Origin of the sequence: Tamlana sedimenti (assembly GCF_038148895.1) — a bacterium.
Classification (GTDB): domain Bacteria; phylum Bacteroidota; class Bacteroidia; order Flavobacteriales; family Flavobacteriaceae; genus Tamlana.
The window spans coordinates 56,934-114,604 of sequence record NZ_JBBVGQ010000004.1 but is presented as its reverse complement, the minus strand read 5'-3'; the positions used below and the strand labels follow the sequence as shown (position 1 = coordinate 114,604).

Annotated in this window: 47 protein-coding genes and 1 tRNA gene (2 of these 48 cut by a window edge); 26 read left to right on the top strand and 22 right to left on the bottom strand. The window is 36.5% G+C overall.

The genetic code is table 11. The features are described from left to right. From WJN01_RS10800 to WJN01_RS10745, 12 genes are all read right to left on the bottom strand, one after another. A protein-coding gene (locus WJN01_RS10800; protein WP_445197174.1) for a molybdopterin molybdotransferase MoeA crosses the window boundary here: on the bottom strand, positions 1–732 show its 5' portion. Its footprint begins 513 nt before the window's first position; 732 of the gene's 1,245 nt are visible here — the first part of the coding sequence; it begins with the start codon at positions 730–732; the stop codon falls past the left edge of the window. A gap of 39 nt (positions 733–771) precedes the next feature. Further along, a complete protein-coding gene (locus WJN01_RS10795; RefSeq protein ID WP_445197173.1) occupies positions 772–1,431 on the bottom strand; it encodes a Crp/Fnr family transcriptional regulator in 660 nt (219 codons plus the stop codon). Positions 1,432–1,539: 108 nt separating this feature from the next. Then, positions 1,540–2,592 (bottom strand): porin, encoded by a 1,053-nt coding sequence (locus tag WJN01_RS10790; RefSeq protein WP_445197172.1) that lies wholly within the window; start codon positions 2,590–2,592, stop codon positions 1,540–1,542. 18 nt (positions 2,593–2,610) lie between these two features. Next, entirely contained in the window at positions 2,611–3,621 is a 1,011-nt protein-coding gene (locus WJN01_RS10785) for a rhodanese-like domain-containing protein (protein ID WP_445197171.1), read from the bottom strand. Positions 3,622–3,649: 28 nt separating this feature from the next. Beyond that, on the bottom strand, positions 3,650–4,633 hold the full coding sequence (locus WJN01_RS10780) for a rhodanese-like domain-containing protein (RefSeq protein WP_445197170.1): 984 nt from the start codon (positions 4,631–4,633) through the stop codon (positions 3,650–3,652). 415 nt (positions 4,634–5,048) lie between these two features. After that, positions 5,049–5,663, bottom strand: a complete 615-nt coding sequence (locus WJN01_RS10775) for a rhodanese-like domain-containing protein (protein ID WP_445197169.1) — start codon at positions 5,661–5,663, stop codon at positions 5,049–5,051. Between the two features lie 20 nt (positions 5,664–5,683). After that, the gene (locus WJN01_RS10770) at positions 5,684–6,346 is read right to left on the bottom strand and encodes a rhodanese-like domain-containing protein (RefSeq protein ID WP_445197168.1); all 663 of its coding nucleotides are present in this window, start codon (positions 6,344–6,346) and stop codon (positions 5,684–5,686) included. Between the two features lie 11 nt (positions 6,347–6,357). Further along, positions 6,358–6,951 carry a YeeE/YedE thiosulfate transporter family protein gene (locus tag WJN01_RS10765; RefSeq protein ID WP_445197167.1) on the bottom strand — a complete coding sequence of 198 codons (594 nt, stop codon included), beginning with the start codon at positions 6,949–6,951 and terminating at the stop codon, positions 6,358–6,360. A 20-nt stretch (positions 6,952–6,971) separates the two neighbouring features. Next, a complete protein-coding gene (locus WJN01_RS10760) occupies positions 6,972–7,499 on the bottom strand; it encodes a YeeE/YedE thiosulfate transporter family protein (protein WP_445197166.1) in 528 nt (175 codons plus the stop codon). A gap of 10 nt (positions 7,500–7,509) precedes the next feature. Further along, entirely contained in the window at positions 7,510–8,469 is a 960-nt protein-coding gene (gene nrfD, locus WJN01_RS10755) for an NrfD/PsrC family molybdoenzyme membrane anchor subunit (protein WP_445197165.1), read from the bottom strand. A gap of 12 nt (positions 8,470–8,481) precedes the next feature. Further along, a complete protein-coding gene (locus WJN01_RS10750; RefSeq protein WP_445197164.1) occupies positions 8,482–9,015 on the bottom strand; it encodes a 4Fe-4S dicluster domain-containing protein in 534 nt (177 codons plus the stop codon). After that, complete coding sequence (locus tag WJN01_RS10745) at positions 9,012–11,255, bottom strand: molybdopterin-containing oxidoreductase family protein (RefSeq protein ID WP_445197163.1); 2,244 nt, start codon at positions 11,253–11,255, stop codon at positions 9,012–9,014. The genes WJN01_RS10750 and WJN01_RS10745 overlap by 4 nt, the downstream gene beginning before the upstream one ends. A gap of 167 nt (positions 11,256–11,422) precedes the next feature. Here WJN01_RS10745 and WJN01_RS10740 point away from each other — a divergent pair, with 167 nt between their 5' ends. From WJN01_RS10740 to WJN01_RS10675, 14 genes are all read left to right on the top strand, one after another. Beyond that, a complete protein-coding gene (locus WJN01_RS10740) occupies positions 11,423–13,315 on the top strand; it encodes a hypothetical protein (protein ID WP_445197162.1) in 1,893 nt (630 codons plus the stop codon). A 501-nt stretch (positions 13,316–13,816) separates the two neighbouring features. Then, positions 13,817–14,422, top strand: a complete 606-nt coding sequence (locus tag WJN01_RS10735; protein WP_445197161.1) for a Crp/Fnr family transcriptional regulator — start codon at positions 13,817–13,819, stop codon at positions 14,420–14,422. A gap of 241 nt (positions 14,423–14,663) precedes the next feature. Beyond that, positions 14,664–16,058 carry a CmpA/NrtA family ABC transporter substrate-binding protein gene (locus tag WJN01_RS10730; protein WP_445197160.1) on the top strand — a complete coding sequence of 465 codons (1,395 nt, stop codon included), beginning with the start codon at positions 14,664–14,666 and terminating at the stop codon, positions 16,056–16,058. Between the two features lie 26 nt (positions 16,059–16,084). Then, complete coding sequence (locus tag WJN01_RS10725) at positions 16,085–17,191, top strand: ABC transporter permease (RefSeq protein WP_445197159.1); 1,107 nt, start codon at positions 16,085–16,087, stop codon at positions 17,189–17,191. 21 nt (positions 17,192–17,212) lie between these two features. Next, a complete protein-coding gene (locus WJN01_RS10720; protein WP_445197158.1) occupies positions 17,213–18,058 on the top strand; it encodes an ABC transporter ATP-binding protein in 846 nt (281 codons plus the stop codon). 11 nt (positions 18,059–18,069) lie between these two features. Then, entirely contained in the window at positions 18,070–18,897 is an 828-nt protein-coding gene (locus tag WJN01_RS10715) for an ABC transporter ATP-binding protein (RefSeq protein ID WP_445197157.1), read from the top strand. 226 nt (positions 18,898–19,123) lie between these two features. Next, entirely contained in the window at positions 19,124–20,377 is a 1,254-nt protein-coding gene (locus WJN01_RS10710; protein ID WP_445197156.1) for an alginate export family protein, read from the top strand. Positions 20,378–20,581: 204 nt separating this feature from the next. Then, positions 20,582–22,117, top strand: a complete 1,536-nt coding sequence (locus tag WJN01_RS10705) for a YifB family Mg chelatase-like AAA ATPase (RefSeq protein ID WP_445197155.1) — start codon at positions 20,582–20,584, stop codon at positions 22,115–22,117. 316 nt (positions 22,118–22,433) lie between these two features. Further along, positions 22,434–25,646 carry a S41 family peptidase gene (locus WJN01_RS10700; protein ID WP_445197154.1) on the top strand — a complete coding sequence of 1,071 codons (3,213 nt, stop codon included), beginning with the start codon at positions 22,434–22,436 and terminating at the stop codon, positions 25,644–25,646. A 3-nt stretch (positions 25,647–25,649) separates the two neighbouring features. Continuing rightward, positions 25,650–26,882, top strand: coding sequence for an Nramp family divalent metal transporter (locus tag WJN01_RS10695; RefSeq protein WP_445197476.1), 1,233 nt, complete (start codon positions 25,650–25,652; stop codon positions 26,880–26,882). Next, on the top strand, positions 26,882–27,622 hold the full coding sequence (gene pxpA / locus WJN01_RS10690) for a 5-oxoprolinase subunit PxpA (protein WP_445197153.1): 741 nt from the start codon (positions 26,882–26,884) through the stop codon (positions 27,620–27,622). Before WJN01_RS10695 ends, pxpA begins: the two co-directional genes overlap by 1 nt. Positions 27,623–27,627: 5 nt before the next feature. Continuing rightward, positions 27,628–28,359, top strand: coding sequence for a 5-oxoprolinase subunit PxpB (pxpB, locus tag WJN01_RS10685; protein ID WP_445197152.1), 732 nt, complete (start codon positions 27,628–27,630; stop codon positions 28,357–28,359). After that, positions 28,316–29,209, top strand: a complete 894-nt coding sequence (locus tag WJN01_RS10680) for a 5-oxoprolinase subunit C family protein (protein ID WP_445197151.1) — start codon at positions 28,316–28,318, stop codon at positions 29,207–29,209. Before pxpB ends, WJN01_RS10680 begins: the two co-directional genes overlap by 44 nt. Before the next feature lie 356 nt (positions 29,210–29,565). Further along, positions 29,566–30,516, top strand: a complete 951-nt coding sequence (locus WJN01_RS10675) for a GNAT family N-acetyltransferase (RefSeq protein ID WP_445197150.1) — start codon at positions 29,566–29,568, stop codon at positions 30,514–30,516. Between the two features lie 9 nt (positions 30,517–30,525). Here the strand turns inward: WJN01_RS10675 and deoC are convergent, their stop codons facing one another. Together deoC and clpB are read right to left on the bottom strand one after the other, a co-directional pair. Further along, positions 30,526–31,272, bottom strand: coding sequence for a deoxyribose-phosphate aldolase (deoC, locus tag WJN01_RS10670; RefSeq protein ID WP_445197149.1), 747 nt, complete (start codon positions 31,270–31,272; stop codon positions 30,526–30,528). 347 nt (positions 31,273–31,619) lie between these two features. Beyond that, a complete protein-coding gene (clpB, locus tag WJN01_RS10665) occupies positions 31,620–34,226 on the bottom strand; it encodes an ATP-dependent chaperone ClpB (protein ID WP_445197148.1) in 2,607 nt (868 codons plus the stop codon). 259 nt (positions 34,227–34,485) lie between these two features. On the opposite strand from clpB, the gene ytxJ reads away from it, so the two are divergent. The 5 genes from ytxJ (at position 34,486) to WJN01_RS10640 (ending at position 40,056) form a co-directional block, all read left to right on the top strand. Continuing rightward, positions 34,486–34,875 (top strand): bacillithiol system redox-active protein YtxJ, encoded by a 390-nt coding sequence (gene ytxJ, locus WJN01_RS10660; protein WP_445197147.1) that lies wholly within the window; start codon positions 34,486–34,488, stop codon positions 34,873–34,875. Positions 34,876–34,883: 8 nt separating this feature from the next. Beyond that, positions 34,884–35,279, top strand: coding sequence for a gamma-glutamylcyclotransferase family protein (locus tag WJN01_RS10655; protein ID WP_445197146.1), 396 nt, complete (start codon positions 34,884–34,886; stop codon positions 35,277–35,279). Between the two features lie 124 nt (positions 35,280–35,403). Beyond that, complete coding sequence (locus WJN01_RS10650) at positions 35,404–36,408, top strand: sugar kinase (protein ID WP_445197145.1); 1,005 nt, start codon at positions 35,404–35,406, stop codon at positions 36,406–36,408. Between the two features lie 241 nt (positions 36,409–36,649). Then, positions 36,650–37,729 (top strand): adenylate/guanylate cyclase domain-containing protein, encoded by a 1,080-nt coding sequence (locus WJN01_RS10645; RefSeq protein WP_445197144.1) that lies wholly within the window; start codon positions 36,650–36,652, stop codon positions 37,727–37,729. 116 nt (positions 37,730–37,845) lie between these two features. After that, a complete protein-coding gene (locus WJN01_RS10640; protein ID WP_445197143.1) occupies positions 37,846–40,056 on the top strand; it encodes an AAA family ATPase in 2,211 nt (736 codons plus the stop codon). 40 nt (positions 40,057–40,096) lie between these two features. On the opposite strand, the gene WJN01_RS10635 is transcribed toward WJN01_RS10640, so the two are convergent. Together WJN01_RS10635 and fahA are read right to left on the bottom strand one after the other, a co-directional pair. Next, positions 40,097–41,290, bottom strand: a complete 1,194-nt coding sequence (locus WJN01_RS10635) for a hypothetical protein (protein WP_445197142.1) — start codon at positions 41,288–41,290, stop codon at positions 40,097–40,099. Positions 41,291–41,893: 603 nt separating this feature from the next. Continuing rightward, positions 41,894–43,177, bottom strand: coding sequence for a fumarylacetoacetase (gene fahA / locus WJN01_RS10630; RefSeq protein WP_445197141.1), 1,284 nt, complete (start codon positions 43,175–43,177; stop codon positions 41,894–41,896). Positions 43,178–43,391: 214 nt separating this feature from the next. On the opposite strand from fahA, the gene glyA reads away from it, so the two are divergent. Further along, a complete protein-coding gene (gene glyA / locus WJN01_RS10625) occupies positions 43,392–44,663 on the top strand; it encodes a serine hydroxymethyltransferase (protein WP_445197140.1) in 1,272 nt (423 codons plus the stop codon). Between the two features lie 146 nt (positions 44,664–44,809). Here the strand turns inward: glyA and WJN01_RS10620 are convergent, their stop codons facing one another. Then, entirely contained in the window at positions 44,810–46,255 is a 1,446-nt protein-coding gene (locus WJN01_RS10620) for a fibronectin type III domain-containing protein (RefSeq protein ID WP_445197139.1), read from the bottom strand. Positions 46,256–46,338: 83 nt separating this feature from the next. Next, complete coding sequence (locus WJN01_RS10615) at positions 46,339–47,913, bottom strand: hypothetical protein (RefSeq protein ID WP_445197138.1); 1,575 nt, start codon at positions 47,911–47,913, stop codon at positions 46,339–46,341. A gap of 187 nt (positions 47,914–48,100) precedes the next feature. On the opposite strand from WJN01_RS10615, the gene WJN01_RS10610 reads away from it, so the two are divergent. Both WJN01_RS10610 and WJN01_RS10605 read left to right on the top strand, forming a co-directional pair. After that, positions 48,101–48,174 (top strand) — tRNA-Arg (locus WJN01_RS10610). A 527-nt stretch (positions 48,175–48,701) separates the two neighbouring features. Then, positions 48,702–51,269 carry a T9SS type A sorting domain-containing protein gene (locus tag WJN01_RS10605; RefSeq protein WP_445197137.1) on the top strand — a complete coding sequence of 856 codons (2,568 nt, stop codon included), beginning with the start codon at positions 48,702–48,704 and terminating at the stop codon, positions 51,267–51,269. 242 nt (positions 51,270–51,511) lie between these two features. Here WJN01_RS10605 and WJN01_RS10600 read toward each other — a convergent pair whose 3' ends face one another. Together WJN01_RS10600 and WJN01_RS10595 are read right to left on the bottom strand one after the other, a co-directional pair. Further along, positions 51,512–51,958, bottom strand: coding sequence for a DUF2846 domain-containing protein (locus tag WJN01_RS10600; RefSeq protein WP_445197136.1), 447 nt, complete (start codon positions 51,956–51,958; stop codon positions 51,512–51,514). Between the two features lie 209 nt (positions 51,959–52,167). Further along, positions 52,168–53,397, bottom strand: a complete 1,230-nt coding sequence (locus WJN01_RS10595; RefSeq protein ID WP_445197135.1) for a T9SS type A sorting domain-containing protein — start codon at positions 53,395–53,397, stop codon at positions 52,168–52,170. 341 nt (positions 53,398–53,738) lie between these two features. On the opposite strand from WJN01_RS10595, the gene WJN01_RS10590 reads away from it, so the two are divergent. Next, a complete protein-coding gene (locus WJN01_RS10590) occupies positions 53,739–54,209 on the top strand; it encodes a hypothetical protein (RefSeq protein WP_445197134.1) in 471 nt (156 codons plus the stop codon). A 114-nt stretch (positions 54,210–54,323) separates the two neighbouring features. On the opposite strand, the gene WJN01_RS10585 is transcribed toward WJN01_RS10590, so the two are convergent. Both WJN01_RS10585 and WJN01_RS10580 read right to left on the bottom strand, forming a co-directional pair. Then, positions 54,324–54,695, bottom strand: a complete 372-nt coding sequence (locus WJN01_RS10585) for a TfoX/Sxy family protein (protein WP_445197133.1) — start codon at positions 54,693–54,695, stop codon at positions 54,324–54,326. Then, positions 54,682–55,788: a heparan-alpha-glucosaminide N-acetyltransferase domain-containing protein gene (locus WJN01_RS10580; protein ID WP_445197132.1), complete on the bottom strand. Its 1,107-nt coding sequence runs from the start codon at positions 55,786–55,788 to the stop codon at positions 54,682–54,684. Before WJN01_RS10580 ends, WJN01_RS10585 begins: the two co-directional genes overlap by 14 nt. A gap of 90 nt (positions 55,789–55,878) precedes the next feature. On the opposite strand from WJN01_RS10580, the gene WJN01_RS10575 reads away from it, so the two are divergent. The 3 genes from WJN01_RS10575 to WJN01_RS10565 all read left to right on the top strand — a co-directional run. Beyond that, positions 55,879–57,243: an alanine/glycine:cation symporter family protein gene (locus WJN01_RS10575; RefSeq protein WP_445197131.1), complete on the top strand. Its 1,365-nt coding sequence runs from the start codon at positions 55,879–55,881 to the stop codon at positions 57,241–57,243. A gap of 126 nt (positions 57,244–57,369) precedes the next feature. Then, on the top strand, positions 57,370–57,624 hold the full coding sequence (locus WJN01_RS10570) for a DUF4212 domain-containing protein (protein ID WP_445197130.1): 255 nt from the start codon (positions 57,370–57,372) through the stop codon (positions 57,622–57,624). Next, a protein-coding gene (locus tag WJN01_RS10565) for a sodium:solute symporter family protein (protein WP_445197129.1) crosses the window boundary here: on the top strand, positions 57,614–57,671 show its 5' end (the start). It continues 1,670 nt past the right edge of the window; 58 of the gene's 1,728 nt are visible here — the first part of the coding sequence; the start codon lies at positions 57,614–57,616; its stop codon lies beyond the right edge, outside the window. The genes WJN01_RS10570 and WJN01_RS10565 overlap by 11 nt, the downstream gene beginning before the upstream one ends.

Here is a 57,671-nt window from a genome sequence, read left to right as displayed (position 1 = left end):
GTTGTAATCGTCTTCCACTTTTTCAATGGTAACATCATAAAATTTTAAGCTGTACAATGCGCTCAGTAGCATTTTTGAGTTACTTTCATAAATCTGGCCATATTTTAAATCTTTTCCTGGCTCAATCAATTCATTGCCTGTTGTAATTAATGCAATTGAAGGTTTTTGGTAAACAGGAATACGTGTTATGCCAAGCGATGAGAGATAGCCAATAGCAGCTGGAGTTAACGCTGTACCCTTTTTCAAGGCAATATTTCCTTTTTTAACTTGTTCGGCCATTGGACGAATATTGCATTCCACAGGAATTTGGTGTGCTATCTTAATACTTTTATAATTCACTTCTACCTTTTCTTGCATCATAACAGCATTTGCTGAATCTGGAACCGCAGCCCCGGTAAAAATCCTGACGGCTTCACCTGGTTTTAAATTAGGTTGGTGGGCATCTCCAGCTTTTATCTCACCGATTAATTTATAAGAAAGACTATCATGCATATTTAGTGCATAGCCATCCACGGCTGATTGCCTAAAAGGAGGCATGTTTACTGGAGAAACTATATCTCTGTATAATAGATAACCACCAGCTTTTTCAGTAGGCTTTATTGTTTCCTTCAGTAAAGGTTCACTCTTTAATTTAACCAGTTCGATGGCTTTTTCGATGCTAATCATTTCAATAGCGTTATGTCTTAACAAATATAACGAATTCTGGAGTTGGTCGTATATGATTAAGGCCAAATATTTTTAATTTATCAAGAATATGACTTTAGTTAAATATTATTTGAAGAATTCTAAAACCTTGATTTTGCTTCGGGTAGAAAATATTTTTTTGTCGTCGTGTAATTGCTTTAAAATTCTAGTAACTACAACTCTGGATGTATGTAAATCATCTGCAATTTCTTGATGGGTAATTTGAAGGTCTATATTGTTACTTACTTTGGCTTTACCACTCAAATATTTTAATAAGCGTTCGCTCATGTTTAAAAACGCCAAACTATCAATAGCTTCAACCATTTCTAAAAGCCTAAAATGGTAAGAATCTATAATAAAATAGCGCCAAGACCTATATTTTGCCAACCAATCGTCAACGTATTCAACAGGTAAAAAAACAGCTTCTAAATCCTTTTCAACAACACCTCTAAAAATGCTTTTTTTCTTGTTGATGCAATTAGCAAAGGATATGGCACAGGTATCGCCAGGTTCTAAAAAATAAAGCACAATTTCTTCACCTTCATCATCTTGTCTCACAATTTTAACTACACCATCAATAAGCAGTGGTATATGGGTCATGTTATCTCCAATGTCAATTAAAAAATCGCCACTTTCCACTTTATTGTAATGAGACACCTTAACAATTTCATCAATGAGTGCTTCTTCAAATATATTTGAATATAGCTTTTTAACTTTTTCTTTAATTGATAAATTTTCGTTGCTCATTTTAATGGTTTTTGGAGCGTGCTTCTTTACAAATATATAGAATAAAAACAGGAAAAACCCTCCAGATATACGGAGGGTTTAACAATCATGAAACAAAATTTAAATGGATTAAAACTTAAGTTGAACTTGAGCTAATAAGACATCGTCGTCAACGTTAACAACGGTTTGAATATTAGCTTGATAATTAAGCTGAAATCTCACTTTATCGTTAAAGAAATAATTGATACCAATGGTCATTCGTTCCATATAACTGCCATCGTCTTTAAGGTCTAGATTAGGATCAAAAAATTCATATTTAAAAACAGGCTGAATGTTTTCATCAACATTGTACGAAGCCATTAAGTAAGCGCCATCTCTTCTTTCACCCAGGGCAACAGGTGTAGAGCCACAACCACCTGCAGTGCCGCTAAAGTACGCTCCTTCATCATAAATGTATTCACCTTGAAGATTTAATTTATCTAATTGTAAAAGGAATTCACCACCGTAAGAGGTTCGGGTATCTTCTTCATTATTTGGTATTGGATAGCCATATCTAAAACTACCACCAATTGTTAAATTATTTGTGACTTTATAGGTAACTCTACCAATAATATCCTTTTTGGTATTGTCGTCTTTTACTTGTAAGCCTCTACCGTTCATTATAGCAAACCAGTAATTAAATTTGGTATACTTGTTTCCGCCCAAAATCATGAGCCCGAAATCCCTTTGAGGGGCCACCAATTGATCTGCAACTATAGAGCGGTCTATGGTGGTTAAACTATTGCAAGGAGTTGCAACATCTAAACTAAAAGGCTGTTTAAAAGACCCAAGTGATACTTTAGCCCAATTGTATTTTGTGTACGTTACAAAGGCATCCATAAGGTAAGCATCACCAGTACTTCCAATGAATGGGCTTGCTTCAAGCATGAAGTAATAACTGAAATCCTGATAAACTTCACCTCTCACGCCAATTCTAGCTCTTCTAAATCTAAAGGTGTTTTCATTATCACCACCTTCAAAATGATAATCATATTCTGGTTGAAGGTATCCAAATACTTTAATATTGGCCTTGCTTAAAGAATCTGTACCAACAGGGTCATCTCCGTCACATCCTTGTGCGGTTGTATTATTTATGCTAAACAGCAAGGTAATTATAAGTAATGTATATAATTTACTTTTCATCAGTCTGGGTTTTAGATATTAATTATCTGTTATTGGATAATTTTTAGGTACAGAGGCACTCCATTTGTTTGAAGACCATGCAGGATTACTGTTGTACAATCCGTTCATTCCAAATTTTAAGCTGTAAGCATCATATCCTAAAACTCTTAGACAAGCGGTGATAACTGCTGAAGTTTGACCAGTATAACAGTATGTAACTAATTTGGCGTTTGATGCAGGATTTAAAGCTAAATAGCTGTCGTCTCCTAATTTAAAAGGTAAAATTCTTTGGGCACCATTTATGTGTCCAAAAGCCAAATAATCGGTTTCACTAAAATAGTTGTTAATGAAGTATCCGCTTGGGTTTGCCAAAACATCAGAGCCATTAACACCTTGAAAACCTAGTGCTATCATCTCTTCAACTCTAGCTTTTAAAATGTCTTCACCGTTTGAAGATTGACTGGTTATTTCGGGATATTTGTATGTAACTACGGGAGGTGCGGCAGCATAGCTCCAATTAGAATTGCCCTCGGCAATATTGCCTGTTATGGCACCGTTCCATGCAGCTGCTGTATTTGGGTTCCATCCAGACATTCCCCATTTTAAGGCTTGGGTATGTGGGTAACCGTACATGCGCAATAATGCAGTTCCGTAACAAGCTGTTTGACCAGTGTAACAAATAATTAGTATTGGTTTTGACCCTGCTTTAGGTGCTTCGGTTAAAATATCTGCAAAAGCAACATTATTGGCTCCAGCCACGTGTCCTTGTGCAAAAACGTCGCTACTTCTAATGTCCATAATATAATATTTGCTTAAGAAAGCATCAACTTCACCTGCCGTTGCTGGTGGTGCTGCTACAAACTTTTCGCCAGATGAGTTGGTAAGAATCAAATCTATGTCTAGATTGTTTTCTACCATATAATCTGCCATAAGTTCAAATTTCGCTGTTGCTACCGCATCTTCAGATGGGTCATCACCTCTATCACAGGAGGTAAGTAAAAGTGTGGGAACTAAGAACAATCCTAAAACTAATAATGATAATTTTTTCATGACTTTATATTTAATCTGATTGATTTTGTTATTCTATTACTGGGTACATGTTAATTTCTTTTTTACTAAATGTATCCCATCCTTTTTCTTTCATTAGGTTGTTCATGAAGCTGTTTTCGCCATAGGCTAAGTTGCCTACGTCATATCCCAGTACGTTCAAATAGGCTACAGCATAAGCTGCTTTCTGACCTGTAGCATCATAAATCACTATTTTTTTGTCGACGGGAAGAGTGTATAAATCTGAAGACGATGTAAAAGAAGTGCTGGGATCATATTGAACAGCTGTAGGGATATGCCCAAAAGTGTATTTTTCTAAATCGTTATAATTAATGATGAAATAATTGTCTGGACTTTCAAACACATCTGAAGACTTAACGATATGGTCTTTATATGGGGTTTCGAAGTAGGTTTTCAATCTTGCATTTAAAATATCTTTAACTTCTAATTTGCCAGTATTTATTAATGGATGGTCACCTTCCATTGGTTTTGCATTCAAAGTAGTTTCCAATTTTGATGCATAGTCATTGTTAATGTTTTTGAGCCAAGAGTTTTCTGCAAAATCTTCTCTCCATGAGCTCATGCCCCATTTCATGCTGTAGACATTGTGATACCCTGCTATACGTAACAAGCTTACATAATAGGCGGCTGATTGTCCTGAATAACAGATAACAATTATTTTCTCGTAATCAGCAGGGATTATTTTATTTTCAAAATAGTTAAGTAAACTTTCGGCTGGTACATTGGTAGCATCTTTTATGTGACCATATTCAAACCAAGAATCTGTCCTAATATCTATTAAATGATAGTTTGGGTTTTTCATGTTTTTCTTAACCTCGTCTGCCTTTATTATGGGGAATACCCCATTAATAAAATTGTTGGTTTCCAAGAAATTCACGAGTATTTCAAATTCATCTGGTGGATTTGTCAATGTGTTCTTTTTATCGGTAAAACTGCTTAAGATTACAGTTGTAGCAAAAAGTATTGCAACTCCGGTAAAGGGTAATTTTTTCATGATATAATTATTTTAATTTCCAACAGTTTAGTTGTATTGTTAGGCATGAAATTATGCCACAGATGGAGTTATTTATATGACATTTATCAACTTATGCTAATACATATTGAGTATGTTCTGTAACATTTGTTACATTTTAAATTACTGAATAACAATATGTTGTGTATGAAATTTGTGCTTTTTAAAGTAGAGTGATTAAAGAGCAAAACTTATTTAAAACGGAAGTTGCTTTTTTTACGCTAATTTTAACTGAAGTGCCTATTTTTTTTGCAAAAAAAAAACGGCTTTATGAGATAGCCATAAAGCCGTTTTTAAAAGTTAATAACCGTTTTTTTAGCAGTTTAAAGGGTTTTTGCCTGCAGATATAAAATTATTCGCTTAATTCTTAATGGTTTGAAATGGACTAAAAGAAAGATTAACAACCTCCTTCAGGTGCTTTTTTCTTTTTCTTTTGCACAACAACAACTTTCTTTTTTATTGGTTTCACCACATTGACAGGAGTCTCTACTTTAGCGTTTTTTACAGATTCTTCTATGAATGATTTTATATCCTGTTTGGATTTTTCAACCTCAGTAGGACTTACAATCAGTTTATTTTGATAATAATCTAATTCTACAGGAAGTAATTTTATATTATCGAATCCTAATTGGTATAAAATTAAAAATGGAATATTAGCTTGTGCTGGTTTGTTTCCATAAATAACCGCTGTTTTGTTTGAGTTTTTTAATTCGGTTAAAAGAGCTTGGTTTTCTTCGGTAATAATATCAGATGAAGCCATGTTAATGGCATTTTCAATATGGCCTTTATCGTAATCGTATTGACTTCTAATATCAATTAACTTGAAGTTTTCTCTCTTGATTTCATTTACTGAAATGAAATAATCATTGGTTGTTAATTTCTCTAATGTGCTTTTAGTATTTAGGGCATATGTGTTTTTTGGTCTTTCAAATGTTAAAACTCCAATTAAAATAGCCAGGATAAATAGTGTAGAAGCTATAGATATGCGCTTTGTTTTTTCTAACTCTTTCATGATTTAAGGTATATTAAAAATTAACAACCACCTTCAACAGGACGTTTCTTTTTCTTTGCAACAGTTATTATTTTTTTTGGTGCTGGTTTAGATATGGCCATATCTTTTTCTACATTTTGATCTTGGTATGCCACTCCAAAAAACATGCTGGCAGCTTTTCGGGTGCTATATAGTTCAAAATCTTCGGCAGGCATATCTTCACTTGGTATTTTGGGGTTAATAATGGTGTTGAACCATTGGTTTAAACCACCTTTTAAAACACGTAGATTTTTATACCCCAATCTGTAGCACAAAATCCAAGCTTGGTCTGCATGGAAATTGTCATTTGAAAAGAACACCACATCAAATTGATCTTGATTTAGGTAGGGAGCTGAGTTATCGTCAAACAATTTTGCAAGCGGAATATTGATTGCATTTGGAAGTGTATAGTCGTTATAACTGGCTTCGTCTCTTACATCTACTAAGATGAATGAAGGATCCCGACTGATTAATTTATCTGAGATTTGATCGGTTGAAATATATCTTTCTGGGCTTATAGCATGATTTAACAAAGCTTCAGACTTTATGCCTTCTTGTTTTTGGTACTTTGGAAGCAAAACAAGTCCGCCAGCAAGTACTACTAAAATGGCTGCCATTATTTTATATCTAAACGATAAGACTTTGGCGATTTTCTTTTTATCCATTATACCTTATTTTATTCGTAAAAGACTTTTTTTACTTTCTTTCTTACTATATCTGCCACTACAAATGCCACAATTGCAATTATGGCAAAAATGAAAATAACCCAATATGGATTCCAACCAAAGGAGTCCATTAAAGTAATGTTACCTAGGTAATAGCCCTCGTATATAGGTTGAAAAATTGTGTAGAGTTCAGAAAATAAGAAAACACCAACCATAATACCGCCTACATAAATCCATGCATCGAGTTTGCCAATGGCTACGGCACATAAACTTGTGCCTGGGCAAAAACCACCAGCTACAAAACCAACCCCCATGATTACGCCTCCAATGATTGCGCCCCATAAATACGTTGGATGGACATATAATTGAGAAATATTTAAATATCCGAGGTAATCCATATAATAAATACCAATTACAGATACTGCTGCAGCAGTAAAAAATACTTTTAAAACTGCAAAGTCGTAGCCATAAAAAACACCGGCAAGTTTTCTCGAAGAAGAAAAGCCCGAAGCTTCCAACACAAATCCAAAAACAATACCAATAAGTATGGCTATTATGCTGTCCCATTCAATAGGAATTATATCGTTAGGAATTAAAGGTCCCATAATTTTATTTTTTTAATATTTTAAATCCAATTTTTTCTAAAGAAATACGCTACCGCATAAGCTGACCCAAAAATGGCCAACATAGTTATAAAGCCTCCAAACGAAAGTACCGCCATACCACTTAAAGCGGCACCACTTGTACAGCCTCTTGCTATTTGTGCCCCAAGGCCAAACAAAACACCTCCTGCAAGCGCAAAGATTAATCGGCGTTTTTTTGTTATTTTGGGAGAATGTTGCACGCGCCATCTAATCCTTCCACTTAAGCTTCCAGAAATAAAGGCTCCAATTAAAACTCCTAGAGCTTCAAAAACTAACCATGTGTTCATTGGAGAGTCATCTTGTTTAATAAATTTACTATAATAGGCATTGTTTTCAGCATGGGTTGGTGCCACTTGGTCAACCAAACTAACTACACTGCTTTTCATTGCACCACTAGCGCCTAAGCCTCTACCTGTAAGATAGAAAGTGAATATGATAATAATGCCCAATAAAAATCCACCAAAATATGGGTTCCAGTAAATATGTGAGTTTTTATTTTTAGTTTTCATTTGTAAGTATTTAATAAAGATATCGTGTTAATTGACCAGCTTCAACCATAATAAACCTGAATATGAGTCCGCCAATAATTACCAAAATGGCAGGAACAACAACAGGAACCTTAAACCCGAGTAATTCTATAGCTTCCAATATGGCGGGAACCAAAAGCCCGAGTAAAATTACAAAACCGAAAAACATAAGGGTAAATTCGCCACCAACTAGAAGTTCCATAGCTTCGAGGTGTACCTGCGAACCTGCATGATACCCCATAATCATATGGATAATTAATGCAATTTCAATAACTATTAAGGCCAAATCTATTTTACTGAACATATGACGTTCTTTAATATTTTTTGATAGTAAAATAATGGCTGCTGCACCGGTTGATAATCCTGAAGTTAAAAATAAAGGGCCAAGAATGGCATTGTTCCACAAAGGCCTAGCATTGAAAGCCGATAATAAAATACCTGTGTAAACTCCTAGTATAATAGACAAAGGGATTAATGTATAAGCAATATATAATCTATTGGAAATGATAAACTTTTCAAATTTGTCTAAAAACTTCAGTTTTTTAAACACGTTAAGTTTTGCTTCTATTTTTGGAAAAGCATCTCTGTAAAAACTAAACGTCCATAAAAACGATAGTGGTGTGGTAATTAATAAAACCCAAGCACCCCAGGACATTGGAGATTCTATTCTAAATGTGGTGTACAATTGCCAGGTATATAGTGGGTGTGTTAAATCGTAAACTAAGGCCAATAAACCAATAGTTAAAGCAATTGGAGGTACAATGGTTGCCACTTTTACAGCAGCAGGATATTCGTTTTCTTTTCCTAAGATGTAGAATAAAGCTGCAAAAAACAAGATGCCTGCAGCAAGACCACCCAAGAACAAGTATAATGATATAGGCCAATGCCATATCTGCAATGAGGGGTCAATATTAGGAATATTTCTTCCGCTGGTAAATAATTCTTCTTGCATAATAACAATACTTTAAATTAAGTAGAACACATGAGGTTTAGTTCCTGCTTCTGGAGCTAAAGTTTTATATTTTCTGTTTTTTAATAGTTGTGAAACTTCACTGTTTGGGTCATCTAGATCTCCAAAATACATACATTTTGTAGGACATACCGACACACATGCAGGAAGCTGGCCTTTTTCTAGTCTATGATGGCAGAATGTGCATTTATCAACATACCCATCGGGGTGTTGGTAGCGCGCATCGTAAGGGCAGGATTCTATACAAGCGCCACAGCCAATACATTCGTTTGCCGTTACTAAAACAATGCCTCCTTCTACAATATGGCTTGCACCAGTTGGGCAGCATCTTACGCAAGGTGCGTTGTCGCAATGGTTACAGCGTTCAGATCTTAATTCTAGTTCTATGTTAGGGTAGGTGCCGCTCACTGCCTCGGTTATCCAGTCTCTACAAAATCCATGCGGCACATTGTTTTCTGTTTGACAAGCCACAACACAATCGCTACATCCAACACATTTTAATGTGTCTATTACCATTGCATATCTCATATCTCTGAATTTTTATATGGATTTTCGGTTAAAATTGAAACAAAATTGCCTCTGAGGCCTGTGCCTCCCATAAGAGGATCGACAACGGTTTTTGAAATTAAATCGGTATCACTTGCACCTTTACCAAAGGCTCTTGACAATTTTTTGTTGTTATGTCCGAAACCATGGTACATATACACGGAATCCCAACGAATTCTTTCGGTTACCCTTACTTTTATTGAAAAAGTTGAAAGCACACCATTCTGGTTTTTAAGCCATACCTTTTGGTCTTTTTTCAGTCCTAAAATTCTAGCAACTTTTGGGTTTACCCAAAGAGTGTTTTCGCTTTTTAAGTCACTTAAGTTGGGATTGTTTATTGTACGGCTAAACGTGTGCATAGGTGACCTACCATAATTTAACCTATAAAAACCTTGTGGGGGTTCTGGATGAGGTGTGTAAACAGGTATAGGGTCAAAACCTTTATCGGCCAGCTGCTGTGAGTACAATTCTATTTTTCCACTAGGTGTGTAAAATTGATACTCTTGCCCTTCTTTTAAGAATAATGGTCCTGATTTTCTTTCAAAGTTTTTAACACCAATTTTTTTCATTTCGTCTAGAGACGTTCCAAGTTTGTTAAGTTGCCATTCTATAACTTCCTCAAAATCATCATAGTTAAAATAATCTCCCAAACCAAGGCGTTCGCCAATTTGTTTGCTTATCCACCAAGCTGGTTTTGAATTGTATTTAGGTTTTACAGCTGGAATTCTCACAGCAATTGATGGTGTTCTATTGGTTGCAGAACGAATGCCGTCGTAACGCTCTAAATATGTGCATTCTGGTAAAACAACATCTGCATAACCGGTAATTTCCATAGGCATGGTGTCTATAACTACTAAGAAATCAAGGGCATTTATAGCTTCAATGGTTTTTTCTCGTTGTGGTAACGTGTTTATTAAGTTTGTTCCTGCTACCATCCAAGCTTTAATAGGGTATTCTGTATGGTCTTTTTCTAAAGTAGCATTAATAATTTCCGAAGTAATGCCCATTTCTGCAAAGGGATATTTTTCACCCAAATTATGCCATCCCCATTTTGGTTCTGGATATGTCGGATGCGGGAATTTGGGAATATTGATTTTTTCTTTAAAATAGAAGCCACCTCTATTTCCCCAAGACCCTAAAATACCATTCAAGATAGCAATTGCTCTAGAGCGTTGTGAATCGTCTCCATACCACACTACATGGCGCCCTGGATGAACAATCACCGAAGGGGCGGCAGCAGCCATAATACGTGCAGTTTTTCTAATTTCTTCAGGCTTTATAGTTGTAATGCCATAAGCCCATTCTGGTGTATATGGTTTTACGTTTGCTTTTAGGGCATTAAACCCTGTGGTATATTTTTCAACATATTCCTTGTTGTATATTCCTTCTTCAATTAAAACATGCATCCAAGAAAGGAGTAGCGCAATATCGGTTGCTGGTTTTATAGGCAACCAGTGTTTAGATTTGCTGGCAGCGGTTGAGAATCTCGGGTCTACCGTAATAATGGTAGCTCCGTTATCAATAGCATCTGACATTTCTTGTACTTGTGAGTTGTGCATATTCTCACCAATATGGGAACCAATAAGCACTAAACATTTAGTATCTCTAATATCGGTGGGTTCTGGTGAACCGACCCAAGAACCAAAGGTCAATCCAAAACCAGTTTCTCTTGGTCCTCTACATTGTGCATAGGCAGGTTCTGCAATGGTATCAGAGCCATATGCTTTGAAAAGGTGTTCTAAATGACTTCCTGGTGAACCATGTTTCAACAGTGCAAACGATTCAGGCCCGTATTTTTCTTTTACTTCCTTAAATTTTGAAGCTATTAAATCTAATGCTTCTTCCCAACTGGCTTCTCTGTAGGTTTCTTCACCATCAACAATGGTTCTAATTAAAGGTGTTTTTAATCGGTCTTCGTCACTGTACATACCAACACCGCCTGTTCCTCTTGGGCAAAGGCGACCATTACAGTGTGCATCGTCATCATTACCAATAATCTTTTTAATATCTCCCGCTTCGTCTGTGTATGCCCAAGCGGCGCACTTCCAAAAACATACTTCACAATATGTGGCAGACCTTGCAAGTTTTTTGGCAACATTATCTTTTACAGCAGCATCCAAAATAGGGTTCGCTCCAAACAACTTATAGGTTGTTGAAGCTGTTACCAAACCTCCTAATCCTAAGGCAGAAATTTTTATAAATTTTCGTCTAGAAGTGACCATAATTCTAATAGTTTATCAGGTGTAAATATAGATGTAAATAGTCTTTGTGATTATGATAAAAGTCATGTTATCAATGTTTTATATGTAACAAATGTTACATAAGGTTTAATGTTGGTGTATTCATCAAGTTTTTTTAAAATATTGTAAATTTGAGCAATTGCTTGGTAATGAAGAACAAGACCTATTTTAAAGGAATTTTTATATTCGGGTTATTGCTGTTTGCAATACTTTTTGTTTTGAGACATAAAGATTTTTTTAAAAGCAAAACTATCTATGAGGACGGCAGGTCTTTTAATGAAATATCTAATGCCGAATCTTGTTTTGCCTGCCATAAATTAACAAAGGGGTTTTCTGATTACCACAACCCTAAAATTATAGGTTGTGCTAGTTGCCATTTAGGAAATACTGGGTCTTTGAATAAAGATGAAGCCCATAAGGGTATGGTTTTAATTCCCGGAAATTTATCAGATGCTGAAGATACTTGTGGAAAATGTCACCCACTTGAATTGGAAAAGATTAACAAGTCGTTAATGACAACCAACAGCGGTATTGTAGCAGTTGATAAATTTGTGTTTGGAGAGTCCGATACGCCTAACCATGAATACCATATCAGGGATATAAACTATTCTCCCTCAGAAAAGCATATAAGGGATTTATGTGCCAATTGCCATCTTGGAGCCGAAAAAACAAACTACGGACCTATAACCCAACTAAGTCGAGGTGGTGGTTGTAATGCATGCCATTTAAATTATTCAAATGAATCAAAAGAAGACTTGAACAATTATTTAACTTCGAATAAAAAGAAACTTCCAGCATTTCATCCTTCAACAAATATATTCGTGAACGACACCCATTGTTTTGGTTGCCATAGTAGGTCTAGTCGAATTTCAACAAATTATATGGGATTGCAAGAGACTTTATTATCTGCTGATGAGGTTAAAAACAAAAAGGATTTTAAGGTTTTGGAAGATGAAAGAGTCTACAAATATATAGATGAAGATGTTCACCATGCCAAAGGGCTACTGTGTGTAGATTGCCATTCTTCTCATGAAGTCATGGGTGATGGAAAAACCTATTTGCATGCAGAGCAAGCTGTGAAAATACAATGCACCGATTGCCATTTTAAAAACAAACCCAATACTATACCGTTTGATTCTTTAGATAGGGAAAGTGAATTGGTGTTTTTGCATCGCAATTATAAGCATGGTGATAAAGAGATACTGGTTGTTAAAAAAGATAAACATCCGTTGGTAAATACCTTTGTAGATTCTATAGGAAATGCTTTTTTAATTGGAAAAAAAGATGGTAAACTTCATAATATTAAACAGCAGTCTTTGGTTTGCTCTCGTGATAATGCCCATAAAAATGTAAGCTGTTCCAGTTGCCATGCCTCTTGGGCACCGCGTTGTATAGGTTGCCATAATCAGTTTGATAAAGATGAACCGGAGGCTTACGATTTATTGGACAAAAAATATGTAAGAGGCCAATGGAAGGAATATGTTGCTGAATTTTCATCATCCCAACCAGCATTGGGGGTTCGTGAAAATAAGGAAGATAAAACTATTGAGCCAGCCATTCCTGGTATGATTTTAACTATTGACAAAGGCAGTTATAGCAATAAAGAAATAGGTGAAGATGTGTCTTTCCATAGATTATACGCACCAAATTCACCACACACCATTGCTAAAAGTGTACGCGATTGTAAATCTTGCCATGCCAATGCCGCTACATTAGGTTATGGTAACGGGACGTTGGCGTATGAATTTAAAAATAATAAAGGCCACTGGGTTTTTACACCAGAATATGCTTTGAATGAGAATGATAACTTACCCGAAGACGCGTGGATTCCTTTCTTAAAAAATGAAAATAAGACTTTGGTTAAATCAACCAGAACCAATTTTAGACCATTTAATGTTAAAGAGCAAAAGCGCATATTATTGATTGGTTCTTGTTTGCAGTGCCATAAAGACAACTCTAATGTCATGAGGCAAGCGTTGGATGTGGGCTTGAACCCGATGCTTGAGAAATTGAGTAAAAGCTGTGTTCTTCCAGAATATTAAGGAGTTTTTATTAAATAATAAAAAGAATTTAACTTCTTGAATCCGATATTTCTTCATTTTATCAAGATGATAAAGGTTATTAAAATGCCAGTTTTCAAATGCTGATTTTAGATATATTTCGGAAAGTAACAATTTATACTTCATGGTAGGTTTTACCATCTTTTTTATATTCATCCGAAGGAAAATGAATTGGAATTAGCAATTAAATAAATTTTATCCCCAAGAAATATTTTTTTGATAATACTTAGAGGTGTATTTGTTAAAATGACAAAAATAAGTATTTAACGTACAAAATTAAGTATTAATACTTATATTTGAATCGTTATATCATTCTAGATTAATAATTTTTTGCAAACTACCTATTATAATACCGTTTCTACAACAACAAGAAAACGCTTTTCTCAGGACGTTGGATGTATTTCTTGCGAAAACCATAATTGTTTAATAAAACGAAATTTAAGTTCCTTAGAAAATAGCGAGATTAACATCGAAAAGAGCAACTTGAGATGTAAAAAAGGTCAGCAATTCATTATTGAGGGCGCACCGGTAAATGGTTTGTTCTTTGTTTTGAAAGGAAAGGTGAAGGTGTTTAGAACCGGTATTATTGGTAGGGAGCAAATTGTGCGTTTTGCCACGGCAGGAGAGATTATTGGCCACAGAGGCTTTGGAACGGAAGAGTACTATTCCATTGGAGCGATAGCTCTAGAGGAGACCGTTTTGTGCTATTTCTCAAAAAATGACTTGCAGGACATATTGCAAGCTAACCCAAAGTTTGCTTACGACATGATGCTTTTTTATGCGAATGAACTCAACCGAAGTGAGTCTAAAGTTAAATCTATTTCACAAATGACTGTACGCGAGCGGGTAATAGACACGCTATTGTATATCAACAAAAAGTTTGGCAGCAATAAAGGCTTTTTAGATGTGCCGCTAAGTAGACGAGAATATGCTGAATATGCTGGCACCACTGAAGAGCAGGTGATACGTATTTTTTCAGCATTAAAAAAGGAGAATTTCATTATTTCAAAAGGAAAGAAAATAGGGATTAACGATATCCAACTTCTAAAAAATGAAATCAGCGAGCACAATTTTTATTTAGATAGTTAATACTTTTTAATACACTTTACCAACTATTCTTTAAGCCATACGTATTTGGTACGTATGGTTTTTTGTTTGTTAAACATCAGTTTTTCAATGATTTATTATTAAAACCTGTTTTTTAGCAGGTTTATTTATGTTATAAAAAGTGGTGTTTATATGGTTATAATCATAAATTAGAAATATAACTACGTATATATTTGTCGAAAAATAAGTATTACTACTTAATTAAAACTAAAAATCGATAAATATGAAATCTCTAATTAAAAGAACAACTTGGATTTTACCCGTAGCTATCTTACTATTTGCTTGCGGTGGTAAAGAAAAAAAGAAAGATGTAGCAGAAAGCGTTGTGGCTGAAACTTCAAAAACTAAAACTTTGGACATTGAGAAACCACAATTAACTTTTGGATTCATCAAACTGACTGATATGGCACCTTTGGCCATTGCAAAAGAAAAAGGATTTTTTGAAGATGAAGGTTTGTTTGTTTCCGTTGAGGCTCAATCAAACTGGAAAAATGTATTGGATCGTGTCATTGATGGTCAGTTGGATGGCTCGCACATGTTGGCTGGGCAGCCTATTGCAGCTGGAGCTGGTTTTGGCCGTCAGGCAGAATTGGTTACACCTTTTTCTATGGATTTAAATGGTAATGGTATAACCGTTTCCAACGATGTTTGGTCGAAAATGAAACCTAATGTACCAACAGGGGAAGATGGAAAACCTATTCACCCAATTAAAGCAGAGGCTTTAAAACCTGTAATTAAAGAGTATAAAAATAGTGGTAAGGCCTTCAAAATGGGGATGGTGTTCCCAGTGTCTACACACAACTATGAAATCAGATATTGGTTAGCTGCAGCTGGAATCCATCCTGGAATGTACACAGCTGAAAATGTTCAAGGACAAATTGATGCCGAAGTTTTATTATCAGTTACGCCTCCACCACAAATGCCAGCAACTCTTGAAGCTGGAACTATTTATGGCTACTGTGTAGGTGAGCCATGGAACCAACAAGCGGTTTTTAAAGGTATTGGTGTGCCAGTAACTACAAACTACGACATCTGGAAAAACAATCCGGAGAAAGTATTTGTAATGACAAAAAAGTTTGTTGAAGAAAACCCAAACACTGCCGTAGCTGTAACTAAAGCATTGATAAGAGCAGGTAAATGGTTGGATGAACCAGGAAATAGAGCGGAAGCTGTTAAAATACTTTCAATGTCACAATATGTTGGTGCTGATGAAGCAGTATTAGCAAACTCAATGACAGGTACTTTTGAATTTGAAAAAGGTGATAAACGCGACATGTCAGACTTTAATGTGTTCTACAAGTACAACGCAACATATCCATTCTATTCTGATGGTATTTGGTTCTTAACTCAAATGCGTAGATGGGGACAAATTCCTGAAACTAAACCAGCAGACTGGTACGCAGAAACCATTAAGGACATTTACAGACCAGATATCTGGACCAAAGCTGCAAAACTATTGGTTGAGGAAGGTAACATTCCTGCTAGCGATATTCCATTAACAGATGGTTACAAAGCTCCGACATCGGATTTCATAGACGGCACAACGTATGATGCCAAAGATCCTATAGCATATATCAACAGCTTTAAAATAGGCAACAAGGACAAGGCTGTTCAATAAGTATTAAAGAGAATAAATAATAAGTCATGAAGCAAAGTATAACATTAGGAAAAGTAACCAAATTTATAGGGTTAGGTTTTTTAACCTCCATAAAAGATCTGTTTACAGGGAAGCTGGAAAAGGAAGATTTTAAAAATTTCTTGCGAAAAGTAGTCGTACCAATTGCTTCCGTGCTATTATTCTTAGGTCTGTGGCACTTAGGTGCAAGGTCTTTGTACAATGTAGAAGCAGGATTTAAAATTGAAAAAGCACTTACGGACCAAGGTCCAGCGGCTGCCGATGCTATGCGCGCATGTATAGCATCGGGAGACGTAAGTTGCCAACCAAATACACTACCATCTCCGGCTAAAGTTTGGGAATCTTTTCAGTCTTTATTAAGAGATCACAGCATTATTGCGGCTGATAAAGAAGCCTTTATTGAAAAAACAGCTTCTTTAAATGAAAAAAGGGTAGCAGAAGGTAAGGATCCGATAGTTTACACAGGCAGGCCTTCATTTGTTGATCAAATATTTAGAAGCTTAAAAACGGTATTTGCGGGATTTTTATTGGCATTTATAATAGCCGTTCCGCTAGGTATTTTTATCGGGTTGAGTACAACTTTAAAGAGTGCGTTTAATTGGTTTATTCAAATTTTCAAACCAGTATCGCCGGTAGTTTGGTACTTGTTGGTTTTTATGATTGTAAAAACTTTGCTCATCGATTCTAGCGAGGATAGCTCATTTACTATTTCGTTCATTAGTGTAGGCTTGTGTTCTATGTGGGCTACTCTAGTAAATACGGCTATGGGGGTGTCTTCCGTAGATAAAGATTATATAAATGTGGCAAAAGTATTGAAGCTTGGGCCGTTCCAAAAAATATTCAAAGTGGTATTGCCATCATCTTTACCGTTGATATTTACTGGATTGAAAATTACTTTATCAGTGGCTTGGATGGTATTAATTGCCATTGAACTATTGGCACAAAGTCCAGGTTTAGGGTTATTTGTTTGGGAAGAGTTCCAAAATGGAGCGAACGATTCCAACGCGAAAATTATCGTGGCTATGTTCGTCATCGGTATTATCGGGTTCTTGTTGGATCGATTGATGTTAACCATACAAAACGCCATTTCGTTTGATAAAACGGATGCGATATAATTAACCTATCAACTCAGAAGAATGGCATACTTAGAATTAAAAAATATTTGCAAAACTTACGGAAAGGATGATAATGCCACCGAGGTGTTGTCCAACATTAACTTGTCGATTGAAGAAGGTGAGTTTGTGGCCATAGTAGGTTTTACAGGTAGTGGAAAAACCACTTTGGTAAACTTGATAAACGGGTTGTTGCAACCCACAAAAGGAGAGGTTTTGTTTAAAGGCCAACCGGTTTTGGGTACTAGCCATGAGCGCGGCGTAATTTTTCAAAACTACTCGTTGTTGCCATGGCTAACAGTAGGACAAAACGTTTACATGGCAGTTAAGGAGGCCTTTCCGAAGAAAAACAAAAAGGAATTGAATGAACTGGTTGCCGAGTACGTGGAAATGGTGAATTTAACGCCGGCAATAAATAAACGTCCCAAGGAACTTTCCGGAGGTATGCGCCAGCGTGTTGCCGTTGCAAGGGCATTGGCGATGAAGCCTGAAATGATAATTATGGATGAGCCTTTAGGCGCTTTGGATGCTTTGACTAGAGGAAATCTTCAAGATGAAATTTTAAGAATTTGGGGAAAAGACAAACGCACAGCGCTGTTGATTACCAATGATGTGGATGAGGGCATTTATATGGCGGATAGAATCATTCCATTGCGCCCGGGGCCAAGAGCCACTTTGGGACCTGAGTTCAAAATTGATATTGAGCGTCCACGAGATAAGACAGAATTAAATGACAACGCCAATTTCAAGAAGACAAGAAATGCCATAATAGAATACTTGATGGACATAGGAAATGAACGCAAATCTGCGGAACAAGCTGTTTATGAACTCCCTGATTTGAGTCCGAAGGATTTTGTTAATCAATTTTAAAGACACTGCAGATGAAAATCTTAACAAAAAATAAATCAGTCAAATTAACGGACAATGGGCTTTTTCCAGAATCCAATGTCATGTTGGATTTGAAAAACCTAAAGAAAGTGTACCCAACGCCCAAAGGGGATTACACAGTATTGGAAGATTTGAATCTTCAAATAATGAAAGAGGAGTTTGTTACCATTATTGGTCATTCTGGTTGTGGTAAAACCACTATGCTCTCAATGATTGCGGGACTTAACGCTATATCAGGAGGAAACATTTCTGTTTTGGGAAAACACATAAAAGGACCAGGGCCAGATAGAGGGGTCATTTTTCAGGCACCGAGTTTAATGCCTTGGATGACTTCACTTCAAAATGTTCTGCTAGGTGTAAATCAAGTATTTCCTGATGCTACCAAAACACAACGACATGATATTGCCAAATACTACCTTCAAAAAGTAGGGTTGGAGGATGCTTTCAACAAAAGAGCTTCTGAATTGTCACAAGGTATGCAACAGCGGGTTGGTATCGCAAGGGCATTTGCCATAAAACCCAAAGTGCTTCTGTTGGACGAACCATTTGGAATGTTAGATTCTTTGACCCGAGGTGAACTTCAAGATATTCTCATTGAAATATGGAACAAAGAAAAAATCACTGCTGTTATGATTACACATGATGTAGATGAGGCCATCTTTTTGGCAGACCGCGTTGTAATGATGACCAGTGGGCCAAAAGCAAAAATTGGTGATGTTCTAAAGATAGATTTTGAAAGGCCAAGAACAAGAAAAGCCGTTTTAGAACATGACGATTACTACAAATACAGAAAACATTTAATTGACTTTTTAGAGCATTAATTTAAAAGAAACCCTCAAGGTTATGCCTTGAGGTACAAATGGAATTGTCATTCCCGTGAAGACGGGAATCATAAATAAAATCAAGAAAAATATAATATTTAAAACGATTATGAAACCATAGAATTTTCATAATTACAGGAGATTTACAACCCTATTTAACACAAAAAGAAGAATTAATAACTAAAACAATAACTCAAAAACAAATCAACTTAAAAACAAGGAAAACATGAAAAAACAATATTTGATTTTAGGATTTTTACTGGGGTGCTTACAATTTGCACAAGCACAGTTTACTTTAGACGGAGAATTTAGACCACGAACAGAATATCTTAATGGGTTTGGTACTTTAATACCTGATTCGGCTGAGCCTGACTTCTTTACAGTAACAAGAGCCAGGTTAAACGCAGGATATTCTACGGAGTCATATAAGGTTTATCTTAGCGTTCAGGACATTCTACTTTGGGGAGAAAACCCTCAAATAATTCACACCGATCAAAATAATAGATTCGACCTGTTCCAAGCTTGGGCAGAACTTTCTTTAGGAGGAGGTTGGTCAACAAAATTAGGTCGACAAGTATTGTCGTACGATGATCAAAGGATATTGGGTGGCCTAGATTGGGCGCAACAAGGGCGTAATCATGATGCGGCATTGATCAAGTATTCAAAAGATGGCTTTGCATTGGATTTTGCATTGGCTTTTAACCAGGATAATATTGGAGCGCCTGGAAATCTATATTCAACAACACCTCTTTTTTCATACAAAACAATGCAAATGCTTCACTTGAACAAGAAGTTCAGCACGTCCTTTAGCGGTAGCTTATTAGCAATGAACACAGGGTACCAAAATGGAACGCCTGGAGTTTCAAATTTGCAGACTATAGGTACACACTTAAAATACAATAAAGGGTCATTCGGGCTGGCTGCAAATGCATTCATCCAAACAGGTGAAAGACAAGGTGGCGTTGAGGTAAAGGGCGCTTATGATGTAAGTTTAGATTTATCATTTAAAGCATCTGATAAAGTTGGTTTGGGTGCTGGTGTTGAAGTATTAAGTGGAAACGATGCAGGCGCAGGTGAAACAGGTGCATTTTTCCCATTGTACGGAACAAATCACAAGTTTAATGGTTTCATGGATTACTTCTATGTGGGTAACCATGGTAACACTGTTGGACTCGTAGACATACATGCAAGTGCCAATTTCAAATTGGGAGAAAAATCAAGCCTTATGGTTCAGGCATTAAACTTTAGAGGCGAACAGGAATTACCAAGTGGGGAAAAATCTTTGGGTACCGAAGTAGATTTGGTTTTCAAAAAGACGTTCAACGGAGGCTATACTTTGGTGCTCGGATATTCCCAAATGTTTGCTAGCGATGGCATGTACGAACTTAAAGGTGTTACAGAAGCCGCAGCTGCAGATATCCAAAACTGGGGTTGGGCCATGCTAGTGATCAAACCAAAATTTTTAAACACTGCCAACTAAAAGAAGATCATCAATTAATGTATAATTGGAAATAGTATTTTCATTTTAGTGTTAATTAGTTCTTTTTTCCAATTTAAACGGAGTCCCACCTTTGGCGGGACTCTTTTTTTATAGATTCATATGGGGGATGATATTGGAATCTCTTTGGTTTAATTTGGCAACGTTTCAAATACATTTCTTACATTTAAGCAGTAAAGAAAAAATATGCTTAAAAAGGTTTATGGAAGCGCCGTTTTTGGTGTGGAAGCTACGACTATAACCGTTGAGGTGAATGTAGATGGAGGTATTGGGTATCACTTGGTGGGTTTGCCAGATAATGCCATTAAGGAAAGTAACTATCGTATTGCCGCGGCACTTCAAAATAACGGTTATAAAATCCCTGGAAAAAAGATTACAATCAATATGGCACCTGCCGATTTAAGAAAAGAGGGAAGTGCGTACGACCTCACCTTGGCCATTGGCATTTTAGCTGCTTCAAAGCAAATTCAAGCTGAAAACTTAGAAAAATATTTAATCATGGGTGAGCTTTCGCTAGATGGAAGTTTACAGCCTATAAAAGGGGCGTTGCCCATCGCTGTGAAGGCTCGTCAGGAGGGTTTTAAAGGCTTTATCCTGCCTAGTATGAACGCCAAAGAAGCGGCTATTGTAAACGATTTGGAAGTTTACGGAGTAGATAACATCAAACAGGTCATTAATTATTTTGATAAGGGAGAACCACTGGAGCAAACCATCATCAACACACGTGAAGAATTTGTCAAAAGTCTTGATTTTCCCGAATTTGATTTTTCTGATGTAAAAGGGCAGGAAGGTATTAAACGCTGTATGGAAATTGCTGCTGCTGGCGGGCATAACATTATTTTGATTGGTCCTCCCGGAGCAGGTAAAACCATGTTGGCTAAACGCTTACCTAGTATTTTACCGCCCATGACCCTTCACGAAGCTTTAGAAACCACAAAAATTCATTCGGTGGTTGGTCGTGTAAAAGATACAGGTTTGATGGCACAACGGCCATTTAGAAGTCCGCACCATACCATTAGTAACGTGGCACTTGTTGGAGGCGGCAGTTTTCCACAACCAGGAGAAATATCTCTATCGCACAATGGTGTCTTGTTTTTGGATGAATTGCCCGAATTTAAGCGCGATGTTTTGGAAGTATTACGACAACCTTTGGAAGACCGCGAAGTGACCATTTCAAGGGCGAAATTCACAGTAACTTATCCGTCGTCGTTTATGTTGGTGGCGAGCATGAACCCGAGTCCCGGCGGTTATTTTAACGATCCTAATGCGCCAGTTACGTCCAGTCCTGCCGAAATGCAGCGCTATTTGAGTAAAATTTCGGGGCCTCTTTTGGACAGAATTGATATTCATATTGAAGTCACCCCTGTGCCTTTTGAAAAACTATCAGAAGACCGAAAAAGCGAGTCTTCCATTGAGATAAGAAAGCGTGTTACCGCGGCTCGGGAAATACAAACCCAGCGATTTGAAGATTCCGAGAAAGTGCATTACAATGCCCAAATGAATACCAAACAAATTAGAAAACATTGCGAGTTGGACGACACCTCAAAAGAACTTTTAAAAACAGCCATGGAGCGATTGAATTTATCGGCACGGGCATACGACCGCATTTTAAAAGTAGCTCGCACCATTGCTGATTTGGAAGGAGTTGAGGCTGTAAACGGCTCGCATATTAGTGAGGCCATTCAATATAGAAGTTTGGATAGAGAAGGTTGGTTGGGATAAATTGTCATATCTGTTAACACAGAGACATTTTTTAATATTTATGATTGATTGACTTAAAAAATACGGGTCTAAAATCTGCCATGCAGTATAATAAATTAAAAAACAATGCATAAATTTTAACCAAGTTGTAATTTCAAAAATTAAAGGTTTCAAATAATAAAATAGAATAATTAATTAGGGGTATAATGCTTTTTATGCTACTTATAATGAAATGCCTTTTATTTCATAATTAGATAGTGTTAAAAAATCTTAATTATTTAATTAGAGTCGTTTTAAGGTATATTTTAGATTTTTAAAAAAGAAAATTGCACTTAGCATGAACGTATTATCTAAATTTCTTGTATTCTTAAGTTTATCTACAACATGTTTCAGCTTTGCCCAATCACCTTTGATAAATTACCCTTCAATAAGTTCTGATGGGCAACTTGTAGCCTTTAATTTTCAAGGTGATATTTGGACGGCAAATATTGATGGTTCAAATGCAAAACGAATAACCATCCACGAAGGTTATGATACCCACCCCATTTGGAGCCATGATGGCAACTCCATTGCCTTTGAAAGCAATAGGTATGGCAACAAAGATATTTATGTGATTTCAAAAAATGGAGGTATGCCAAAGCGCATCACCTTTCATTCGGCATCAGATTATCTAACAGACTATACCAAAGATGGAACGATTATTTTTTCAACCAGAAGAAATTTTGTGCAGGTGGAACGAGAGATGGAAACCCATAGTATTAGCGAGGTCGGGGGAACTCCATTTAGACTTATGAACACTGTAGGTTTTGATGCAAAACTATCGCCCAATGGTAAATTTATTGCATTTGTAAAAGGAGAATGTAGAATTTCTCGAGAAGCGTATATTGGGCCTGCTAATAGAGATGTTTGGTTGTATGATATCGAGAATGCAAGTTATACCCAACTTACAACTTTTGAAGGCAATGATTTTTATCCACAATGGGGCGATGATGCTACCGTTTATTTTCAGTCATCAAGAGATGGTATATACAACATTTATAAGTTGAACATCGATGCCAACGGACAAAAAACAGGTAACATTTCTCCAGTTACTTCATTTAAAGATATGGGTGTTTTTTCTTTTAATGTGAGTGCAAATGGTAAAGACTTGGCCATGGTTCAAGGGGATAAATTATTTGTGTTGAACACCGTTATAAATTCACTTAAAGAGGTAAAACTAAACATTGGTTCAGATTATAGGTTCGATCCCATAGAGCATAAAACCTATTCCAATCAAGTTGAAGAAATCGCCTTGTCGCCGAACGGAAAATATACGGCTTTTGTCATTAGGGGGGAATTGTTTTTAAGGGCTACAGATAAGGATAATAAAAAAACGGTAAACCTTTCCAACTCACCATACAGGGATAGAATGCCTGTTTGGTTGAATGATAGTACTCTGGTTTTTGTTTCGGATAAAGAAGGACAAAACGATCTGTATCTTTTAAAGTCTGATGACAATAAAGAGTCAAACTTATTTAAAACACTGAAACGTAAAATAATCAGGTTGACCAATACCAAAGAAAGTGAACATGACCCCGTAATTTCACCAGATGGAAAATCGATAGCATACAAAAAGGGACGAGGAATGTTAATTGTTTCAAAAATTGATTCCAATGGTAAAATGTCCGATGAAAAAACCTTGTTAGATGGTTGGGATACGCCATCAGGTGTTTCGTGGTCTCCAGATTCCAAATGGTTGGCCTATAGTTTAAACGACTTAAATTTCAATCGTGAAATTTATATACACAAGGCTGATAATTCCAAAAAACCGGTTAACATTTCCATGCACCCCAAACAAGATGTGTACCCTTTGTGGAGTGCCGATGGAAAGAAACTAATGTTTTCGTCAAACAGAAACAATAACGACTATGATGTTTGGTTTACATGGTTAAACAAGGCCGATTGGGAAAAAACAGCTCAGGATTGGGAAGAGGAAAAAAATGCTGATAAACCCGAAAAAGAGAAAAAGGAGGATGAAAAAAAGGAAAGCGTTGTAAAAGACATTGTAATTGATTTTAACAACATTTACGAAAGACAAGTTCAGGTAACTTCCTTTGTTGGTGGCGAGTTCGGTCAGTATATTTCCAAAGACGGTAAAACCATTTACTATATAACTGGCGATGGAACTAGAGGAGATGCTACAACAGAAGCTGATTTGTTTAAGATTTCTTGGGACGGAAAAGATAAAAAGGCCATAACTACTGGTAATACAAAACCATCAAATATTGTAGCAGATAAAAAGGAGACCATTTTCATCATGAATTCTGGCTCAGGAAATTTATCAAGTGTTTCCATTTCAAATGAGAAGAATGAAGCGTTACCAATTAGTGCAAAAATGGATGTGGATTATATTGAGGAATTAAACCAAATTTTTGAGGAAGCATGGAAAGCTATAAATGATGGGTTTTACGACCCCAATTTTCATGGTCAAGATTGGACAGCTTTAAAGAAAAAATACAAGCCTTTGGCTATGAAAGCCTCTACAAGAACTGATTTTCAGAATATATTTAATTGGATGCTCGGTCAAATTAATGCCAGCCATATGGGGCTAATGTTGGGAGATTACCGCGAAGATTTACAGAAGGAGTCAACAGGTTTACTGGGTGTTGAGATAAAGCCAAATGATAATGGCACTGTTGTAGTTACCAAAGTAGTTGATGATATGCCTGCAGATAAAAGTGTGAGCAAAATAAATGTTGGTGATGTTATTTTAAATGTAAACGGGACAAAATTGACCGAAAGCCTCAATTTTTATAGCTTGTTTGAAGGTACATCAAACGAAAAAATATATTTAGAGGTAAAACGAGGTAATAACGATATTGAAATTGTTATCAGACCAAAATTAAGTAACCGTTTAGAAAACTATAATGCATGGGTTAAAGAACGTAAGCGTTTAACCGAAAAATATTCAAAAGGAAGGCTGGGCTACATACATATTCAGGGCATGAATTGGCAAAGTTTTGAAAATTTTGAACGTGAATTAACAGCCGCAGGATTGGGCAAGGACGGATTGGTGATAGATGTTAGGTTCAATGGAGGTGGTTGGACTACGGATTACTTAATGGCCGTTTTAAATGTTAAACAACATGCTTACACGGTGCCACGGGGAGCTACGAAAAATTTGGAGACTGAGCACCCCAAGTTTAAGGAGTACTACGCTAGTGATCGTTTACCACTAGCTTCTTGGACAAAACCATCCATCTCCATGTGCAACTCCAGTAGTTACTCAAATGCCGAAATATTTTCCCATGCCTATAAATCTCTGGGTCTTGGAACCTTGGTTGGCGAACCAACTTTTGGTGCTGTAATTTCAACGGGTTCTACTAAATTAATAGATGGTTCCACTATAAGAATGCCTTTTAGAGGATGGTATGTAAAAGAGACGGAATCCAATATGGAATTGGGGCCGGCCGTGCCAGATATCTTGGTCAAGAATAACCCGGATGACAAAGCCAATGGCGAAGACACCCAATTAAAAACAGCGGTTGAAACTTTATTAAAACAACTTTAGCCTCTGTTGAAAAATTGGTTTAAAAATATAGGTCCGGGTCCGTTAATTGCCGCAGCCTTTATTGGTCCTGGTACGGTTACGGTTTGTACACTTGCTGGGGTTGCGTTTGGGTTTTCCTTGCTTTGGGCCATGGTTTTGTCGGTTATCGCAACCATCGTTTTACAGGAAATGTCCGCACGGCTGGGCATTATTACCCAAAAAGGTTTGGCCGAAATCATTCGGGAAAACATTAAAAACCCAGTAGCTAAGTTTTTGGTGATAGCTTTGATGCTTTCCGCCATTGTTGTTGGTAACGCGGCTTACGAAGCTGGAAACATTACTGGAGGAGTTTTAGGTTTGGAAACTATTGTTGGTAATCCTAATATTAAATTGGGACAAGTTTCCATAAATCTCCTGAGCATAATTATCGGAATAGCGGCCTTTTTGATGCTGTACCTTGGCAATTACAAAACTCTTGAAAAAGTACTCATTGGTTTGGTAACACTTATGAGCATAGCTTTTTTTGTCACCGCTGTAATCACCAAACCAAATATTTTTGAAATTCTAAAAGGTGCTTTTGTGCCGAAATTCCCAAAGGAAAGCTTGCTCACTATCATTGCACTTATTGGTACCACCGTTGTGCCCTATAATTTGTTTTTGCACGCCTCGTTGGTTAAGGAAAAATGGAAATCGACATCCGATTTAAAATACGCCAGAAAAGACACCTTTATAGCCATAGTATTGGGTGGCATAGTGTCCATGAGTATCATTGTTTCGGCGGCTTCCATTCAGGATGGTAACATTAGAAGCGCCAATGATTTAGCCCAAGGATTGCAGCCGTTATTCGGTGATTTCTCCAAGTATTTTTTAGCCATTGGCTTATTCGCAGCGGGCATTACAAGTGCCATTACCGCACCTTTGGCAGCGGCTTTTGTAACCTGCGGTTGTTTGGGTTGGTCGGCAAACATGAAGACCAAAAAGTTTAGGGCGGTTTGGTTATTTATTTTGGTTTTGGGCATTGTGTTTTCGTCGCTGGGTATCAAACCCATTGATATTATTAAGTTTGCCCAAGTGGCCAATGGCATTTTGTTGCCCATAATTGCAGGGGTTTTAATTTGGATTGTCAACAAAGAATCTGTTTTAGGGACACATAGAAACACAACAAGACTGAATATTTTTGGGTTTTTAATCCTTTTAATTAGTATCTTACTATCTCTGGCAACACACAATAAAGTGTTTGGCTTAAATCTAGTTTAGTGGAACATCAAATCATTGATATTAATGTAGATATGGGTGAAGGACTTGGAAATGAAGCCCAATTGATGCCCTATATTTCTTCATGTAATATTGCCTGTGGCGGCCATGCTGGAGATTACAACACGATGAAAACTGTGGTAAAATTGGCCAAGCAACACCGTGTAAAAATTGGGGCACATCCATCCTTTCCAGATAAAGAAAATTTCGGAAGGAAAATCATGAACATGCCCTGCGTGGAGTTGTTTACATCTCTTAAAAACCAAATCAAGGATTTAATTGCCGTGCTTGATGAAGAACATCTACAACTTCACCATGTTAAGCCTCACGGGGCTTTATACAATCTTGCAGCAGTTGATGAACGAACTGCAAAAGTGATTATAGAGGTGATGAAAGCTTTGATGTTACCTTCTGAACTTTATGTGCCTTATAATTCGGTGATGGCACGTTTGGCCGTTGAGAATAACATCCCCGTTTTTTACGAAGCCTTTGCCGATAGGAACTATAATGATAACCTTACCTTGGTAGCACGAACAGATAAAAATGCCCTTATTGAGGATGAAGATACCATGTTCGAACATGTTTATAATGCGGTGGTCACTCAAAAAATCAAAACCATTTCGGGGAAAATGGTGCCTTTAAGGGCCAATACGTTTTGTATTCATGGCGATAACCCAAATGCAGTTCCATTGGTTAAAGATTTGGTAAATAAATTGCAAGCCAAGGGCATTAGAATTAGGTAGATTGTATGGCGTATCAACTCTCTTTTAAGCCCTACGGTGAGCACGCCATTTTAGTCGAATGGCCAAAGTTGATTTCAGAAGATATTTTAAAGGACGTACTGCGTTTTAAAACTAATATTGAGTATTCAGATGTAGCTAATGTCAGCGAAGTTAGGTCGGCATACAATTCACTTTTGCTTGTCTATAGCCATTTTAAAAGAGGCTTTCAGGATGAAGTTGACTTACTGAAAAAAATCTATAATTCTAATACCATTTCTTCAGCTTCCAAACCAAAATTATGGAAAATCCCTGTTTGTTATGATTCTCATTTCGGTATTGATTTGGAAGCTATTTCAGAAACAAAAAAACTGTCAGTAATTGATATTATTAAATTTCATTCCGAAGCCATTTACACAGTTTACTTTATTGGTTTTTTGCCCGGATTTTTATATTTGGGCGGTTTGGATGACCGCATAATGATGCCCAGAAAATCAACGCCACGGTTAAAAATAGAACAAGGTACTGTGGCCATTGGGGGCAACCAAACAGGAGTCTATCCGAGTGCCAGTCCGGGTGGTTGGAATATCATTGGCAATTCGCCCATAAACTTTTTTAATATAAATAAAGAAGAACCTTGTTTTGCAAAAGCAGGCGACCAAATACAGTTTTATCCCATTACCTTAAAGGAACATACAGACATTAAAACTTTGGTTGATGCTCAGGTTTACCAATTGGAAAGCGAGGTGGTTGATGGTTAAGGTTTTAAATCCGGGTTTGTATTCGACGGTTCAAGATATGGGGCGTTTTGGCTATCAGGAATATGGCGTGCCGTATTCTGGGGTTATGGACCGCTATGCAGCCAAAATAGTGAACGCTTTGTTGAGCAATGACGAAAACGCTGCCGTTATTGAAATGACCATGAAGGGCGCAACCTTGCAATTTGAATGTGATGCCTTTATTTGTATATCAGGAGCCTTAATGAACCCAAAGTTGAATGACCTTCCCGTAAAAAACAATAAAATTATAGCCGTAAAAAGCGGTGATATTTTATCTTTCGGGAAATTGGAACTTGGCTTTCGTTGCTATTTGGGGGTTTCTGGCGGATTTAATACGGAAATGGTGATGCAGAGCAAAAGTATGTTTGCTAATATTACTTCATCGCATATTTTAAGAAAAGGGGATATGTTGCACATAGAACGCGTAGCTATAAAGAATAGTTCGAAGCACGCCAGCGTCAGAATAAATAAATCCTATTTGAACACCCAAACAATTGAAGCGTTTATGGGTCCTGAATTTTATTTGCTTTCCGAAGAACAACAAAATCAATTACTGACCTCCCAATTCACCATTTCAAAAGAAAATAATAGGATGGCTTATCAGCTGGAAGAAACTATTGAAAACGACATTGAGCCCATTATTACCTCACCCGTTATTCCTGGAACAGTGCAATTAACGCCATCGGGAAAATTGATTGTTTTAATGCGCGATTGCCAAACTACAGGTGGGTATCCTCGTATTCTCCAGTTAAAGGAATCTGCCATAGATGTTTTATCTCAAAAATTCACTGGAAAGGAACTTTGTTTTGATTTGGAAGAGCAGATTTTTTAATTGCTTTTTATCGTTGTAGTTGTTTGATAAACCGAAAATCATGGTGATTCTTACTTTGTTTTATATATTTAAACAAACAGCTTGTTTTTAGTGCTCCAAGGTATTTAAGTTAAGACCAAATTTCAGCAAATTTGATTTAAATGAGAGTTTTGCATATCAATTTTTATCCCACGTTGTTTGCTAAACAATCAATGTTGCCGTCTTTCATAAGTTCCATAAATTATGATAAAAATGAGGGTTTTGTTTTTCTGCCCTCAACAAAAAATGGCAAAGCAGACAAACAAGTTATTTACTCTTTGCGATTAATTCCAGATTATATTGATTTAAATATTGAAAAAAATTGGTTTGCCAAAAATGTGACTCATGAAAATCTTAGTTATGCAATTAATTTAAAAGGATTTGATTCCATCGACTCCTATGTGAGAAATAGATTTGGTAAAAACGCCCGTCATATTTTCAAGAAAAGAAAGCGTTTAGAACTATGCTTAAATATTAGTTGCAAAAAGTACGTTGGGGTAATAGGTGAAGGGGAATACGCGGTTTTAATGTCTGCATTAAAAATAATGTTGATAGTGCGTTTTAAACAGCGAAATGATATTAATGAAGTTCTGACTTCTTGGGAAGAATTAACAAATAACCTTATACATGACATACGTTCTAATAAGGCTTCATTATTTGTTATTTATGATAGTAATGAGCCTATTCAAATATCAATTCAATACCATTTTGGTAAAATTATGCGAGCGGCTATAAATGGTTATGATATAGTTTATGAAAAGTTTTCATTAGGAAGTATGGCGCTATATGAGCAAGCAAAATGGTGTTTAGAAAATGGTTATGAGATTTTAGATCAAGGTTATGGCTATTTAGATCATAAACGCATGTGGAGTAATTATATTTACCATTATAAACATCAAGTTTGTTTTTCAAAACAATTCAAGTCGGTAATAGTTGGTAATTTGGTGTATTTAAAATTTTTGGTTAAGGAATATTTGAAATCTAAAGGAATTAAAGAATATTGGGAAGAATTAAAAAATAGAATTAACAAGAAAGGCAGGGAAACTGAATCTCGAAATATTGACCATTCTTTTAATATTATTAATCAGAATTTTGATTTTAAAGGTGTTTTAAAAGAAATGGACTTTAATTCATCTAAAGGTTTGAAAAAAATAACAAACGATTTTCTCTATGCAACGGTTGAGCATATAGATGATGTTAAGATGTTTCAAGTTTTAAATGAGAAAAACACTTATTTCTTGAAAGGGAAACAGCATGCACAAAAATTCCTTTTTGTAGAATACAGTTGATAATCTGTTTTAACTGTCTTTGGTAAGCCTTTCGGAATTTGATTTTTCTGGTTTTCCAGAATTTCCAACATTTTCAATGTAGTGCTCAAATATTCTGGTGTTTCTGATGCTACGATTGTCTTCAGGAGATTTTATGGCAGCAGAAGTTCCAATTCTATCGGCACCGGCATCAATGTACTTTATCGCTGTGTCAAAATCCCGGATACCACCAGAAGCTTTAATTTTCGCTCTGTTTTTCACGGTTTTTTTCATGATTTTAACCGCTGTCAGTGTGGCGCCGCTTTTAGAGAATCCAGTGGAGGTTTTTACAAAATCTGCCTTGGCATCCAAACAGATTTCACAGGCTTTGATGATTTCGTTCTTATTTAATTCCGAAACCTCAAGAATTACTTTTAAAGGTGTTTTTCCAATGGCTAATTTTACGTCACTTATGTCCTTTAAAACGGCCACGTAGTTTTTGCTCTTCAAAAAACTTAGGTTGATAACCATGTCTATTTCATCAGCACCATCTTCAATAGCTTTTTCTGCTTCATAAACTTTTGATGCTGTTGCCATATTGCCCAGAGGAAAACCAACTACCGAGCACACCTTTACTTTGCTGTCTTCCAATAACTGACTTGCCAATGCCACATAGCAACCGTTTACGCATACACTGTAAAAATTGTTTTCCTTGGCGGTATTGCATAATTCTATAATGTCCCGACTGGTTGCCGTGGGTTTTAATAAAGTGTAGTCAATGTAATTAGATACAGTCATTGTTTTAAGTAGGTTTTAATGTATTTTGTTAAAAAGAATAACAAAAAATGTTTGGTTTTGGTTGGTTTTATAGCAGGTTTTGGGGGTAACCTAACTACTAATTTATATAATTTAAACTATAGTTTTCTGTAATTTTTTGGTTTTTAGACCAACGGTAAATTACCTACGTATTTAACAGATTTTTTCTGTAAATATTTTACGATTTAAAAATCTTTTTATAAAGGTACAAATAAAAAGGAAAAGCAACACGCATCCAAAAGAACGGATTTGTGTTGCTTTTCAACTAACCAACCAAACTAATAGACTGTTTTGCAACCTAATTTGTTACAAAAAACAGCTATTATAATTTAAATTTCTTCTTTTACTAATTCTCCTTGGTTTCTAAACACCAGTTTGTCATCAAAGGCATCAAGTAAAATAATGCTGTCTGTGGTCACTTTTCCTGCTAAAATCTCTTTACTCAAAGCGTTTAAGACTTCTTTTTGTATGATGCGTTTAACAGGTCTGGCACCATATTCAGGATTGTATCCTTTTTCCGCCAAGTAGGCTATTGCTTCTGGGGTAGCGTCAAAGGTAATACCTTGTTTGGCAATCATTTTAGTTACATGTTTAAGCTGTAAGCCAACAATGTCAATGATGTTCTCCTTGCTTAAAGGTGTGAACATAATGGTATCGTCAATACGGTTTAAAAACTCAGGTCTTACAGACTTTTTCAACAATCCTAAAACGTCAACTTTAGCCGCTTCAATGGCTGAATCGATATCCTTGGTATTATCAAAATGTTGTTGTATCAATTCACTTCCCATGTTGGACGTCATGATGATGATGGTGTTTTTAAAATCTGCCACACGACCTTTGTTGTCCGTTAAATGTCCTTCATCCAACACTTGCAACAAAATGTTGAAGGTATCTGGGTGCGCCTTTTCAATTTCATCCAAAAGCACTACAGAATAAGGTTTTCTTCGCACGGCCTCTGTTAACTGTCCGCCCTCGTCATAACCAATATATCCTGGAGGCGCACCAACCAATCGGCTCACCGCATGGCGTTCTTGGTACTCGCTCATGTCTATTCTGGTCATGGCATTTTCATCATCAAATAAATACTCGGCCAATGCTTTTGCCAACTCTGTTTTACCAACCCCTGTTGTACCAAGGAACAAAAATGTTCCAATAGGTTTTTTAGGGTTTTGTAAACCAGCGCGACTTCTTCTTACGGCGTCACTAACGGCCTCAATGGCTTCATCTTGACCAACTACACGTTTGTGCAATTCATCTTCTAATTTAAGCAGTTTTTCGCGCTCACTTTGAAGCATTTTGGTAACAGGAATACCCGTCCATTTGGCAACCACCTCGGCAATATCGTCATAGGTTACTTCCTCTTTGATTAAGGATGATTCGCCTTGTTCCTGCAGTTGCTTTTGGTATTTTTCCAGTTGCTCTTGGGCTTCTTTTATTTTGCCATAGCGCAATTCCGCCACTTTACCGTAATCACCTTCGCGTTCTGCTTTTTCAGCTTCCAATTTATAGTTTTCAATATCCTGTTTCGCGTTTTGGATGTTGTCTACAACTTCTTTTTCACTTTTCCATTTGGCATTAATTTCGTTGCGTTGTTCCTTAAGATTTGCTAATTCAGAACTCAAGCTCTTCAATTTGGCCTCGTCTTTTTCACGCTTAATAGCTTCAATTTCAATCTCAAGCTGCATGATTTTTCTATCCAAAACATCGAGTTCCTCGGGTTTGGAATTGATTTCCATGCGCATTTTTGATGCCGCTTCATCCATCAAGTCAATAGCCTTATCGGGCAAAAACCTATTGGTGATGTAGCGTTGCGATAATTCCACAGCGCCAATAATGGCATCATCTTTTATGCGTACTTTATGGTGGGTTTCGTATTTCTCCTTGATACCGCGCAATATGGAAATGGCGCTTTCGGTATCGGGTTCGTTGACGGTTACCTTTTGGAAACGACGTTCTAAAGCTTTGTCCTTTTCAAAATACTTTTGGTACTCATCCAAAGTGGTGGCACCAATAGCACGTAATTCACCACGGGCTAGGGCAGGTTTTAAAATATTGGCCGCATCCATTGCACCTTGTCCGCCACCAGCACCCACAAGGGTGTGGATTTCGTCAATAAACAGCACGATATCACCATTGCTACTGGTTACTTCCTTAATTACGGCTTTTAGGCGTTCCTCAAACTCACCTTTGTATTTGGCACCGGCTATTAAGGCCCCCATGTCCAAGGCAAAAATTTGCTTGTCCTTAAGATTTTCAGGAACGTCGCCATCAATAATTCTATGCGCTAAACCTTCGGCAATAGCCGTTTTACCTGTGCCCGGTTCACCAACCAAAATAGGGTTGTTTTTGGTTCTTCGTGAAAGGATTTGAAGAATACGTCTAATTTCTTCATCACGACCAATTACAGGATCCAACTTGCCATCTTTGGCCAATTGGTTTAGGTTTTTGGCGTATTTATTTAACGCATTATAAGTTTCTTCCTGACTTTGGGATGTTACACGGTCACCTTGTCTAAGCTCTGCAATGGCTGCGGATAAGGTTTTTTCGGTAACGCCTTGGTCTTTCAGCATTTGGGCAATTTTACTGTTCGATTTAAAAACAGCCAAAATTAAATGCTCGATAGACACATAATCATCCTTCATTTTTTTTGCAATGATAGCAGCCTCGTTAAGTGTTTTTCCGGCTTCGCGGGATAGCATGAGTTCGCCACCCGAAACTTTAGAAAAGCTTTCAAGCTGTTTATCCAATGCTTGTTGCAGTATAGAAACGTTTACATTCAACTTTTTCAAAAGGAATGGTAGCACGTTTTCATCAACCTCAAAAATGCCCTTGAAAATATGTTCATTTTCAATTTGTTGATGACCGAAGCCCTGAGCAATTTGTTGCGCTTGCTGTATAGCTTCCTGCGATTTAATGGTATAATTGTTCAAGTTCATGTTATATTATTTTTTCAATTCTTTTTACAAGAAAGGGTGTTGTTTTTTTATTTTTACACCTTGTATAGGTCAATTATCTTACCAAGGTAGTTTACGAGACAAAATGTCCGCCGAAGTGTTATTTTTAGTGACTTTTTGTCGGTTTGTAAGCTTTGGGATTTATGTCGACTTAGGAGATGAAAATGGATTCCCACCTTCGCGGGAATGACAAATTAATGATTCCTCAAAACGTATTTTGAGGAGAAAGATTTTAAATTATATGGGATTATTAAATAAGATCTTCGGAAGTTCAACCGAAACAACTGAAGAAAAACAATTGTCTTGGATAAGCTTAACCGAATTGCAACAATTAGAAGAGATTAAAACCAAATCGGAAACCAAAACACAGTTCATTTTTAAACACTCTACCCGTTGTGGGATTAGCCGAATGGTGAAAAACCAATTTGAAAAAGACTTTGATTTTGATGAAAATCAGGCTGATTTGTATTATTTGGATTTGATTGCCTATCGTGATATTTCAAACGCCATTGCCGAAACCTTTCAGGTGGTGCACGAATCGCCACAGCTTTTGGTGGTTAAAAACGGAACGGTGGTAGCACACGCTAGCCACGGCGCTGTTAACGATTTAGATTTACAGCGATTTGCATAACACCTAAAATGAAACCTGAATATCTTTTTGTTTACGGTACACTTTTAAAAGACTCCAATCACGAGATGGCCAAGTTCTTGGAAGCCCATTCCGAATGTGTGGGCAGTGGCTATTTTTATGGCAAACTTTATAAAGTGTCTTGGTATCCAGGGGCTGTGTTGGGCAACGACCCGTCACAAAAAGTATTCGGAAAGGTTTTCAAAATAAAAGAAGCCGATTCCGTTTTTAAAGTGTTGGACGAATACGAGGGCGTAGGCCCAAACCAACCCAAACCCAATTTGTATAAAAAGGAATTGGTCACCGCCTTTTTGGAAGACGGAACGAACCTAAAAACTTGGGTTTATCTTTATAATTTAAGTACTTCAGGCTTGGCGCAAATTACTTCTGGGAAATTCTTGGGTTAAATTTACTTGAAGAATTCCTTTAACTTTATTTCCTTCTAATAGAACTTTAAGGGAGATACTCTTGTGAGGTAACTAATTTATGGATATCTTCAAACAGCTAAAATAACTTTAACTAAACGATATAATGGCTAAAAAACTAGTAACATTTGGCGAAGTCATGATGCGCTTATCACCACCGGGCTATTCAAAATTTTCACAAGCAACCTCTTTCGACCTTGTTTATGGAGGCGGGGAGGCCAATGTGGCCATTTCTTGTGGCTATTTGGGCATGAAGGCGTCCCACGTCACCCGTTTTCCGGATAACGCCCTTGGAAAAGCCGCCACCCAATTTTTGCGTATGCATTGGCTGAGTACCGACCACGTGGTATATGGCGATAACATGATGGGGAAATATTTTCTGGAAAAAGGCGCCGTACATCGATCCAGTGAAGTTATTTATGAACGGGAAGGGTCTGCCTTCTCCTTAATACAGCCCCATATGGTTGACTGGGAAGAAGTGCTAACAGGGGCAGATTGGTTTCATTTTACAGGCATTACGCCGGCCATTTCAGAAGGAGCGGCCATGTGTTGTTTGGACGCTGTTAAAACCGCCAACAAAATGGGCATAACGGTTTCGGGCGATATTAACTCGCGCAAAAACATGTGGAAATATGGCAAAACCATGCAAGAGGTTATGCCAGAATTAACGAAGCATTGCGATATTGTATTTTCAAGTAATCGCGGCATTTATGAAATGTTTGGACTTGGGGAATTAGGCGGCGGATTTCAAGCCTCGGCCAAAGAACTTATGGATGCTTTTCCACGCATTGCGAAAGTTGTGGGGAAAACGAGAACATCCATTAGTGCGTCCCATCAGCAAATTACCGGTAAAATGTGGAACGGGCAAGAATACATCAAAACCGAAACGTTGGACATTAGCCATGTTATAGACCGCGTTGGTACTGGCGATGCTTATGCTTCTGGCCTCATATATGGCCTATTGCATTATGAGGATGATTTGCATGCCCTGAATTTTGCAACGGCGGCTTGTGCACTAAAACATACCGTTCCTGGAGACGTCAATATGGTTTCTTTGGATAATGTGATTAGTTTAATGGAAGGCGACACTTCCGGAAAAATAAAACGGTAGGTTTTAGGTGGCTTTGAAAAATCAATAATAATCTTTTCGAGCATTTTGTCATTTCGAATGTAGTGAGAAATCTCATTATAAAGATATAATGATGGGATTCCTCCGCGTACCTTGTTCGGAATGACACTAATACCAAAAATGAATTTCATTCTTGCTAAAAACTATGGATTTTAATCCATTTATGGTTTCTTTTTCCAACACGAAAGGTTAACTTCGTTGCTGCCGTAACAAAAGCAACCGCGTGTTAACACCCAAAGCAAAACATCATCTTTCTAAAATACTGCCCTTTGGTATCATTTGGTTGGTATTTGCCTTTGTGTTTTTGTTTATCGAGCATGCCGCCGCACCAAACCAAGTGGCCACGGGTGCCATAAAAGTAGATTACAGGGTACTGCTTTTTGCCAGTAGCCTCATTTTTGTACTGGGGTTGGTGGTTGGCACAATTGAACGCTTTTATTTAAACGCCCTGTTTGCCAAACGCAGTTTTCTGGAAAAAATACTGGGCAAAGCACTCATCTATGCTTTGTTTTTGGGGCTGATTGTCTTTATAACCTTTCCCATTGCGGCGAGTTTGGAACTAAAAACCTCGGTATGGGACGAGGCCGTTTGGCACAAGTTTTTCACTTTTTTAAAAAGCCTAACCTTTTGGAGCACGGCCTTGCAGTTGGCCATTTCGATGCTGGCCTCGTTGTTTTATGCCGAGATTAGCGATAATATGGGCCATGACGTGTTGCTTAACTTTTTAACGGGCAAGTACCACAAGCCCAAAGAGGAAACCCGTATTTTTATGTTTTTGGATATGAAAGCCTCCACCAGCATGGCTGAGCGTTTGGGGCATATTAAGTATTTTGAGCTGCTTAATGCCTATTACCGCGATTTGTCCGAACCCATAATAGAGCACTCTGGCGAGATTTACCAATATGTGGGCGATGAAATTGTAGTATCGTGGCCCTATAAAAAGGGCATAAAAAACAACAATTGCATAACCTGTTTTGAGGGCATGAAAGCCAGTTTAAAAAAGCGTGAGGCTTGGTACCAAAACAAATTTGGCGAGGTGCCCACCTTTAAGGCTGGGTTTCATATGGGAAAGGTAACAACGGGCGAAATAGGCAGCATTAAAAAAGACATAATTTTTACCGGCGATGTACTAAACACCACCGCCCGCATACAGGCGCTTTGCAATAGTTATGGGGTTGATGTTTTGATTTCTGAACCCTTGGTAAACGCCTTAAACCTTAATGCCAATTATATATTAAAGAGTTTAGGGCAACAGGAGCTACGAGGCAAAACCAATACTTTGGTTTTATATACTTTTGAATGAAATTACCTTAATATAAGTAGGACTACGTATTGTTTTTTTGGTAAGAAAATTCTAATTTTCTAAAATATTTTAGACTAATTTGATTTTAAGAATTAACCTTCCTAAGAAAACTAACTATGATTTTATCGGTTGACATTAAAAACGTTGCAACATATGACGATGAAGGAGTACAACTGAATGATTTAAAGAAAATCAATTTTATTTATGGTTCAAATGGTTGCGGAAAAACAACAATTTCAAACTTTATTTACGATAATTCAGATTTGAAATTTGTTAATTGTTCGATGGCTTGGCAAAATGATTTGCCATTGAATGTTTTGGTTTATAATAAAGAATTTAGAGAGCGAAACTTTGGTAAAGGAAAACTGAATGGAGTTTTTACTCTTGGTGAAGCAACTGCAGAACAAATAAAGGTGATAGAAGAAAAAAGCGAAAATCTAAAAATAATCAAATCTGAAGGTGTCAAGAAAAAGGAAACACTAGAAACTCAAAAACTAGAAAAAGAAAAATTAGAAAACGAATTTAAAGAAGCCACTTGGACAAAAGTTTACAAAAAATATGAGCTTGATTTTAAGGAAGCTTTTGTTGGAACTTTGCAAAAGGAACCATTTAAAAATAAGCTACTTCAAGAATCAAAATCCAATTCCTCTACATTAGAAACTCGAAGCATTTTAAACCAAAAAGCTAAAACAATATTCGGTGAACAGCCACAAAGTATAAATCCTATAAGCAAAATTTCATTCGATAGAGTTTTGGAAATTGAGGCAAAAGGAATTTGGAAAAAAATTATAGTTGGTAAAGCCGATGTAAATATTGCCAAGTTAATTCAAAAATTAAATATTAACGATTGGGTAAATCAAGGGCGAGATTACATCCAAGACGAAACTTGTCCATTTTGTCAAGAAAAAACTATAACGGATGATTTTAAGAATCAATTGGAAAATTACTTCGATGAAACATATCTGAATGACATCAATTCAATTAAAGATCTGAAACAAGAATACAATACTTTAACACAAAACATAATAAATCAGTTAAATACAATTGAAACAGACCAAAGGGCGCTGAAGAGTACTATGCTTGATATTGATCGATTTTCAGCCTTTTTAAAAACATTGATAAGTCAAAACACTACAAACAATGAATATCTAAATAATAAAATTAAAGAACCAAGCAGAAGTATTGAGCTATTATCTATAAAAGAGCAATCTGATTTAATTGTTGAGTTAATCAATCAAGCCAATACTGAAATTAAAAAACATAATGAAATTGTAGTCAATTACACAAGTGAACGAAACAATCTTATTAAAGCCATTTGGAAATTCGTAGTTGAAGAATACAAAACAGAAATAACCGATTTTAATAAAAAAAAGGATGGTTTAGAAAAAGGAATTACAAGCTTAGAATCTCAGTATAAAACGAAAACAGATGAATACCGGAAACTGGATGCAGAAATAAAAGAATTAAGCAAGAATGTTACAAGCATTCAGCCAACTATTGACGAAATCAATAGATTATTAAAATCCTACGGATTTTTGAATTTTGAAATCGTTCCTGCAGATGAGGAAGGTTTTTATCAAATTCAGCGAGAGGACGGTTCAATTGCAGAATCAACACTAAGTGAAGGTGAAATTACTTTTATAACGTTTCTATATTATCTACAATTAGCAAAAGGAGGAATTTCAGAAGATGTGGTAAATAATGAAAGAGTTTTGGTGGTTGATGACCCAATTTCCAGTCTAGACAGTAATGTTTTGTTTGTTGTTAGTACTCTTTTAAAAGAGATAATCAAATCCATTAAAGCAGATAATGGGAATATTAAACAATTGATTTTATTAACTCACAACGTATATTTTCATAAAGAAGTTTCTTTTATTGACGGTAGAACAAAAATTTGCAACAAAACTAATTTTTGGATTTTAAGAAAAAATGATAAAGTAACAAGTTTGCAAAGCTTTGGGATGGATAACCCAATCCAGTCTTCGTATGAACTTCTTTGGCAAGAATTAAAAAGTGACGGAATAAAATCTAGTTTGACAATTCAAAACATAATGCGTAGGATTATTGAAAATTATTTCAAGCTGCTTGGAAAATATGGAGATGATGACTTAATCTTAAAATTTGAAACTAAAGAAGAACAGGAAATATGTCGGTCTTTAATTGCTTGGATTAATGATGGTTCGCACAGCATTAATGATGATTTGTTCGTTGAACTTCAAGACAGAACAATAGAGGCTTACAAGAAAGTATTTAAAGATATTTTTATTTTAACCGACCACGAAGGACATTATAATATGATGATGAATGTTTTTGAAGAAGTAAACTAGATAGAGCAAAAAAACGCCCAATTTAAATTGGGCGTTTTCTTTAATATTGTTCATTCAACGAATACGTATTCATAATGTTTTTAAGCTGGAGCTTTAAATTTTCCCCAGAGTCGTATATCATTTGTTCTTCGGTAGGGAAGGGCACGGCACGTTGTTGTAAAAATGGCAACAAGGTGGTTTCCAACGCACGGCGGTCGCCACGTGCATCGGCATAAATATGTTCAAACACAAACTGGCTATCTACCGGAAAGGCATCTGCCAATTGCTTGGTGTTTAAATTGTAGTATTCTACATTTCCGGTAACCTGTACAGCCTTAAATTGGGTAAACTCATAAAATTCGCAACGCACGGTTTTTAGGTTATCTACCTCTATGGCATTGCCAAGGCTGTCCTTAACTTGGTTTCCGCGCTCGTCCAACAACAGTTTTTTGCCATCAACAATTTGCTTTTCCTTAACGATTTGGCGTTCCTTAACCTGTTCTGGCGAGGTATTGATTTGGCGTAAATTAACGCGCATGTTGTAATCGTAGTTTACATCTTTAACGGGGTTGTTGTGGTACACCGCCCAAAGGTTGTTCAATCCGTAAGTGCTGAAGTTCAATAAATCGTCTTCCAAACGCTGCGGAATTACTTTTTGGGTATCGTTAATCATTTCAACCAATACAAAATCGGTTCCTTTTTGGTGGGCCACTTCCATAAGGTTACGCACATCTTTGTAATTGGGGTTAATGTCCTCAATGTCGCGCAATTGGTCGTACGCAAAACGGTAGTCCAATTTATTGCTGGTTTTAGATTTTAAAAGCCCAATTGCGTTGCCGTATAATACCTCTGAGGCCTTGTCTTTGGCAGCAATCATAGAGCTGGTGTAATCTTTCATATCCAAACGCACCTCTTGGCCATCAACATACAAGGGTAAAAGCGGTTTTACGCGCTCTTGTCTGTTGTCCAACGACACGTATAGATCGTAGATTTTTATAAAGTTTTCTGGATTGCTGTCTTGTTTCAGGTAATTGATATTATCCAAATCGCGAGCATTGGCTTTGTAAAAAGCCTCCTGTAGCATTAGGATGATATCAGATTTTCCTCTTTTGTCTTTATTGACTCTTAGCTTGCCAATGGCATCGTTAATGGCATGGTCGTAATTGCCAATGCTCACGGCTTTTTCCATTTGTCTGCTTGTGCTGCAAGACCATACAAGCGCTAGGGCTAACGTAAAAAGTAATAGTTTTTTCATCTGTTAAAATTTATTTGTTTTTAATAGGTCAGATGCAATGCCCATATTATCATTAAGCTTGTTTTGGAATTTTATTAATAGGCATTTCATAGGTTAATCGTTTAGGTTTATTTGGGTGTCAAAACAATTTCGGTGCCAAAGTAGTAAAAATATAGATGAAATACTAATAAATCCGTTTAAATGTGAAATAATTAAACGTTTTGTAGGAATTATTATGAATAAAAATACCGAGACGTTATTGCGAGGTACTAAGCAATCTGTTTGTATTTAGTTCCGATTTATGTTGCCTACAAATGTTCAGTTATAAAACATTTTGTCAGGTTGAGCGCAGTCGAAACCTAATTGGGAATTGTAACTCCAAAAGACCTCCATGCGTGCTTTGCAGGGGGCTTTCAAAGAAAAAATATTTTCTTTTCTACCAATGCTCAAGGTGACACTTGGTTTATGGTGGTAATTGGTTTAAATAGAATAATGTTTTTCCACCCTGAATTCATAACTGACGGAGGGCAGGCTTAATGCGGAATACAGTATTTTATTTAGGATTCCTGCCTTGCGCCTCTGCTAAAGCTTCAGCGAACGCAGACGCAGGAATGACAAAACAAATCATTTTTTACCGTAAACGGGAAGCAGTTTTGTGGAAACCTCGCCAAAGCCAATTCGGGTACCATCCTTTTCGCAATAGCCACGCATGATAACGGTGTCCTTGTCATTAATGAATTTGCGCTCAGTGCCGTCCTTCATTTTAATTGGTTTTTCGCCTTTCCAAGTAAGTTCCAGCATAGAGCCGTAGCTGTCTTCGGTTGGGCCCGAAATGGTGCCACTGCCCATTAAATCACCCGAATTTACAGGGCAACCGTTAATGGTGTGGTGTGCCAACTGCTGTACCATGTTCCAGTACATGTATTTGAAGTTCGATTTGCAGACCACAGTTTCTTTGGCGCCATGAGGTTTGATGGAAACTTCCAGGTTGATGTCGTAACTTTTGTTGCCTTTGTATTTAAGGTATTCCATTTGTGGCTTAATGGGTTTTGGGCCAGCCACACGGAATGGTTCCAAAGCATCAAGCGTTACAATCCATGGCGAAATGGAGGTTGCAAAGTTTTTGGCCAAAAACGGACCTAGCGGCACGTATTCCCATTTTTGTATGTCGCGCGCACTCCAATCGTTCAGCAGCACCAAACCGAAAATATATTCCTCGGCTTCATCTATGGGGATAGGTTCGCCCAAATCGTTCGCGGCAGTAGTAATAAACGCCATTTCCAATTCAAAATCCACCAATTTGCTTGGGCCAAAAACAGGCTCGGTAGCTCCATTGGGCAGGGTTTGCCCTTGTGGACGGTGCACCGGAATGCCTGATGGGATAACGGACGAGCTTCTGCCGTGGTAGCCAACAGGAATGTGCAACCAATTTGGTAACAGGGCATTTTCAGGGTCGCGAAACATGCTGCCCACGTTGGTGGCGTGTTCTAGGCTGGAGTAAAAATCGGTGTAATCGCCAATGTGAACTGGTAATTGCATTTCTATTTCGTCCAATCGGAACAACACAATTTCCTTATGGCTTTTGTTATCCTTTAAAATAGGGTTGCTTTTATCAAATATCTGGGCAATGCGGTTTCTAACGGCACGCCATGTTTTTCTGCCGTCTGCAATAAAGTCGTTTAACGAATCTTGCAGAAAGATATCATCCGTTAAAGGAATGCCTTCAAAATACCCCAACTGGTGCAATGCACCCAAATCAATGGCTGTATCGCCAATACGTGTGCCAATCGTAATGATGTCATCACGGGTTAAAAACACCCCAAAAGGAATGTTTTGGATGGGGAAATCTGAATTTTTATCAACGTGCAACCACGAAGTTCTATCTGGATTGTTAGCGGATAACGGCATAACTTTATGTCTTGATTAATTGAATCTGTTTTGACGAATTGTTATCAAACCTACATAAAATTTTTATTTTAAATAAAAAAAATGCAAAAAATATGCACGGCTTCCACCCGTTGATAAAATGGTTAAAAACTTCATGCTAAATGCATGTTTTTTGACAAGTTTAACTAATCTATTTGTTATTTTTGCCGAATATTTAACTAGAACAACATTTTATATGCAACGCGACGAACAAATTTTTGAACTTATACAAGCCGAAAAGGAGCGCCAACTACATGGTATTGAACTGATTGCCTCAGAGAATTTTGTGAGCGAACAGGTGATGGAAGCTGCCGGTTCGGTACTCACCAATAAATATGCTGAAGGCTACCCCGGAAAACGTTACTACGGTGGTTGTGAAGTGGTTGACGAAGTGGAGCAAATAGCCATTGATCGTGCCAAGGCTTTGTTTGGTGCTGAGTATGTAAATGTTCAGCCGCACTCTGGAAGTCAGGCCAACACCGCGGTTTACCACGCTTGTTTAACCCCTGGTGATAAAATTTTAGGGTTCGACCTATCGCACGGTGGGCATTTAACCCACGGTTCGCCTGTTAACTTTTCTGGTAAACTTTACAATCCGGTGTTTTATGGTGTTGACCAAGAAACAGGGGTTCTAAACTATGATAAAATTCAAGAGATTGCCACAAAAGAGCAACCAAAATTAATTATTGCCGGGGCATCTGCTTATTCCCGTGATATCGATTTTAAACGTTTTAGGGAAATTGCAGATAGCGTTGGAGCTATTTTAATGGCCGATATTTCACATCCTGCTGGGTTGATTGCTAAAGGTATTTTGAACGATCCGCTTCCACATTGCCATATCGTAACCACAACAACACACAAAACCTTGCGTGGTCCTCGTGGTGGAATGATAATGATGGGGCAGGATTTTGATAACCCATTTGGCATAACATTGAAAAACGGAAGCTTGCGTAAAATGTCATCCTTATTGGATTCTGCGGTATTCCCCGGAAACCAAGGAGGTCCGTTGGAGCATATCATTGCCGCGAAAGCGATTGCTTTTGGTGAAGCGTTGACCGATGAGTTTTTACATTACCAACTTCAAGTAAAAAAGAACGCAGCGGCTTTGGCTGCAGCTTTGGTTGCAAAAGATTATAACTTGATTTCTGGCGGAACGGACAATCACTGTATGTTGATTGATTTACGAAACAAAAACGTATCAGGTAAAGATGCTGAGCAAGCTCTTGTAAAAGCGGACATTACCGTTAACAAAAACATGGTACCATTTGATGATAAATCACCGTTTGTAACTTCAGGTATTCGTTTAGGAACGGCAGCCATTACAACACGCGGACTTAAAGAAGCTGACATGGCTGCCATTGTGGAATTGATTGATGAAGTGATTACCAACTTCGAAGATGAAGCCACTTTGGATGCTGTAAAAGAAAAAGTAAATGCCATGATGTCTGGAAGACCATTGTTTGCATAAACTATATTATGTTTTGTGGTGAATTGTCAGACTGAGCGGAGTCGAAGTCTTTTTCTGCACATAATAAAATGAGAACCTGAAACAAGTTCAGGTTGACACAAAAAAAATCCTGCTATTGGCAGGATTTTTTGTCTTATAAGATGAATTTAATTGGAAGAACAACTGCCATCATTTATTTCCTGAAAAGTTGGGTTATAGGCGTTGTCATGTACGTTATATAATCCACCAATCATATTACTCTGAACAATAGTTTGTAGACCACATAAATCGGTAAGCATACCATTATACCATATATTTAAATCACCAAAAGTTCTAGTTAAATTACTAAGATTATCCAAATTGGTTATATTGCTGTATCCAATTGTTAAGCTACCCTTAATTAAAGTAATATTGCTTAGAGGAGAAAAATCATTTAGGTTTTTATTGTTGAAGATATATAACTGGCCAAGTGTATTGCTATCTGAGCTATTTATTAAATCAATATTGTCCAATAGTTCGTGGTCTCTAATGTAAACCGAAAATAAGTCTAATTGACTTAAACCATCAATATCTATTAATTTATCATTGTTTGTAAGCTCTACATTTACAGCGGTGACACCATTTGTCATTCCTGAGAAGGCATCTAAAGTAGTTATCTCGGGGTTGTTAACAATATTAATGTAGTCTAAGAGTTTATTTATGCCGGAAAAACCACTTAAATCATTTAGGATTAAATTATCTACAATTGCAATGGCGTTTAAATCGTTGGATATATTTTGCAGCCCATGTGTAGATTCTAATACGGGGTTTGAGGAAACAAAAAGGGAGCCCTGTACGGCAACCAAACTTTGTAAGCCTTCCAAATCCACGATGTCTGAGGTAATATTTGTATATCCTATAATTAACCAATCAGTGATTTCAGTATAATGATTTGATGCAAAATCATCGACTTCTTGTTGCGTTTCCAGAATTACACGACCATTGAAAACTTTAGAAGGCACTGTTGTAAAATTAAAGTTTGAATCGGTAAATGCATTTCCATTAAAAGCCCTTACATAACCATTATAAGTTTTGTTAGCTGTTAAATTGGGGATATATAATTCTAAATCGCTTAAGTTTGATGCAATTAATTGATTTCCGATGAAAACACTGTAGGTAATATTGGCATTATTGGTAACAGTAGAGGCAGTCCATTGTATGGTGGTGGAAACATGACCGAGATGTTTTACTGTTGTATTGAAGCTGGAAGGAGCTACATCCGTATTTGTGCTTTCTTTTGTTGTAAACTCAAAATTGGAAAATTTTATAACTTCAGTGTTATCAACAGCCTCAACTTTTCCAGTGTAAGTTGTGTTTTCCTTCAAGTTAATAAAAGTATAGTTTAAATTTGGTATTAATTCTGCTTCTAGAATTCCATTTAGATATATGTTGTATAGCAATGTACCACTACCATTTAAAGAATTCCAAGAGATGGTTGCAGAGTCATATTTTATGTTTGTTGATTGCACCGTTAGAACGGAATCATCAGTTGGATTGACATTTTCACTAGCACATGATGCTAGGGCTAAAGTGAATAAAATGATTGTCAATTTTGATAGTACTTTGTTTTTCATGAATGGGAATGGGTTTGTGAACATTTATTTTTTTGTTTAGTGGAACGGGAACGATTTTTAAAAGATTATAAGACCACTTTTAATTAATCTGATAATTCCTCCACAGGAAAAGTAATGTGCTGATAGGCGCCTAAGTCTGGCGATGTGGTTCTGTCCACATTCAAAATATCGAAAGGTACCTGAGATGCAAAAGTAGGATTGCCAAGGTTAATGGCTGCCGATTCTTCACCAATAACCAGCATATTTTCATCGACTTTGAAAAAGTTGGGGTCTTGGTTAAAAATATTGCCTTCGTAATGGTTGGTGTCGTTTAAGTCGTAATTCGGCCCCGTTAAATTGGTGTTTCTGCTATCAAATCTTATCAAGCAATTGGTAAATTTAAAGTTGAAAACTACATTGTCGTCTTCCAGTTCGTCCAAAAGAATTTCAGGATTATCATTGCCATAAATAATACAGTTGTTAAAGTTCGCTTCGGTTAAATCGGCAAGAGCGGCATTGTTTTCTTCGTCCAAAACAAAATTGTTTAGCAAAAGTGCAGGGAATTGTCTGGAACTGGTATTCCAATAATTGGCAATAGTACTGTGCGTAAAGTTATATTTTCCACCCAAAGTACCTGCAAAAGAGGACAAACCGGCATTGTTCAGTACCACATTTTCGCCCATAATGGATGTGTTTCTACCCAAAACACCAAAACTGCTGGAATTGTAAACTTGCGAATTGGTAATGGTGAGTTTGTTATTGGTTTCGTTCGGATTGCCATCACATAAAATACCAATAGTTGCGTTTTTTATGGTAGTGTAATTGATGGTGTTGTTCAAACTGCCATCCAACAACCAAATGGCTCCCCATTGGCCCGGAATGTCCGCGTATAAAGGTTCCAATCTGTCGCCTTCTAAAATGATTTCGTTTTCCAATAATTCTTGGTCGCTGCTGTACGCCCCATTCATGTTTATGGAAGCTCCGTTAGAAACAATAATACCCGAATTATCATGAAAATGTAATCGCGCACCGGGTTCAATAGTTAGTGTTTCTCCGTTGGGTACAGTTGCAAAACCATAAATAACATAAGGTTTTTCATTTGTTAAGGTCAATTCTTCGGGTAGCAACTCACGGCCTTGCAAATCGGTTTCCACCAATTCGCCACCCAAATCAAGAGTTAGGGTTTCAATGACTTTTGTTGTGCCATCACGCCCTGGATAAATAAAAACGGCATCCTTAACCAACGTGACCAATTCTACTTTTTGAAGGTTATTTCCAGAATCAAATTCTATTTGGTCGGTATAAAGATATTCACCATTGGTGTTTGGGAAATTATTGATATCGATGGTGGACTCAACAAAAATGTACAAACTATCTTTAGATAGGATTTCTACATTTTCAAAACTCTTTCCAGCCATCCCATCAACACTCAAGCGGTAATTTGAAGATTCGCCCAATGCCAACCTTACTGTAGGAATGGAAATATCGTTGTCGCTTCTATTATGGACGGTTAAATTATAAGTGCTTGAGCCAATGTTCGTGAAAACGGTATCTAAATAAACGGTGTCTTTTGAAAATTCAAGGCTTCCCGTACTGGGTGAGAACTCAAAATCCTTTCGGCAAGAGCTCCAAAGCAATAAAAATCCTAAGGCGAGGGTAAAGTATAAGTAACGTTTCATTAAAAACATAGGTTTAGGTGGCTAAAAATATAACTTTTGAAGCTAGGATTTAGTATGTAAACCTTCAAAAATTCAAAAAAATAGGGAATTGCAATAAATTTAAAATTATAAACATTTCTTTTGGTTGGGTATGTAGTTAATTTTATATTTGCAAACCGAAAACGGAAATCGTTTTCCTTAAGGTTTAGGTCGCGTAGCTCAGTTGGATAGAGCATCTGCCTTCTAAGCAGACGGTCACAGGTTCGAATCCTGTCGCGATCACAAATAGCCCTCTGATTCAGAGGGCTATTTTGTTTATAGTGATTTGTCGAATTGCACTTTAAAAGGAACTGTGCATTATTAATTCAGAAACTTCAATCGTAAAAAAAACACTAGAATTTCAAACATTCTGAAGTCCCAAAACAACATTTAAAATCTTAACTTTCAACTTAACGTTATTATTTATAAAGTAGAAATTTACTTTGTGGAAATTCTGCATATGCCTAATGTTATTTCATCTCTTTAGGTAATTAATTTGTCTTTTTAAGCTCAATTGAATTTTCTACTGTAAAGAGAATACGACATATATTGTTATTTATTAAGTATTTCATCTAAAATCTTTGCATCTAATCTAAAATCAACTCAAAGTACTCAAATTGAGTATTGACCTATTGTGTTTAATTTTTTAATATTATAAACGGTTATGTATTATTGAAAATTAAATTTTCAGTAGAAAGACTTCTCCAGATTTTTTAACCTGCACGATTAATTAGGATTTCCTTGTTTCATTTTTTAAAATTTAGCACATCATGAAAAGCTCTACAATAACCCGTTTTTTGATTTATACCTTTCTTTTAAGTATAACAATTGCTAATGCCCAAATAGTAGAATTTGAAGAAGTTCTGCCAACTTACAGTATGCCTGAGATTGTTGAATATTTTGAAGGTTCAACAAATGGATCTATAGCCTTTGCTGATGTAGACGGAGATAATGATCAAGATGTTGTTATCGCAGGATTTACTACATATAAATCACGGGAAACACAATTATATTTAAATGACGGGTTTGGAGGGTTTACAAAAAAGAACTATATATATTTTGAAGGTATTACGGATGGAGAAATAGCATTTGCTGATGTGGATAATGATAATGATCAGGATTTGCTTATTACTGGATATGATGGAACTACATCGGTTACCGAGTTGTGGATAAATAATGGTAGCGGGGTATTTATTAGAAATAATGATACCATTTTTCCAGGTGTTTATCTTAGTGCCATCAGTTTTGGTGATTATGACAATGATAACGATCAAGATGTTATCATTACAGGATACGATGCCGCAGCAGCAGCACGAGTAGCTAACTTGTATGAAAATGATGGTACAGGAGTATTTTCTTTAGTAGCGGCTACTCCTTTTGAAGGTGTTTCCTCTGGTTCAGTGAACTTAGTGGACATTGATGGGGATAATGATTTGGATGTGTTTATTACAGGCAGCAATGGTACAGTTGTTACCAGAAATTTATACAAAAATGATGGGAGTAATAGCTTTACCGCAATGTCTGGGCTTCCATTTGAGTATGTTTACAGAAGCACTTCAACCTTTTCCGATATTGATGGTGACAATGATTTAGATTTATTAATTACAGGAAATAGTGTTAATGACTTAATATCCGAATTGTATGAAAATGATGGTTCAGGTAATTTTACATTGGTTTCAGAAACCCCATTTGAAGGTGTTGAAAGAGGTGCTGTTTCTTTCTCTGATATCGATGGGGATAACGATGAAGATTTATTACTGACAGGTTTTAATGGCAGCGATCCTATTTCTAAGCTCTATGAAAACAACGGTAGTGGAGTGTTCAGCGAAGCATTGGGTGCTACAATTGAAGGGGTATATTACAGCTCAGTGGCATTTGAGGATGTGGATAACGATAACGATCCAGATTTATTAATAAATGGGTTTAACATTGACACGGATAGGGAAATATCAAAGTTATATAGCAATGATGGTTTAGGAAACTTCCATTTAGTTACAGCATCCCCACCATTTGATGGTACAGGTGGAAACTTAGCTGTTTTGGATATTGATGGAGATAATGATGATGATATTATATTGAACGGTGAAAACAGTGCGTCACAGGGAACAGTCCAAGTTTACCTAAATAATGGTAGCGGTGAATTCAAAATGGATTTAGATAGGCGCTTTCCTGGATTAAATGGTTCTGGAGCAATGATTTTGGGAGACATTGATAATGATAATGATATGGATGTTTTTATGGCAGGATTCGCAAGAGTTTCTGGTTCAACTTCTACCTATGCATTTTTATATAGAAATGATGGTAATGGGTTTTTTAGTTTGATACCAAATACTCCCTTTGTACCTATTAACGGATCAGCAGCTTTTAGTGATTTTGATAGGGACAATGATTTGGATCTTTTTCTTTGTGGGTATAGTGGATCTTATGTATTGGGGTTTTATGTTTATGAGAATGATGGAAGCGGTAATTTTAGTTTGATAGATTCTTATCCTGAGGCTGGTATTTACAGAGGTGCTAAGTTGCTATTTGGAGATATTAACGGTGATAATTATGAGGATTTTATTGTTACTGGTAATGATGGATATGACGATATTACTAAGGTTTTTATCAATACTGTAAATTCGGGTAGCTCTAATTTTACAGAAATTGCTAATCCGTTTAATCAAAAACTAGGGTCTTCGTTAATGTTTGAAGATATAGATAATGATAACGATTTAGATTTAATTGCAGGCCTAACAGTCACAAATGTTAGTAGTACAAAATTATTTATAAATGATGGCTATGGAAACTTTATTGAAGGAGATAATACACCTTTTGTGGGCATGGGTTGGCCGTTAAGTTGTATAGATTTAGATAATGATAATGACAAAGATTTATTTGTAGGAGGTACAAATATATTTACCAATGATGGTAATGGGGTTTTTTCTTTGCACCCAAATAAAATACCAGATAATTTTGATGGTATTGCATCAAGTGCCTTTTTCGATTTTGATGGTGATAATGATAAAGATTTGGTGATTTCTGGAAGGAATGCTTCCAGTCAGAAAATTGTTAAACTTTACAAAAATTCATTCTACACGTTATCGGTTGAAAATAATGATGATTTAGTAGACAATAAGATGATTCTTTACCCAAACCCAACAAAAGACAAGTTAACTATTCAACTAGCAGGTGATCCAGAATTTCAAACAATTAGATTATACAATAGTTTAGGTCAATTCATTAAAAGTTTTAAGAATACCAATAAGTTAGATCTTTCAAATTTAGAAAGAGGTTTGTACTTTCTAGAAATAGAAACTAACCAGGGAAAAACTACCAAAAAAATTATTAAAGATTAATGCCATTAAATCGTTTAAAATAGTTTTAAAAACTAGCATTGTGTAAGTAAAGTATGCGTTCGTTAGAATTTATAAACTAAAAAATCTATTGGACGGTCACAGCTTTGAATCCTGTCGAGATTGCAATAGCCCTCTGAAAACCAGAGGGCTATTTTGTTTTTAACATGTTTTTTGATTTTTCAAAGCATCATCTCTAAATAATATGCTGTCGAAAATGATTAACAGATTTTATGACAATGGGATTAAACACTTGTTTTAGGAGATTTAAGCTTTTTTAGCATTTCAACAGCTTCTTCTTCTGAAAGCAGTTCTAGGTCAGTTCTAGCCATAATCCATCCCATTTTAACTTTTTGCTTGATGTAATAGGTCTTACCGGCCTCCGGAGTTACTGACAGCACAGAATAATTTTCTGATTTACTGATTACTTCTATTTGTCCGTTTGCAGAATCAACTTGCCATGCCAAATAACTATTAGGTCCTAATTCTCCAATGAACTTTTCGTTCTGATAGATCTTAAATGTTATTGCCGACCCAAATGAACTCGGTCTGAGCACATATATCTGAGCCATGGTTTCGCTACTGTAATTATTACTCTTTTTGTTGCTGTCCGAAACCTGAACGTATTGAGTGGTTGCAGCACAGCCAACTAATAAAAGAAATAAGCTAAATGCGGATAAAAATTTTTTCATGATTCCTTGTTTTTAAATTATTTCTACTCCTTTTTAAGTTAATATCCTAAGTTAAAATCAAATCAAGCATTAAACAATGATATTCATCAATGGGAAATAAAAGAAGTATAATAGTCTTAGACAGGTTCAAAATAGCCCTCTGATTTTCAGAGGGCTTTTTTTATGTTCTTTGGTTTTGAACAATGAAACCAATCCATATTAAATTGCAATCAATTTTGTTTTACAAATTTTTTAATGGCCATACCATTTGTGGTTTTTAATTGGATAAAATACATGCCACTTGGAAAAGTGCTAATATCCATTTTATAGCTAATGTTAGTCATTTTCATTGATTTCATTAATTTGCCTTGAACATTGAAAACTTCTATAGTTGGGTTAATAGCATCCAGAGGCATGTTAAGCGTTACAAAATGATTGGCTGGATTAGGGAATAATTTAAATTGAACTTTAGAATTTTGTTCATCAGAAGTACTCAAAGAATTTCCTTTAAACGAGATGAGCCCTTTGTCGGTGCCAACCCATTTTGTTCCATTTTCATCTACTAAAATGGAATTAATGGTGTTTGAAGGCAAAATTGAATTTTCTGTATTAAACGTTTTCCAGGTTACACCATCAAAGCGTGTTAATCCATTTTCGGTTGACATCCAGATGATATTGGCTCCCTCAACTGTAACGTTTTCAATCCTGTTAAGAGGTATTTCCGAATTTGAAGCATTATAAACTTGCCAATTTAACCCATCAAATTTTATTAATCCCTTCCCCCAAGTTCCCATCCAAATAATTCCGGCTGGATTTATTCCAATAGACCTAATTAAACCGCCAGGAGCATCAAGATAAGGAGAGCTTAATATGTTTGATTGTGTCCCCTCAAACTTAGTCAAATAACCAGTTTGGGCCCCCAAATAACTGTCAGTTAAACCCAACCATTTGTTGTTCTCATTATCCACAGCAATGGCTGTTGCAAAATAAGGCCAATTGGGGGTTAACTCTTGCCATTCAGTCCCAACATATTCATGCATGCCCAAAAAAGATGATATCCAAACTTTATCTTCTTCGTCAATAATTAAACCGAAAAGAAATGCACTTGGTAAAGGTATTTCCGTCCAAGTATTTACTCCATCAAAAGTTTCCAGATAAACAAGCGGGCCAATACAAATTATCCAAGCTTTACCGTTCTTATCTAATGAAATTGATAAAGCATATCTATTTGAATCAAGGTAATTAGTAGATATTGGTATTTCGCAACTAGCAATAGTTTCTCCAGTAGTTTTATTAATTCTTACGAGTAAACTATCTACACCAACCCAAATGTTTTCTCCATCATTGGCAAGTCCGCCAATGTGCTGATCTTCAAAATAGGATTTTACATCTGTATTTTGGGCAATTAATACAGCCGTAATACAGAAAAACCCAATAAAAAATAGAGTAAAATTTTTCATGACATTTAGAATTAATTAATTCTAAATGTCAATACAATTATTACTTGGTGCAATGATATAAATCAATTTAGGCTTCTTAAAACAAACTAGTTAGGGTCTTTGGCATGAATAGAATATTACAAGCGTTGCAATGCAAGTTTACATAGTTTATAATTGAATGGGAATTACTTTAATTTCAATATCTGAACGCCATGATATTTATCATTGCCTATTGGTTTTTCTAATATTAACTTCTACATCCAATCTAATTTTAGTAGTCAATAAATGAGATGTAGAATGATATTTTATACGGTTACTTTTTGGTAACTTATGATGAATTAAATAATCAAAACAAATAAGTCATGAAAAAAATAATTTACGTTTTAGCACTGTCGCTTTTAACATTCAATTGTAGTAAAAGTGATAACAATGATGATTCTATTGCAACCTTTTTAGAAAAGTACGATGGTACCGTATGGGTTTACTCTGGTTTTGATGAAACATTTTACCTAAGAATCATTGATAATTCAAATAGCCCATTTGAATTTTGGGAAGAATATGGAGATTGTTTTGAGTACTATCTTGGAATTATGGATGATGAGTATGACTCGGCTACCACGACCAAAAACTCTAATAACACATTAGAAGTCAAGTTCGTTGAAGAATTCGAAGGTGTTGAATATATGGTTCTGTTTACATTAACTGTAACAGGCAACTCTATGGAAATTAAATATTCATTATATGAAGATGGCAAGTTAAATGATTCTTTTTCTGAATATCTTTCAAAAACTTCAATAAACGTAGACGACTTAATCCTTTGTGAAAATTCTTGATAGATGAAGTTTTAAAAAGTCATCATTCTAAACCCTTTTAGTTGTATGTAATCCTTTCTAGTCTTTCTTGTAAAGGATTATTTCTTTTGTTTGTTCAAGTAGTTTTTCTATGCCTTATTTATCTCCTTTTCTTTTCTTACTCAATTTTGCAAAAGGGCTAAACGCCAAACATAAATCAATCCAATAGGCTAAATCATTATCGGCATCAAAACCTTCAGGTGTAACAAAAATATAGCCTTTCATGGGGCGTCCCGTAAAATCCATGGGCAGGCATTCAGGTTTTTTAAGCTCGTGTTCATAAACCGATTCCCCAATACGTGCCATGAGCAAACTATCGCCATATTTTTTGTCTATATGAATGCCACAAAGCATTTTATCGTCTACTTTAAAGCACAGGCCACCCATCATTTTCAATTCGGAAAATACTACATGTTTTTCATTGAGTTGCTGCCTAATTCGGTCGGCTAAAAATTCATCGTAGGCCATGGTAGTAGTCTTTAACTTTATCGGTGAGTTTTCGAATTAAATTATACACAAAGGTATTGGTCTTGGCATAGTGGAACGAAATAAAACAGACCACTAACATGAACAGCAAGGCTCCAAGGATGGCTTCGTACGGACTTAAAGATTGGTTAAAAAACCGTTTTAACCCGTAACCCGTAAAGCTTCCGTAAAGCAATATAAAATGAATAACATAAATGGATAACGTTTTTTCGCCAATCCGGGCTATGATGGATTGTTTTAAAAACCGTTCAATGCTATAGAATACCCCAAATAGAATGAGTACATTGCCCAATCTGGTGAATAAGTAATTATAGTCGGCACTCTCTTTTAACAGTTCTATACCGGTAATCCCGGATAATCTAATTAAAACCCAAGAAGATTGGTAAATGAGTAAATACCCAACAATAAAAAAGGTTGCTATGGTAAACACTTTAAACCGTTCGCGGTGCACATGCCTAAAAAATACGGTGGATATAAAGGCTCCAAAAGCCGAATAGCCAAACCAAGGTAAAATGGTAAACACAGAACCGTTTGATTTGGACATGTAATTAGACAGAAATTTCGGGACACCTTCAATAGTAAGGTTTCTATAAAGCGGTTCGGTTACAAAACAAATACACCCAATGGTGAACAATACCACCGAAAAAAAATAGCTGTGCTTTTTAAGTAGCAGATGTAGACCGACCAAAAAGATTAATGACAGACCAATGCATTGCAATACATCAATAACGAAAAAATAACTGTTAAAATAACCCTTTAACCAACTGATGATATTGATACGCAAACTGTAACCAATGGCTAGAAGTAGTAAGCCCCTAAAAAGACCTTTTTTAATTCTGGCCTTGTCATCACCTTTGGCATAGGCGCGCAACAACAAATACGTAAAAACCAATCCGGAAATGGTAAAAAAAGTAGGTGCTGTAATCCCTCTAAAATAAGACCATATGTTATATGCCAGGTTAGCTTTGTCTCTGTAAATGGGCATTAGCAAGGTGTCAATAAAATGTCCTTGCAGCATCATTAAAATGGCAAATGCCCTTACGGCATCAATAAAATATAATCGGGTTACTTGCAATACAATAGGTTTTTACCTGTATAAATATACTTTTAAATAATGGAATGTGTATGTGCTTAAAGTGATATATTTATAAAATATTGGGTAATTATGGAACAGTTGATTAAAGCCTTTTCTGATTATGCTTGGGGTTTGCCACTAGTTATTTTGTTGATTGGGGGAGGTTTGTATCTTTTGATTTTATCCAAATTTTTACCCTTTCGGTATTTCGGTCATGCCATTGATGTGTTACGCGGTAAATATGATGACCCCAATGATCCAGGGCACATTTCACATTTTAAAGCCTTAACAACGGCACTGTCCTCTACAATTGGTATGGGCAATATTGCTGGGGTAGCGGTTGCCATTTCGGTTGGTGGGCCTGGCGCTATGTTTTGGATGTGGGTTAGTGCCATTGTGGGGATGTCCACCAAATTCTTTACATGTACATTGGCGGTGATGTATCGGGGAAAAGACAGTGACGGAGAATTGCAGGGTGGCCCGATGTATTTTATAGTTGAAGGTTTGGGAAAGTCATGGAAACCATTGGCCATCATGTTTAGTGTTTTTGGAATGATTGGTGCTTTACCCGTTGTGAATGTGAATCAATTGGTTCAGGCTATTAACGATATAATATTGATTCCAAATGGGTTAGAAGTGGGGTTGAAGTCCAATTTAATTTTGGCTGTAATTTTAGTGATTTTGACTGCCGCAATTATCTTAGGTGGATTAAAAAGAATAAGTAATGCGGCTTCCAAATTAGTACCGTCTATGGTGCTTTTGTATTTTGTTTTGGTAGCGTATATTTTGATTTCTAATTATCAAGTAGTTCCAAAATATTTTCTAATGATTTTTACCGATGCCTTTTCTGGAAGCTATTACAATGGTGAAGCATTTATGGGTGGTGTTTTAGGCGCACTCATTTTATTAGGAATTCGCCGTGGGGCATTTTCCAATGAAGCAGGTATTGGCACAGCGCCATTGGCGCACGGGGCAGCAAAAACAGATGAGCCCATTCGTGAGGGTTTGGTAGCTATGTTGGGTCCTGCCATCGATACGTTGGTTGTTTGTACTTTAACGGCTTTGGCTATTCTGGTTACAGGCGTTTGGCAAACTTCGGCAGATAATGGCGTGAGCTTAACGGCGGCAGCATTTAACCAATCCATGCCTGGTTTTGGAAAATACTTGCTTATGGTTTGTGTTTTCATTTTTAGCGTTTCATCTTTATTTTCCTATTCTTATTACGGCTCAAAATGTCTATCCTTTTTAATTGGGGCGAATAAAAAGCAATACTACAATTACTTTTATGTTGTAAGCATTATATTAGCTGCAACAACCCCCTTTAGCGTCATGCTTAACCTCATTGATGGAGTTTTTGCTTTAATGGCCGTTCCTACCATGTTGGCAACAATTTTATTGTCTCCAAAAGTGGTGAAGGAAGCCAAAACATATTTTAAATATAGATTGAAGCAGTAAAGTACAGGATGGAATTGAGCGAATTAGGTTATTTATTTGATACATGGTCTTTTAAGTTTGGCTAGATTATTAAATTGAATAGCTTCCCTATTTGAAAAGATTGATAACCAACTAAAACTAAATAATATGACAAAAAACAATGCAAAAGCCTACTGGAAAGAAAACATTAGGTATCTATTTATCCTTTTAACCATTTGGTTCTTGGTCTCTTTTGGAGCAGGTATTTTATTTAAAGATGCGTTGAATGAAATAAAACTAGGTGGCTTTAAACTTGGCTTTTGGTTTGCCCAGCAGGGCTCAATGTACGTATTTGTAATACTCATTTTTGTGTATGTGCGCTTAATGAATAAACTGGATAAAAAATATGGGTATGATAAGTAGTATATTTTTGGCTGAGTCTGTCAGCGTGCAGAATTGGACCTATATTT

What these genes read in the sequence shown, in the direction of transcription:
- WJN01_RS10795 (WP_445197173.1), bottom strand. Translation starts at nt 1,431, where the DNA reads ATGAGCAACGAAAATTTATCAATTAAAGAAAAAGTTAAAAAGCTATAT.
- WJN01_RS10790 (WP_445197172.1), bottom strand. Translation starts at nt 2,592, where the DNA reads ATGAAAAGTAAATTATATACATTACTTATAATTACCTTGCTGTTTAGC.
- WJN01_RS10785 (WP_445197171.1), bottom strand. Translation starts at nt 3,621, where the DNA reads ATGAAAAAATTATCATTATTAGTTTTAGGATTGTTCTTAGTTCCCACA.
- WJN01_RS10780 (WP_445197170.1), bottom strand. Translation starts at nt 4,633, where the DNA reads ATGAAAAAATTACCCTTTACCGGAGTTGCAATACTTTTTGCTACAACT.
- WJN01_RS10775 (WP_445197169.1), bottom strand. Translation starts at nt 5,663, where the DNA reads ATGAAAGAGTTAGAAAAAACAAAGCGCATATCTATAGCTTCTACACTA.
- WJN01_RS10770 (WP_445197168.1), bottom strand. Translation starts at nt 6,346, where the DNA reads ATGGATAAAAAGAAAATCGCCAAAGTCTTATCGTTTAGATATAAAATA.
- WJN01_RS10765 (WP_445197167.1), bottom strand. Translation starts at nt 6,951, where the DNA reads ATGGGACCTTTAATTCCTAACGATATAATTCCTATTGAATGGGACAGC.
- WJN01_RS10760 (WP_445197166.1), bottom strand. Translation starts at nt 7,499, where the DNA reads ATGAAAACTAAAAATAAAAACTCACATATTTACTGGAACCCATATTTT.
- nrfD (WP_445197165.1), bottom strand. Translation starts at nt 8,469, where the DNA reads ATGCAAGAAGAATTATTTACCAGCGGAAGAAATATTCCTAATATTGAC.
- WJN01_RS10750 (WP_445197164.1), bottom strand. Translation starts at nt 9,015, where the DNA reads ATGAGATATGCAATGGTAATAGACACATTAAAATGTGTTGGATGTAGC.
- WJN01_RS10745 (WP_445197163.1), bottom strand. Translation starts at nt 11,255, where the DNA reads ATGGTCACTTCTAGACGAAAATTTATAAAAATTTCTGCCTTAGGATTA.
- WJN01_RS10740 (WP_445197162.1), top strand. Translation starts at nt 11,423, where the DNA reads ATGAAGAACAAGACCTATTTTAAAGGAATTTTTATATTCGGGTTATTG.
- WJN01_RS10730 (WP_445197160.1), top strand. Translation starts at nt 14,664, where the DNA reads ATGAAATCTCTAATTAAAAGAACAACTTGGATTTTACCCGTAGCTATC.
- WJN01_RS10725 (WP_445197159.1), top strand. Translation starts at nt 16,085, where the DNA reads ATGAAGCAAAGTATAACATTAGGAAAAGTAACCAAATTTATAGGGTTA.
- WJN01_RS10720 (WP_445197158.1), top strand. Translation starts at nt 17,213, where the DNA reads ATGGCATACTTAGAATTAAAAAATATTTGCAAAACTTACGGAAAGGAT.
- WJN01_RS10715 (WP_445197157.1), top strand. Translation starts at nt 18,070, where the DNA reads ATGAAAATCTTAACAAAAAATAAATCAGTCAAATTAACGGACAATGGG.
- WJN01_RS10710 (WP_445197156.1), top strand. Translation starts at nt 19,124, where the DNA reads ATGAAAAAACAATATTTGATTTTAGGATTTTTACTGGGGTGCTTACAA.
- WJN01_RS10705 (WP_445197155.1), top strand. Translation starts at nt 20,582, where the DNA reads ATGCTTAAAAAGGTTTATGGAAGCGCCGTTTTTGGTGTGGAAGCTACG.
- WJN01_RS10700 (WP_445197154.1), top strand. Translation starts at nt 22,434, where the DNA reads ATGAACGTATTATCTAAATTTCTTGTATTCTTAAGTTTATCTACAACA.
- pxpB (WP_445197152.1), top strand. Translation starts at nt 27,628, where the DNA reads ATGGCGTATCAACTCTCTTTTAAGCCCTACGGTGAGCACGCCATTTTA.
- WJN01_RS10680 (WP_445197151.1), top strand. Translation starts at nt 28,316, where the DNA reads ATGCTCAGGTTTACCAATTGGAAAGCGAGGTGGTTGATGGTTAAGGTT.
- deoC (WP_445197149.1), bottom strand. Translation starts at nt 31,272, where the DNA reads ATGACTGTATCTAATTACATTGACTACACTTTATTAAAACCCACGGCA.
- clpB (WP_445197148.1), bottom strand. Translation starts at nt 34,226, where the DNA reads ATGAACTTGAACAATTATACCATTAAATCGCAGGAAGCTATACAGCAA.
- ytxJ (WP_445197147.1), top strand. Translation starts at nt 34,486, where the DNA reads ATGGGATTATTAAATAAGATCTTCGGAAGTTCAACCGAAACAACTGAA.
- WJN01_RS10655 (WP_445197146.1), top strand. Translation starts at nt 34,884, where the DNA reads ATGAAACCTGAATATCTTTTTGTTTACGGTACACTTTTAAAAGACTCC.
- WJN01_RS10650 (WP_445197145.1), top strand. Translation starts at nt 35,404, where the DNA reads ATGGCTAAAAAACTAGTAACATTTGGCGAAGTCATGATGCGCTTATCA.
- WJN01_RS10640 (WP_445197143.1), top strand. Translation starts at nt 37,846, where the DNA reads ATGATTTTATCGGTTGACATTAAAAACGTTGCAACATATGACGATGAA.
- WJN01_RS10635 (WP_445197142.1), bottom strand. Translation starts at nt 41,290, where the DNA reads ATGAAAAAACTATTACTTTTTACGTTAGCCCTAGCGCTTGTATGGTCT.
- fahA (WP_445197141.1), bottom strand. Translation starts at nt 43,177, where the DNA reads ATGCCGTTATCCGCTAACAATCCAGATAGAACTTCGTGGTTGCACGTT.
- glyA (WP_445197140.1), top strand. Translation starts at nt 43,392, where the DNA reads ATGCAACGCGACGAACAAATTTTTGAACTTATACAAGCCGAAAAGGAG.
- WJN01_RS10620 (WP_445197139.1), bottom strand. Translation starts at nt 46,255, where the DNA reads ATGAAAAACAAAGTACTATCAAAATTGACAATCATTTTATTCACTTTA.
- WJN01_RS10615 (WP_445197138.1), bottom strand. Translation starts at nt 47,913, where the DNA reads ATGAAACGTTACTTATACTTTACCCTCGCCTTAGGATTTTTATTGCTT.
- WJN01_RS10605 (WP_445197137.1), top strand. Translation starts at nt 48,702, where the DNA reads ATGAAAAGCTCTACAATAACCCGTTTTTTGATTTATACCTTTCTTTTA.
- WJN01_RS10600 (WP_445197136.1), bottom strand. Translation starts at nt 51,958, where the DNA reads ATGAAAAAATTTTTATCCGCATTTAGCTTATTTCTTTTATTAGTTGGC.
- WJN01_RS10595 (WP_445197135.1), bottom strand. Translation starts at nt 53,397, where the DNA reads ATGAAAAATTTTACTCTATTTTTTATTGGGTTTTTCTGTATTACGGCT.
- WJN01_RS10590 (WP_445197134.1), top strand. Translation starts at nt 53,739, where the DNA reads ATGAAAAAAATAATTTACGTTTTAGCACTGTCGCTTTTAACATTCAAT.
- WJN01_RS10585 (WP_445197133.1), bottom strand. Translation starts at nt 54,695, where the DNA reads ATGGCCTACGATGAATTTTTAGCCGACCGAATTAGGCAGCAACTCAAT.
- WJN01_RS10575 (WP_445197131.1), top strand. Translation starts at nt 55,879, where the DNA reads ATGGAACAGTTGATTAAAGCCTTTTCTGATTATGCTTGGGGTTTGCCA.
- WJN01_RS10570 (WP_445197130.1), top strand. Translation starts at nt 57,370, where the DNA reads ATGACAAAAAACAATGCAAAAGCCTACTGGAAAGAAAACATTAGGTAT.